This window comes from Promicromonospora soli (assembly GCF_014653785.1).
Lineage (GTDB): Bacteria > Actinomycetota > Actinomycetes > Actinomycetales > Cellulomonadaceae > Promicromonospora > Promicromonospora soli.
In genome coordinates, this window is record NZ_BNAS01000002.1 from 754,835 (window position 1) to 797,108 (window position 42,274).

Here is a 42,274-nt window from a genome sequence, read left to right on the forward strand (position 1 = left end):
CGCCCCAGATGCGCCCTCCGCTGGGTAGCTTCCCCACCAGCATGGGGATGCGTCGGGCCTTCGTGTAGAACTTCGCGGTCTCGGTCACCTGACACCCTCCTCACCACGTGCCGGGCACGCGAACGCGCCCACCTGACCAACCCTGTGCCTTGCCCTCAGCGCCCTGCCCATATGCGTGGCCCCGTCGGCCCCGGCGACGTCAGAGAACGGTCTGTGTGTTCACGATCGCCGGGGCGGAGTCGAACTCGTCCCGGGCGAGCTCGGAGGTGACGTTGATGCCACCGTTCACGAGCCACAGGACTATGCCGCCGACGATCGCGGACATCAGGATCGCCGCGATCGACATCTTGGTCTTCACCGCCGTGATGACGACCATGAGGATGACGACCACGAAGGTCACGGACTCGATAGCACCCTTGACCTCCTCGGACTTCACAGTGATGAGGTCGAGGAAGCCGTCGGCCATAACGATCTCGTTGATCATGGTTCTCTCCTTCGCTACTCCCCGGCCGTGCCGGGGTCGATCGTGCCGGATGGCGTCGTGTCGATACGGACTGCCGGCTCGAGGCCGGCAACCTCCCAGCGGCCGTCCCGCGCGACAAGCGTGAGGACGTACTGGGCGGTCGTCTTGTCGCCGTCGAGCCGCGTGAGCTCGACGGTGGTCAGGGCGTGCGTGCCGTCGCCGTCGGCCGGGCTCTCCGTGACCTCGTGCGAACCCTTGATGCCCGTCACGGCCACGGCCGAGTACGGGGCGGGGGTCACCGCCGAGATGGAGGTGCCGGGGCGCAGGTAGCGCGTGATCTCGCCGTCGCCCGCGACCATGGCCGCAAGGAATCCGGCCACGGACTGACCGGCTGCCGACGTCGGAGAGATGGTCTCGGGGTAGTCGAGGTCCGGCGGTTCCGCGGCGGCCGCGGGACCCGGGACGGGCGCGGGCAGCGCGAGGGCGGTCACGGCCAGGTCGGGACCGGACCACTCGGTGTCCGTCCGGTCCACCAGGACGGGGACCTGGAAGTAGCGGCGCACCCAGACGAGCGCGAGCTCGGCCTCGTCGCCCTTGGCCTGGCCACCCGCCGGCGGAGGCGTCGAGCCCGGAGCGGGCTCCGCGACGTCCACGCCGACCGTCACCGACCACACGTCGTCCTCCGCCTGCTCGACCTGCGCGACCGACGAGTCGCGAATGGTCAGACCCGCCTGGGGAAGAGAGCCGACCGGGGCGTTCGTCAGGGAGGCGATCAGCTGCTGGTCGTCGCTGTCCGCCCGGAGCCAGGTCTCCACGAGCTCCACCGCGCGCTCGCTCGCGGCGGCGGTCTCGCTCGTGTTCGCCGCACCGGCGGTCGCTGAGACGGGAGCGGCTTCGGGCCGCAGCGCGGTCCACACCAGGGCGGCGGGGCCGGCCAGCAGCGCGAGCGCGAGCGCTGCACCCCAAGCCTTCGTCGCCAGGGCGGGGCCGTTGGACCACTCCACCACCTGCGGGGGCGCGTCCTCGCCACTGCCCCCGCTACCCGACGACGACGGCGTCGCGGGCTGGTCCGGTCCGCCGGTCCACGGTGAGCCGGTGCTGGAGGCGCCGTCGGCGGGGCCGGGCAGCTCGGCCGGCTTGGCGGCCTTCTTGCCCCGGCGGCGCACGAGGAGCGAGCTCATCGGGTATGCACCTCGTTCTGCAGGTCCGCCCGGATGCGCTCGCGGGCCTCACGGGCGCTGCGGACACGGGGGCTGTCGAGCGCCTCCGTGAGGCGGACCGTCGTGTCCTCCTCGCCGAGCGGGTCCTCGGAGAGGGAAGCGATCAGGTCGCGCACCACGGGCGCCACCTCACCGCGTGCGGCGTGCACCTCGGCCGTGTCCCGGAGCAGGGACCACGTCTGGTCGAAGGCCGAAGCCTCGGGATCGGCGCTGCGTACGTCCGCGCTGCCGAGGTCGGTGCTGCCGAGTCCGGCGCCGGGCGCCTGGTCGAGCTCGTCCTTGCTCATCTCGCCTCTCCCGTTTATCCGTCACTTTCGTCTGCTGAGCACAAATGGCCGGTGAAGCGTTCGTGTGACATCGGTCGGCCCAGGGTTTTGGCCGACTGTGACGTAGGTCACACGGGTTTGTCGAGAGCGGGCAACAGTGGCGGGCAACACCCCCTGGGTGGACTCGGGGCTGACGGAGGGGGGAATCGCCATGCCTGGACGGACACCTGTACCGGCATCAGGAACGCTGATGCGAGAGCTCGACCATGACTGGGCCGACCTGGTCCGCACGCGGTCGTTCGCTACCGAGATCGAGCGTTTCGCCGCACGGTTCCCACAGCTCGCGGGGCTGCGTACCGGCGACGGCGTGCAGCTCCCGCCCGACGAGGCGGACGAGATCCTGTACGCGCTCATCGTCGAGCACGCGGGTGGCAGCTTCGCCGCCGGGCGTGCGGTGCTGCAGTGCATGCTCCCCGCGGTCCGCACCATCGTCCGCCGGTCACGCCGGCACTATCCGGACGTGCAGGACCTCGAGCAGGAGGCCGCCGCCGCGATGTGGGACGCGATCACCCACTACGACCTCGAGCGCAGCAGCCGGGTGGCCATGCGTCTGCAGGGGCACACCCTGACGCGCGTCGTCGGCGACCAGGCTCCGCACGCACGGGGCGGCCGGGCGAGCCGCGGTCCCCAGGTGGCGGAGATCCCCACCGACACGAGCACGCTGACCGTCCTCGAGCGCCCGACGACGCCCGAGCCGGGGCCGGACGCGGTCTACTCGCTCGCGAGCGTGTCCCTTGGCACGACGGGCGAGGTGCTCGACGTCATCGCGTGGGGACTCGACAAGAGCGTCCTGACGCAGGACGAGTCCGCACTTCTGGCGCGGCTGTACGCGCCGGACCCCGATCTCCCGGAGTACGCCGAGCTCGGCTCGGGTCGCGGGAACTATCAGCGGCGGGTCGCCCACGAGCTGGGTATCTCGCACGCAGCCTTGCGCCAGCGGGCGAGTCGCGCAGTGCGACGGCTGGCGGAAGCCGTTCAGTCCGGTGGTCTGTCTGGGGGACACCCGGGCGAACGGGACGGTGAGGGACGACGACGGCCGACGGGCTGAGCACTGGGGGGTGCGTGACGCCCTGAAGTCGTCCGAAGTCCACCTCATCGCGAGAGGGCCCCACCGCCACCGGGGCCCTCTCGTTCTGTCGGTACACCTCTACGGCGCACGCCGAACGTAAAGGTCGCCCCGTTGGCCTTTACGCAGGCCACGCGGTGGGTGAGGCTTCTCTCACGGTCTGACCTGCGAAGTCAACACCACAGTTGTGGTTCTGACGCGTCAGCGCCAGATTGTTTGAGGGTCACTCAATATTCAAGCCATCTCCACAACTTTGAAGCCTCCTTGACCTAGCGGGCATCCGGAACGCTGATTACCGTTCGACCTGCCGGGTCCGCCCGTGTGGATGAGGATTACCTGCGGTGTCACACGCTTGACATCCGCAGGAGGCCTCGACCAGCACGGGCAGGAGCACGGTGGAGACAGACGCACGGATGGGAACCTCGATGGGTCCCGCACCGGGGGAACCCGAGGCGGACTCCGCCGACGGGCTCGGAGGAGACGGCACGGTGAGCAGTGGCACGAAGGTCGCGAACCAGGAGCAGCACGCCCGGTCCGCGACGAGACCCCAGCGACCCGCACCCCCCGGGCCGCTCAAGCCGACGCGCGCACGCCGTCGGCCCGCCCTGATCGCCCTGGGCCTCGCGCTCGTGGCCCTGAGCGTGCTGGCGAGCGTCTACCTGACCACCACGCTCGGCCAGACGTACCAGGTCCTCGCGGTCACCAAGGAGATCCCGCGCGGCACCGCGATCACGTCGAGCGACCTCGCTGCCGTCGACCTGCCCACGGGACCGACCCTGTTGAAGCCGGTCCCTGCCGACCAGCTCGCGCAGATGGAGGGCAAGGTCGCCGCGACCGACCTCAGCCCGGGCCAGCTCCTGACGGATACCAGCGCCGTGGACGAGCTCGGCCCTCCCGCAGGCCAGTCGATCGTTGGTGTCGCGCTCGCGCCCAACCAGATGCCGACTACCGACCTGAAGCCCGGTGACGCGGTGCGGGTCGTCGAGACGCCGGCGACCGGCGGTGAGCCGCCCGTCGAAGCGCCGTTCGCGATCTCCGCCACGGTGATACGCGTCGAGCCGTCGACCCTCGGCGACCAGCAGGTCGTCGACGTGCAGGTCGCGTCGTCCAACGCCGCGGGGCTCGCGGCCCGCGCCGCGACCGGCCGCGTCGCGATCGTGATCGACGCCGTCAGGGCGGGGTGACCAGGGTGGCTCTTGTTGCCCTGGCCAATGCGAAGGGATCGCCGGGAACCACTACGGCGGCCCTCGTGCTGGCGCTCCAGTGGCCCCGTCCCGTGCTTCTCGTGGAGGCCGACCTCGCCGGATCGTCGATCCTGGCCGGGTACTTCCGCGGACAGCTCCCGCACGACCGCGGCCTGCAGCCGCTCGCGATCGCGCACTCCCACGGCGATCTCGAGGCCGCCTTCTGGGAACAGACGATCCCGCTCGTTCGAAACGATCCGGACAAGAAGCTGCTGCCAGGCATCGTCAGCCCGCACACCGCGCCCGCCGTAGCGAACCTCTGGGGGCCGCTCGCCAACCAGCTTGTTGCGCTGGAGCGCGGCGGCATCGACGTCCTGGTGGATCTCGGTCGGCTCGGAACCGGCGGTGTAGTGCGGGAGGACCGCGAGCCGATAGTCCGGCTCGCGGACCAGGTGCTGATCACCACCGGCTCGCGCCTGCCCGACATCGCGGTGACGCGGGAGCTCGTCAAGTCCCGCACGTCGGTCATCGACGCCGCGGCGCGTGATCTCACCAACCTGACCGCCCTGACCGTCGGGCCCGGCCGCCCGTACGACGCGAACGAGATTGCGCGGACGCTCGGCCTCGGGACCGTGGGCGCGCTGGCCTGGGACCCCGTGAACGCGGAGGTGCTGTCCGTCGGGTCGCCCGCCGGGCGGCGCTACTCGACGTCGCCGCTCGTGCGGTCGGCGGCCCCCGTGATCTCCCGGCTCCAGGACCGTACGGAGAAGCGCCGTGCCCGGTTCTCCACCGGCCCCCGTGAAATGGGCCGCGGGTCCGGCCCGCGGCGTCCGCCCGAGTTCTCGGGCGGGGACGCCCCCGCCGCAGCGCGGACCACGCACGGCACCGGCCCGTGGCAGGGCGACGGGCGGGGCGAGGCATGACACCCGAGTTCCCCGACCTCTCCTCCCTGCCGATCTTCCACGACGCCGGCGACCAGGCGCCCGCTCTGCCGCGCCGCGCCCACTCCGCCGAGGTGCAGCCGGCATCGGACCGCCGACCCGCCGCGGCGCAGAGCTCGTGGGCTACGCCGGTTCAGCAGGGCAACGGCGCGGCACACACTGCTGGTTCCGGCGTGGCCCCCGCGCGGCCTGGCGGCGGCGCGGGTCAGTCGTCAGGCGGCTCCTCACCCTGGGTCGGAGCGCTGGCTCGGGCCGGCCGGGAGTACCACGGTCAGCCCGGCAACCCGCGGCTGCGCGACTCCGAGTTCTGGCGCCAGGTCAACAGCCTGCGCGGCGAGGTGTCCTCGCGGCTGACGACCGCGCTTGCGACGCGCGAGCTGGACGAGGAGCAGCGCGAGGCGCTGGGCCAGGAGCTGATCCAGCAGGTGGTGCGCGACCACAACGACGCTCTGCTCTCCGGCGGCCAGCGCAACTGGACGACCGAGTACCAGGTCGAGGTGACGCGCGCGCTGTTCGACGCGCTGTTCCGGCTGGGCCGGCTGCAGCCGCTCATCGACACCCCCGACGTGGAGAACATCGAGATCACGGGCACCGCGCCCGTGCTCATGCTGATGGGCGACGGCCGCCGCATGTACGCGGAGCCGATCGCCGACTCCGACGCCGAGCTGATCGACTTCCTGCAGTTCCTCGCGGCGCGCGACCCCGCGAACGAGCGGTCGTTCACGCGGGCCAACCCGTTCCTCAACCTGGACCTGCCCGGACGCGTCCGGCTGGCCGCCGTCGGCTGGGTGGTGCCGTGGCCGCGCGTGACCATCCGCCTGCAGCGCCTGCAGTCGGTGGACCTGGAGCTGCTCCGGCGGAACGACACGATAGACACGGTGCTGGTCGAGTTCCTGACGGCGGCGGTCCGTGCGCGCAAGTCGATAGTGGTGTCCGGACAGGGCCAGGGCAGCGGCAAGACGACGCTGCTCCGGGCGCTCTGCGCAGGCCTGGACCCGTGGGAGTCGATCGCCACCATCGAGACCGACTACGAGCTCTACCTGCACCTCGAGCCCGAGAAGCACAAGCGCGTCGTGGCACTGCGCACGCGCGAGGGCTCCGGCGAGATGAACACATCAGGCCGTCGCGTGGGCGAGATCAACACGAACGTCAACGTGTACGAATCGCTCCGGCACAACATCTCCCGCGTCATCGTCGGCGAGGTGCGCGGGCCGGAGATCGTGTCCATGTTCCAGGCCATGCAGATGGGTAACGGCTCGCTGTCGACGGTGCATGCCGACGGCGCCCGCGACGTCGTCGAACGCCTGGTCGGCATGGCCGTGCAGGACTCGACGCTCTCGGAGACGTACGCGTACCGGCAGGTCGCGCAGTCGATCGACCTCATCGTCTTCCTCCGGGTCGACTCCGCGACCGACGGCCGCCGCACCCGCTACGTCGCCGAGGTGATCGAGGTGACGCGCGGCGAGGCCGGCAACCCGGTGGCGATCACCGACGTGTTCGAGCCCGGGCCGGACGGCCGCGCGGTACCCAAGGTGACGCCGTCGTTCCTTGCCGACCTGGAGACCGAGGGCTTCGATGCGAGCCTTCTGAACTACCGGGACGGGCTCTGGGGGACGGCGTGAACCGGAGGAGCAGCGCAGGGTGGGGGCCGAGGCACGAGGCACCCGCCCGGAGCGGAGCCGCAGGCTCACGCGGAGAGGAGACGGCATGACCACGCTGATCGCGGTGCTGGCCGGGCTCGGTGTGGGTCTCGGGGTGTGGCTCGTCGTCGTTGGCACGCAGAAGTACGAGCCGACGCCGAAGCCCGTCCGCACCACCCCGCCCTTCCACGGGCTGCTCCGCCTGCTCGGCCTGACCAAGGGTGGGCCGCTGTACCCGCAGCGCAAGGTGGTCGGGATCGGCGCGGCCGCCGGGCTCGTCATCGGGATCCTGACCGGCTGGTGGTCGCTCGTGCTCATCGTTCCGGTGCTGATCGTGGGCCTGCCGTCGCTGTTCCGTACGACCACGAAGTCGAACGAGGTCGAGAAGCTGACCGACCTGACCGCCTGGGTGCGGTCGCTGATCGGCGTGCTGTCCGGCGGCGCCGTCGGACTGGAGCAGGGGATCGCGGCGACGCTGCACAGCGCCGCGCCGTCGGTGCGGCCGTCGCTCGCCCGGCTCGTTGCGCGGCTCGAGGCGCGCCAGCCCATCAAGCCCGCGCTGTACCGGTGGGCAGAGGAGATGGACGACTACTCGGCGGACATGATCGCGTCGGCCATGATCCTGGAGTCGGACAACCGGACCGGCGCCGTCGCGCCCGCGCTCAGGCAGCTCGCCGAGTCCCTGTCGGCGCAGGCCAAGGCGCGGCGCGAGATCGAGACCGAGCGGGCCACCGGCCGCGCGACGGTGCGCTGGGTGACCATCGTGACGCTCGTGGTGCTGGGGGCCACGGCGATGACCGGGTATCTCAGCGGGTACGACTCGCCGCTCGGCCAGGTCGTGGCCGTGGTCCTCTTCTGCGCGTACGTCGTCTGCCTGCTGTGGATGCGCAAGATCAGCCTGGGGCAGCCGATCCCAAGGTTCCTGCCCGACGAGCGGGAGGCCTGATATGTGGCCCTGGGCGGTAGCGACCGGTCTGGTAGCGGGCCTCGGCCTGTTCCTCGTGGTGCGCGAGCTCCTGCCGTCGACGCCGCGCCTCCAGTCCGCGCTGGACCGGCTGAGCGGTGACGACAAGGTCGAGCCCATCACCGTGACCGACGGCGGCGAGCTCACCTCAACCCAGCGGTACACCCAGGTGTTCGGCGCGTGGGCGCAGCGCCGGCTGCCCGCCGCGGTGCTGGGCCGCGGCGGCCCCACCCGCGCGGACCTCGACCTGATCGGCAAGACCGCCACCGACCACTACGGCGAGAAGGCGCTCGGCACGGTCATCACGCTCGTCGCGGTGCCGTTCATCGGGCTGTGCGTGGGGCTGATGAACCTCGGCATGCCGGTGTCGGTGCCGCTCGGGGCGTCGCTCGTGTTCGCGCTGGGTGCCTGGTTCCTGCCCGACCTCGACGCGCGGGGTAAGGCCAAGCGCGCCCGGCAGGAGTTCTCGCGGGCCGTGTCGACGTACCTCGAGCTGCTCGCGATCGAGCGCATCTCGGGTGCCGGCGCGACGCAGGCAACGTTCGCCGCGGCGCAGGTCGCCGGGTCCTGGCCGTTCCGGCGGATCGCCGCGGCGCTCGAACGGAGCCGTTGGGAGGGGCAGCCGCCGTGGGTGGCGCTGCGCGAGCTCGGCAAGGAGGTCGAGGTGGACGCGCTCGGCGAGGTCGCCTCGATCGTGGAGCTGGCGGGCACGCAGGGCTCGGCCATCCACGACCAGCTGCAGTCGAAGGCGGCGGCGATGCGGGACTCGCAGCTCGACGTCGAGCAGCAGCTCGCCCACGATGCGACGGTCCGGATGACTGTGCCCGGAACCATGACGGTTTTTGTGTACTTTTTGATGCTTATCTTCCCAATCGGGGTCACTATGTTTCAGACTGCCCCCTGAACCGGCCCGCCCCCGGTGGCACCCCGGTGTCACACGAGCCGCTTCTTACCCATTTGTTGAAGTCGACAAGCACCCCAGGAGTCAACATGAACCAGCACCTGAGCCAGGGCCGGTCGGCGGCGTCGCGCGCCGTCGCACGCGCGTCGCTGCGTACCGCCTCGGCGCGGAGCCGCGCCGACGGCTTGAACACTCGCTTCGCCGAGCGCTCCGCCGAGCTGCGCCGTCGGCTCGCTGCCGGCCGCTCGGGTGAGCCCGACGAGGCGGGCCTGGAGTCCATCGAGGTAGTGGTGCTGTCCGTCGTTGGGCTCGGCATCGCCGTCGCGCTCGGGCTCGCGATCCGCGGGCTCGTCGAGCGCTACATGGCGCAGCTCGGGGGGCCGTAAAGCATGGACGAACGCGGTGCCGCCTCTCTGCAGACCGTTCTCACGTATCCGATCGTCCTGATGCTCATCTTCGCGATGGTGCAGGGCGTGCTCTACTTCCACGCGCAGAACACGGCGCAGTCCGTGGCGAACGGGGCCGTCCAGGCCGCGCGCGTCGAGGGCGGGAGCATCGACTCCGGATACGCGGAGGCGGCCGCGCGGCTCGCCCGCGGGGGCGACGCGTTCGCGTCGGTCGACGTGTCGGTGACGCGTGGCGAAGAGATGGCTACCGCGACGGTGGTCGGGCTCGCGCCGTCGATCGTGCCCGGGTTCCGGGGACTGCGGGTGGAGCAGTCGGCCACCGGGCCCGTAGAGCGGTTCACGTCGGCGGTGGTGGGTCCATGAGGGCCGGTGGGGGCGGAGACGAGCGGGGCAATGTTGCTATCAACACCGCCGTGGTCTTTCCGATGCTGTTGCTCGTGGGGCTGCTGCTCGTGATGGCGGGGCGGCTGGTTCTCGCCGAGGGTGTGGTGCAGTCGGCGGCGAACGAGGCCGCGCGGGCGGCGTCGATCAGCCGGACGGCGACCGTGGCCGGGGCGCAGGCGACGTCCACCGCCCGGTCGACGCTGGTGAACTCCGGGGTGCGGTGCGCGTCGACGTCGGTCATGCCGACCACCGACGCCTTCGCCCTGCCGCTCGGGACCGTGGGGACCATCACCGTGCGTGTGGAGTGCGTGGTGCCGCTGCGCGACCTCGGGCTGCCGGGCGCGCCGGGCTCGCGGACGATCAGCGCGACCGGGACGTCGGTGCTCGACGCCTACCGGGGGCGGTCATGACCAGGGATCGCGAGCAGGGCGAGGTCAACATCCTCGCGGCGGGCATGGTGCCGGCGCTCATCATCGCCATCGGCCTGGTGGTCGACGGCGGCGGGCGGCTGCACGCCGAGGACGAGGCCGAGTACGCCGCCGACCAGGCAGCGCGGGCCGCCGCACAACAGATCCGGATCGACCGCGCGCAGCTGGGACTGCCCCCCGAGGTGGATCCCGCGCGCGCCACACAGGCTGCCGCCGACACCCTCGGCGCGCTGGGCGTGCAGGGCGGCGTGACCGCCGTCAACGGCGCCACCGTCAACGTGGGTACCCAGGTCACCTACGAGACCACGTTTCTCACGTTGATCGGAATCAGCTCGCTCAGTGTCACGGCCGACGCCGAGGCGCGAGCAGTCCGCGGTATAGGACAGGAGGAATCCTGATGAGCACCTCGACAGTCCAGGGTCGTGCGGTGACCGGTGATCCGGGCGCACCGCGAGGGGGCACGGGCGCACGAGTGGTGAGAGGGCTGGGCGCGGCGCTGCTGCTGGTCGCGCTCGTCGTCGGGATCCCGATCGGCCTCTGGTTACTCGGCGGACCGGTCTGGACCGGGCCCGTCAGCCTCGACCGGATCATCTCGACGCTGAGCAGCCCCGACGTGACCGGGTCGGTGCTGCTCGGGCTGGTCAAGGTCGTCGGCTGGATCGCGTGGCTGACGTTCGCGATCGCCGTCGTGATCGAGGTGGTCGCGGCGTTGCGCGGCCGCCGTTCGCCGCACGTGCGTGGGCTCGGGGCGCAGCAGCGTGCCGCAGCGGTGCTCGTCGGCGCAGTGATCGCGATGCTGGTGGCGGCGCCGTCGGTGGCGCCGGCGATGGCCGCGCCCACGCCGGTCGAGGTCGGCGAGGCCGGGACCGTGGCGACCGCTCCGGTCCAGCCGGGCGCCGCCGAGGCGGCGGGCAGGACGGGTGGGGGCCTGGCCGATGCGGGCCAGCGTGCCCAGGCGGACGAGGCGCCGTCGGCCACCTACACCGTGCAGCGGGGCGACTCGCTGTGGAAGATCGCCGAGCAGACCCTGGGCGACGGCGCGCGGTTCAAGCAGATCGCCGACCTCAACTACGGCGTGCCCCAGGCCGACGGCAGCGCGCTCGACTCCGGGCACTGGATCGAGCCGGGCTGGGTGCTGAGGCTGCCGGCGGCGGCGTCGGGCACGGACGACAACACCGATACGGGTGGCACTGTCGACGTGCGCACCAGTGGCAATTCACCGGAGTCGGCCGAGGTGGTCGTCGAGACCGGCGACACCCTGTGGGGGATCGCCGAGGAGAAGCTCGGCGACGGGGCCAAGTACCCGGAGGTCTACGAGGCGTCGCGCGCCACGGAGCAGCCGGGCGGGGCGCGACTCGCCGATCCCGACCTCATTCTTCCGGGCTGGACCGTGACGGTCCCTGGTGCGGGGGAGTCGGCGTCGGACGCCGGGGGCAAGGGTGCACGGACCGACGGCGCGGCGCAGCGGTCGCCGGGCGCAGACGAGCCATCCGGCGAGTCGACGTCGGAGGCCGCGGGCGCCGAGAAGCCGGGTGCCGAGAATCAGGGTGCCGAGAAGCCGGGTGCGGCGGAGGCCGCGGGCGAGGCGGCTGGATCAGCCGCGGATCAGTCCACTCCCGAGGCCGAGGGGTCCGGCGACACGACCCCCGCCGACGACAAGGCATCGAGGGCCGCGGGCACTGCCGGGGCGAAGATCGGCGAGCGCGATGCCGCCGAGGACAACGGCCCCGAGCAGACCGCGCCGTCGACCGAGGTGGCGCCCGAGGACGCCGTCGAGGTCGAGCCGGACGACATCGAGGAGCCCGCCGGCGCGGGGAACGACGTCGTGGAGGAGCAGGCGCCCTCGGCGGAGCAGCCTGCCGGTGAGCGGCCGGCCGGGGAGGCCCCGGCTGCCGAGGAGCCGAACCGCGCGGGGCAGAACGCTGCCCCGAAGTCGCCTGCTGCGGACGGCGCACGTCAGGACGGCGCAGACGAGCTCGACCCCGCGGACGCCGCGACCGGCTCGGCAGGTATCGGCCGGCCTGGTGACGAGGAGCCCGCACCCGAGAAGACCGCGGAGGGGAACCTCGTGCCGCAGGCGCCGCCCGCGCCGCAGGAGACGTCCGAGCCCCAGTACGACGAGGTCACTCCCGAGGACCTCCAGAACGATCCGAACCTCGAGCCGGACGAGTCGGCGCCGCAGGGTCGCTCGCTGGACGACACGGTTCCGGGCAGCGGGCTGATAGCCGACGAGCTCATGCCGCAGGACGAGCCCGACGAGCCCGCCGCCGAGGAGACGTCGTCCGGGAGTGGTACGACCTGGGGCGACGATCCGGCGTCGGACGACGACGTGGCGACCGACAACGCTGCGGAACCGCTGATCGAGGAGCCCGCCCAGGCGGTTCCCGACTCCGACGTCGAGGCGACGTCGAGGGGCGGCTCGGCGTCCGACGAGGTGCTGCCCGACGAGATCGCGGGCGACGAGCCGGTCGCGGGGGAGAGCGTTCCGGAGGTCGCCGTCGAGACGTTCCCGCCCGTAGAGGTGGAGGGCGCAAACACTGGGGCCGGGGAGAACGGATCCGGCGAGAGCCAGGACGGGCCGGCAGATACCGACGCCCCGCCGCAGTCCCAGTCCGGCACCATGGCTGCCGCCGCTACCCCGGCCGGGACCGGCGCGTCCCTCCTGGAGTCGGCGGCCGAATCCGCATCCGACATCGCCTCGGACCTCGGCGACGGCCTCGACGAGTCGGTCGAGGTCCGCACCGCCGTCGGCGTCGGCGGGCTGCTCGCCGCAGGCCTGCTCGCGCTGGTCGCCGTGAAGCGGCGTCGGGCGCGCAAGGGCCGCGAGCCGGGCGAGACGATAGCCGTGCCGGGACCGGAGACCCCGGCGGGCGCGCTCGAGCTCGACCTGCGCACCGTCGAGGACCCCTTCGGGCGCAGCCAGGTGGACAGTGCGCTGCGCGGCCTCGCGCTGTGGCACCGCGAACGTGGCCTGCCGCTCCCCGGGGTGCGCATCGCGCGGCTGAAGAGCGGCGAGTTCGTCGAGCTCTACCTCGACCGTGCCGCCGACCTGCCCGAACCCTGGGCCAGCACCACCGACAGGTTCGTCTGGCAGCTCGCGGCGAGCGACGCCGACGCGGCTTCGCGGGTCTCGACGGGCTCGACCACCGACTCGCGGGTCGAGCTTGTCGAGACCGACGGCGAGGCGCCCTACCCGGCACTCGTCACCGTCGGTCACGACGACGAGGACACGCACCTCATGCTCGACCTCGAGAACCTCGCGTGCCTCGACATCCGCGGCACGGACGTCGCCGCGCAGGCGACGCTCGCGGCGCTCGCGGTCGAGCTGGCCACGAGCCTGTGGGCGGACGACCTGCAGGTCACCGTCGTCGGCACGCTCGGCGAGCTGCCGGGCGTCGTCGACACGGGCCGGGTCCGGCACGTCTCCAGCCTTGCGGGCATCCTCCGCGAGCTGGAGGCCCGGGCCTCCGACGTCGAACGTACGCTCGCCCAGGTGGGCGCTACCGCCGTGGCCGACGCGCGGGGCCGCGGGCTGGCGACCGACGCCTGGACGCCCGAGATCCTGCTCGTCGGCGAGCGGCTCGACCTGACCGAGCGCGCCCGGCTCGAGGGCCTCGTCGAGCGGGTGCCCGGCGTGGGGATCGCGGCCGTGACGTCCAGCGCGGAGGTCGGTGACTGGGTGCTCGACCTCACCGGCGAGCTCACCAACGGGGACACCACCCGCGGCATCCTCATGCCGGCCTACATCGCGGTGCGTCCGCAGCAGCTCGACGCCGCCACCTATGCGCAAGCGCTGGCCTTGCTGGCCGACCCGGAGACCGCCCCTGGTCCCGCGTGGAGCCGTTCGATCGACCGCACCGAACCGACGCTGGAGGAGATCCCCATGGAGGTGGTCCGCGCCGGTGCCGCGGATTCGGACGTGGCGGTCGGGGAGGCCGCGGGCCTCGCGCCCTCGCCCGGTTACGCGGTCGGGGCGGCCGGCAGCGGTTCGACGACGCAGGGTGAGCGCTTCTCGCCGTGGGCGAGGGCCGCGGTGAGCGTGGCGACACCGCCGCTGGGGACACCGATCGTTGCACCAGCGTCGGCGGTCGAGCCTGTCGAAGCTTCGGGACCGGCCGAGACCGGTCCCGTGGCCGAGCCGGCCGAGGCCAAGCCACCGGTGGTGCGCGTGCTGGGGAACGTCGAGCTAGCAGGGGCGACCGGCGTGGAGATGCCCTCCACGCACCAGCGGCAGGCCACCGAGCTGATCGCGTTCCTGGCGTTCAACCCGGGTTCGCGCGGTTCGGACATCTCGAAGGCGCTGTGGCCGTCGCGCGAGCCGAACCTGGCGACGCGGCGCTCGGCGGTCTCGCGCGCGCGGCGCTGGCTGGGCACGGACCCGGACGGCTACGAGTACCTGCCGCGCTACTGGTCCGCGGATGACGGCGGCCAGGCCGACCTCGAGTCCGCTGGCTACCGGCTGCGCGGGGTCACCACGGACTGGCACACGTTCTGCGACCTGGTCGGCTCGGACATCGCGCAGACGCCGACGTCGGACCTGCTGGCCGCGCTGGACCTGGTGCGGGGACGGCCGTTCGAGGGCGTGCCGCTGCGCAAATACGGGTGGGCGGAGCAGCTGATGCACACGATGTCGTCGGGTGTGGTGGACGTGTCCCACGAGGTGGCTCGACGCGCGCTGCTGGCGGGCGACGTGGCGATGGCGCGGCACGCGTCCCAGGTGGGGCGGCTCGCCGACCCGGTGGACGAGCGGTCGTGGCGGAACGGCATCCGCGCCGAGATCGCCTCCGGGCGGCGGGACGCGGTGGGCCGGCTCGTCGACCGTCTGCGGGACCACCTGGAGCAGCTCGCCATGGAGCCCGAGCCGGACACCGAGGAGCTGCTGGCTCAGGTGGACGAGCAGGACCGCCGTCGTGGAGCGGACTCGGCGCGAAGCCCGCGGGGGTAGGTCGCTCGCTGGTCGACCTGTTCGCTGGTCGAGCCGTTCGGTGGTCGAGCTTGTCGAGACCCAGCTCGGTCGATCGAGCCTGCCGCTGGTCGAGCTTGTCGAGACCCTGGAGCGGGTCTCGACAAGCTCGACCCATGGCGTGGCAACCGAGCTTGTCGAGGCCCGTCAGTCCTGGCCGAAGGTCGGGGTTCCGTAGTCCTCGAACCAGTCGCGGGCCTCGTCGATGTCGTCCGTGAACGCGCGGGACAGCAGGAGCAGCAGCCGCGCCTTGACGGGCGTGAGGTCGCCGCCCGCGATCACGCCGTCGCCGGTCCCGTACGAGCTGCCCGAGCCGGTGCGCGTCGTCGAGACGAACCAGACGCCGTCGGCCACCGCGGCGGTCCGGGCCGTGCCCATGGCGCGGGAGATGCCGCCCGCGCCGGTCCCCGCCGTGACGATGCCGGTGGCGCCGGCCTCGTGGAACCCGGCGATCGCCTCGCCGCCGGCCTGCTGGTAGGACATTGCGATCTCGACCTTCGGCAGGTCCTCGGGGCCGACGTCGGACAGGTCGAAGGGCGTGTACCAGTGGCTGCCGTCGCAGTCGAGCACGCGGGCCGGTGCCCGGCCGAGCGTGATGGTGTCGCCGTCGATCCAGCCGAGCACGCCGTACTCGCGGGACTGGAAGGTATCGGTGCGGTACGAGTTGGTCTTGGTGACGTCGCGGGCAGCCTGGATCTCGTCGTTCAGCATGAGGACCGTGCCGAAGCAGTAGGTCTGCTGGGAGGCCGCGACCTTGATCGCGTTGTAGAGGTTGGCGGGCGCGTCGGTGCCGAACATGAGGTCGGAGTCGGGGCCGTCGCCCGCGCCCCAGGGGCGCATGGAGCCGGAGGTGATGACTGGCTTCTTGGACTGGACCGTGAGGTCGAGCCAGTAGGCGAACTCCTCCTGGGTGTCCGTTCCGGTCGTGACGACGACGGCGTCCGCGTCCTCCAGCGCTTCCTCGACCGTGAGCGTGAGCTCGTGGAACTGGGCGATCGAGTAGCCCGACGAGCCCGCGTTGCCGAACTGGATCGACGAGACGTCGGCGACCGCGTCGAGCTCGGGGCGCAGGGTGTCGAGCATGTCCTCCATGAGGTAGGTACCGGCGCGATAGTTGGTGAAGGTGTCGCGGCCGGACGCCTTGCCGGCGATGGTGCCGCCCGTCGCGACGACGACCACCTTCGGCTTGCGATCCTTCAGGGCGGTGGCCTGCTCGTATCCGGCCGACTGGATGCCGAGCGGGTTGGTCCCGGCGGCCTGGACGCTGACGGGTGCGGGCGCCTGGCCGGCGGCGATATTCCAGCCGACGGCGCCGGCGAGCGTCGCCGTCCCGAGGACTGCGGCTGTCGCGGCCGCGATGGTGCGCCGGGTGAGGGCGATGACTGTGGGCATACGTTTCTTCCCCTTTGGTCGGCTTGTCGTCGACGCTAGGGGTCAGGAGTTTCGACGGGATTGCCCGGATGTTGACGTGGGTCGACCGTTGGTCCAGCTGGTCGGTCGTTGGTCGAGCCTGTCGAGACCCCCAGGTTGTCCACAGGGCCCACTTTCCGGATCGCGTGGGCCCGGCTAGCGTCATTCCCGGCCGTTGCGGATACGCAACGGTGGGGCGTGAGGGGCAGGGGGACGCGGATGGCTGGCGCGACGATGCGTATGGCGGGGCTGGTCGTGGTGGTCGGCTTGGCGCTGTCCGGGTGTACGGGATCGACGCCGGATCCGGACGTTGCTGGGTCTTCGACCCGGGAGCCGACGTCGGAGGTGTCCCCTTCCGCTAGCCCTACTCCGTCGGTGCCGGCCAAGCCGGAGCGCCCGGACGCGATGAAGCGTGACGACGCGGAGGGCGCGGCGGCGGCGGCGGAGTACTTTATCGAGCTCTACCCGTACGTGATGGCGACGGGGGATACCGAGGAGTTCAAGGCGATGTCGCACCGGGCGTGCGGGTTCTGCGAACAGGCCCTCAAGGACGCTGATCGGATCGAGGATCGGGAGCAGAACTTCCAAGGCGGGGAGACCGCGGTAAAGGTCCTCGACCAGTACCTTCAGGATCATCTGACCGGCATCTATCCGCTAGATGTTGAGGTCAAGCAAGAAGCGTCCGAGACCGTGGACGCTGATGGATCTGTGTTTTCGTCAGCCGAGGCTCAAGTGTCGGAGCACCGCGTTGAAGTCGGTCGTAAGAATGATCGTTGGGTCGTCGTCGCGATCGCGCCGAGGCCTGAACCATGAGTCCGGCAAGCGCGGTGGGAGTTGCCGTGGCGTTGGTTCTGGCTGCAAGTCAGTCCAACGAACAACCGACCTTCAGTGGGACGTCGGAGCATGATCAGGTCTCAATTGAAGCGATTGCTCCACCAGAAGCTTCGAACGCTACGCCCGCGTCGGGTGACAGCTCCGGGGTTGCACTTGCCTTGCCGCCCATACGCCAATGGCGGATCACCCCCGCTATGTGCTTCCTGCGGGATCTCGGCGGTGCCACCGTCCTTGCCGAATCCTGCACCGAGGGCCGTCAGCTCGCCTATGCCGGGATCGAATGCGAGGACGACGAGCAGCCGGTCGGTGCCCTGTTCGAGCAACGTCGAGTGTCGGGCGAGTGGTCGGACGCCGCGCTGGTCGAGGAGGAGTCCTGCCTGGCCGAGCGTCGGCAGCAGATCGACATCCCCGCGGCCGCGGCGCGTGCCTTCCAGGAGATGGAGATCGCTCCGTCGGACGTGAACGTGCAACCGCCGGACGGCTGGACCCTCGTCAACGTCGACACGATCGCTTTCACCGACACGACACCCCGCACGTTGAGCACCAGCCTGTTCGGCATCCCAGTGGAGATCCGGGCGGTGCCAAACACCTACGCCTGGGACTTCGGAGATGGCTCGGCGCCCCTGACCACCACCGATCCCGGCGCTCCGTACCCGGCGCACACGATTGCCCACGCCTACGCGAAGAAGGGTGCGGCGACCATCTCGCTTACCACCACGTGGCGCGGCCAGTTCCGGCTGGCCGGCGAGCCCACCTGGCGGGACGTGGCGGGAGAGGGAACGACGGTGTCGTCGTCGGACAGCCTGGAGATCCTGGAGGCGAGGGCGCGGCTCGTGGAGGACCTGTATGGCGGCTGATGTGAGCGCATCGGTCAGGGGGCACCGGACTTGACGTCGGTGGTGTCGAGGCAGCGATCGACCAGGGCAATGAGCTCGACGGAGAGCGGGAGATCGGCCTCCTCGGCGGGCGTGAGGCCCTCATAGAGGGTGATGGCGACGGGGCCAGGCTGCTGATCGGCTGCGGCGTCGGTGCAGAGCAGGACGCCGACGGTGGGGGCATGGACCTTAGGAACGCGGACGAGGTCGTCCACGAGGTCCAGGGCGTAGCGGGCGCGGGCGACGAGGGCCGGGTCGAAGCGGCCGACCTGAACCTGGATGGCGATGTAGCGCATCTGGGTGACATGAAAGAGCAGCAGGTCGATGGTGTAGTCGCGCTCGCCCTCCATGAGGCTCAGATGCCGGTCGACCAGGCACATGTGTCGAGGCGGTACGGCCAGCAGATCCTCGAGATGGTCGACGATGATGCCCGCGAACGTCCGCCGGATCGAGTCGACGAGCTCGCCGATGACGTCCTCGAACCCCTCGGGTCGAAAGTCGGTGCGCTGGAAGATGCTCACGAATCGATCCTCGCGATCGGGTCGCCAGTGCTGGCGTGGCCGCTGGGAGGTTCGGCAATGAGCAGTTGCCAAAGTGACTCGCTCGGCGGTCGTCCAACAACTTGCTGGACGATTGCGGCTTGGGCGGTGGAAACGCTCATGGCATAAGCCTGTAGAGGGTTTGCAGCATCCGCCACCCGAGTTGCGTATACGCAACGAAACCGCACGGGCATCAGGCAGGCCTGGGCGAGGTCATGACGAGATCCAGGACGGCCGTTGTCCTACGTTGGCGGGATGTTGTGAATTATCACGGAAGCGCCTTGCCGGGAAGACGGATATAGCGCACCCTTGGTGACGGCCGTGTTCACTGAGTTCTGCCCGAAGTTGAGGGAGTCGCCGGATGGTCTCGTCCGCCATCACGCCCACGCGCACCATCGCCGTCCTCATCGGGGTCGCAGTCATAGCGGTGGCCGGGTTCGCGGTCGTGCGGTCGGGAGTGTTCGGGCCGGAGACGGTCCAAGGTGCGATCCCCGGCCCGGGCTCGTCATCGCCCTCAGCGTCGATGTCTGCTTCCGAGAGCCCCTCGGCTTCGCCGGCTCCTAAACCGTCACCCAAGCCGACGACGCCGGAGCAGATCAAGGCGAAGAACATCGCTGACGCAAAGGCGCAGCTCGTCGAGTACTACAGCACGACGGCGTTGGTTGCGAACAATGGGTACCAGGACTGGGAGAAGAAGCTCTCAAAGTTTTGGGGGCACCCGGCCATTGCCGCCTCGTTGGCGACGGCGTACGAGGAGAGCGTCAGGTCTGGCCAGTACACAACTGGCGCCGCGAGCATCGACTCCATGAAAGTGACCAAATACGAGCCCGACGACGCGAGTTTCGAGCGCGTGACGATGGACGTGTGTGTCGACTTCTCGGGCGTTGCGACGTTTGAAGAGAACGGCAAGGAAATCCCTCGGGCTGCGGGAGTTCCGAGTAGGTACACGCTCACGTATGTGATGCTCCATCAAGGAGTAGACGGCGTCTGGACCGTGAATGGCGAGGACCGACACGTGGGGCAGGCATGCTGAGCGCCGCCCGCAGGGCAGGGAGAGGGCCCGCTGCGTTCGCACTTGGCCTGGCTCTGGTTGTCATGCTGCTCGTCGCGTCTCCAGCGACGGCCGCAGACGAGTGCCGCGAAGTCCTTCTCCCCGACGGGACTGTAAAGATCATCTGCGACAACGATGACGGTGGTGATGGCCCCGGTGAACCAGGTGATGGCGGCCCGGGCGGCGGGAGCCAGACGTGCGAGTTCAACGAGCGTGAGATCCCATGTTCGACTTCCTTCGGTGTATGGGACGGGCGTTGCTATACCCGGACCGCTGCTCCGCAGCCCCCGAAGTCTGCCCCCGTCTGGGAAGGCAACGATGACGGCGTCGTCCTTGAATGCAATCCTCCAGGTTGTGTAGGCGGCCCGATGCCGTGCCCAGACAGAAGTTTCTACTGGTCTCCGACGGCGCCCACCGCTCCGGGACCATCCCCCCGCGAACTCGCTGAACGCGCAGTCGCCTCCATGAACCTGTCCATGGGCGAAATTGGCTCTACCCCGCCGGCATCCACCAACGATCCGAATGCCGTTGGCGCAATTGGCCTACCGATTTGGCTGTGGATCGCCAATCGCGCGGAGAACACGGTCGGCCCGATAGTGCGCTCTGCGAGTGATGGCGGGCTTACGGTCAGCGCCACAGGCACGCTCAATCGTGTCGAGTGGACTCTCACCGACGCGAACGGCGCCACGGTTGGCGCCATCACCTGTGACGGGGCCAATGCGCCCGGCACGCCCTATGACGGCCGCAACAGCGCAGAGCCGTCCCCTACCTGTGGATTCGGGGCCGACCTAAACAGCAGTCCGGGCACCCTGACGCTCACGGGCACGGCCTACTGGGTCGTTGAGTGGCAAGGCGGCGGTCAGACCGGCCAGATCGACGTTCCAGCGCAGAGCAACAGCACCCAGGTCCGAATTGGCGAGCTCCAGGCGCTCGTGCGGGACTGACTCACCCGGGCCCCGACATGCAGCGGATTCCGAGCTCGCGGGCCGGCCTTGGGCTGGCAGACTTCACGCGACCAGCTGCGCCAAGGGCCTCTGATGCTGCCCGCACTGCCGTAACTGTCCTCGGGGTGCGGCTGTTGTGATCTCCGCTGGCGTCGACAGCGGAGGGCAACTCATGGGTTCCCGCGAGGTTGCCGCACGTTCGAAGTTCGATCTCTTGGCGAGCTGGTCGCAGACAATGGTGAGCCGTACGGTGCCTTCGGGTACCCGCCTGGGGGCGGTGCGCAGGACAGTGCTTATCACAACTCCAGTCCATACTTCGTCCTGCGATTGGTGACGACCGACGATAATCTGCCGCCTCCTGCTCAGGCCTGGTATCCAGGGTCGACTCCGTTGGTGGTGTCTGAGGTGTGTTGTGCTCAGCTCGGCGGAGAACGACGCCGTGCAGCTGCGGCATGGCGAGAATAACTTTCATGCCTGGCCGAAGGCTGGCATTCAGGGACCGCTGGTGCCTGCAAGCTCGAGCCGTCGACAAAGGTGCGAGACGAAAGCGAGCGCGTCCAGGCAGTCCTGGTAGGTGAAGACGCCCTTCTTCTTCAGATCCTCGAACATCTCGTGCTGGATCGGGTCCCTAAAACCCTGCCAGATGCCTTCGGAGAAGATCCGATGGGCTACTCGGAGATTCTTGGCGGTCGTCTCGGAGATCGTGTCCGGCAAGTAGGGGGCAGCAACGTCGACCTTCGGGCTCTCGCCGCCGAATGCTCCCTGGAGCACGTTGAATTCGGCCCCGCCAATCTCACTGACAGCTCGAACGTCCTTGACGTACCGCTTGATGGCCTCTACCACAGCAGCGATGTAGTTCTCCTGCATGTAGAGCGTCTCAGCAGCAGCCTGAACACTGGGATGCAGGCTCCGCCAATGCATGTCCGCGTACTCGGGTGCGATCTCGTTCAGACCCTGGATGAGCTGGTCCCGTTCGTCATCGGACATGTCTGTGTCCGGCGAGACCACAACCGCTAGGACGTTCTCAAGGGACTTCTTGACCTTCTCGTCCTGCACGGTCGAGACCCAGCCGCCGAGGTCCTTGCCAATGCGCTGTTCGAGGTGGCCGGTCTGGATTTTCCGGCGCTCGGACTTTCGCTGGGCGGACACCGCACGTAGAGCCGCCGACATGTATGCCCTCAGGGGTGCCGAGACAGGATCCTCCCAGTCGATCGAGCTGCGATCGGTTGCGATGACATCGGTGGCCTCGTCGTCGAGGTAGTCGGCGTCGATGTAGCCGGTCAGGTATGAGTAGGCATGGCTCGATTCCGAGACACCGAAGAATTCGGCGTCGTTCGCCAGACGCCCCTTGACGTACATGGTGATCCCACGCATGTTCTGCGACAGCGGCTTCTTGGAAGCAAAGATCTTCCCGGAAATGGGCGGTGCGGACCCGCCGACGCCGGTCTCGATGGGCACGTCCCAGGTGAGTTCCGTCGTGATCGCGGAGTACCTGAGCTCCCGGTCGACAGCGATCGGCACGCCACCGTTCTCGGACACGGTGAGCAGGAATCCTGAGTCGGAGTAGTTGAAGAGCGTGGAGAGGCTGCGTGCCAGATCTGCCGCGCTCGCGCGGGAGGTGCGTTGGAGGTCCTCGACGACGATCGTCGTGCCGCTCGACACCGTGGAATTGGCGGGCAGCTGGGTGGTCCGCGGATGGTAGTCGCCTCCCGTGGTGCCTTTGATCTCATCCCAGTCCATGACGACCTCGGTCCAGAAACGCTGTCCGGTCACTTTGGTGCGGATCGTGATGCGCTTGCCGATGCCGAAGAGGGCCAGCTTCCCCAGGCCCTTGCGCCCTGCGACCCGTCGACCGCCGGGTGAGAGGCCCTGATCGTCGGTGCGTCGGTTGCGTCCGATGCGCAGGTAGCGGTCGGCGAGATCGTCCCTGGACATGCCGTGTCCGTCGTCGGCGACGGTGACCTTCTGCGAGCCCGTGGTGTCGAGCTCGACCTGGACGTTGTTCGCGTCGGCGTCATAGGCGTTCGCCACGAGCTCCGCTACTGCGTTGGGCAGTCGCGAGTACATGCGGAAGCCGAGGTGCTCAATGGTCATCGGGTCGAACGAGAGCTTGAGCTTCTTGGCCACGCAGACTCCTTGTCGACCCCCTGCCAAAGGCAGCAGGGCACCCTGGGGTGGTGCTCTGTTCGGGAGAGCATGGCAAGGGCCTTCGGCGTCCGCAAGGTATATGACCTGCGTACTTGTGATTTCAGTCGCGTGGTGATTCGAGTGTTCAGTGTGCCGATGCTTCGCCTGCGCCTGGGCGCAGATACTTGTGGATGGCGCCAGCGATCGCCGTTCCGAGCGGGATCGGTACTGCGTTACCGATCTGCTTGCCGATCTCGACCTTCGACCCGCACCAGACGAAGCCCTCGGGGAAGCCTTGGAGCAACGCGGCCTCGTAGTGGGTGATCGGTCGATTCTTTGTCGGGTGCAGGTAGCGGCCCTTCTCAGGCTTGAAGAACTCGGTCCGGATCGTCACGGAAGGCTTCCCGCGTCGAAGCCGTCCCATCACGTCGCCCGATCCGGCGTTGTGGTTGTCCCAGGAGTCCGTCGACAGGTACTCGAGCACGGCATGCCGTTCGCGGTCGCCATCGCGCAGAGTCACACCGTAGGCCTGCGCCTTGTTGCGCCCGGACCGCCCTTGAATGATCGTGGGCTCAAGATCTCGCTGTGCCACCGAGTACGTTCCTGACGTGGATGTGGCCTCGGTCACCTCGGCGTAGCGTCCCAGAAGCGCCAGCTTCCCCTCGTCGTCGCGGACCGCGCCGATCTTCCGGAGCAGGACCATGCTGCCGTCGTCGAACCAGCAGGCGAACTTCTTCGTGAGGTCCTTGCGGTTTCCGTTCGGCGGGATGGCGCGGTACCGGGCAAGGGAAATTGACTCCGGGCTCCGCGTGACGTGAAGGTCCGCGGTCGTGAAAGGCCCTTCGAAACTACCGCCGGCCTCGACCACAGCGATGGTGCGGTCGGGGAGATCCGTACCAGGGGAGGGCAACCTGTCAGTGCGGTCGAAGACCTCGTCGATCGTGAGCCATGACTTCTGCTCGACAGGGACAAGCAGACCGTCAATGTCCGCACGATGCTCCAGAGCGTCCTTGGAATGTGTTGGTTCCGGGTACTGCATCCCGCCCACCCGAAGGTCGACGTCCGTGCGAACCCCGATGATGATGGCCCGCCGACGTGCTTGTCGCGCCCCGTAGTCAGCGGCGTTCAGGAGGTAGCGACGGTCACGCTGCTGGGGGGTGTCATTGTCTTTCGTCCCAGGGGCGGGCGGCAGCATGTAGTTCTTGAGGTCGCCGTTCCCGATCCGGTTCTTCAGGTCGGCGAACTCCGGGGAACGAATAAATCGATCGACGTTCTCGATGACGAAGACTTTCGGCTGGACCGCGACGACAACTCTGATGAACTGCTGCCAGAGCTCGTTGCGCTCAGCGCCCACCTTGTTCCGGTTCAGAGCTGAGAATCCCTGGCAGGGTGGGCCGCCGACCACGACGTCGATCTCACCCGGCTTCCATCGGGGTTCCCACTTGACGATGTCGCCGCGGTAGATATCCGGCGGCTCCGAGACGTGGTACCGCTTCGACGAGGCGCCGAAATTCTTCGCATAGGACGCCGCAGCGGCAGGATTCCACTCCACGGCACCAACGCTGCGGAAGGCCGGACGCCCCGGACCGCCTTCCGGTTGGAACTGGTGAAAGCCTTCCGTCAGCCCTCCGCATCCCGCGAACAGGTCCAGCACCCTGATGGGTTCGGGGGAGCTGCGCGGTGCTGGCATGCACGAGATGTTACAGCCGGAGCGGCCCGTAGGTCGTCTGCAGCCGGCCTATGTCTGACGTGCGACGACGCACCTTCGTCGATGCACTCCCGTGCAGCAGCTGTCCGCTGGCAGTTCACCCGGATGAACTGGGGAAGGCCTCGTCGACAAGGCATGGTTCGGCACCTTGGCTGACGCTAGTCTCGTGCCTGTTGTGCAGAGCAACTGACGACCACACGGGGGGTAGTCCCAAGATGTCCGGTGCGATCGACGGGGCCTACGGCGTCTTTATGAGAAACCTCGAGACCAGAACTCCGGTCGAGGCGATCAAGGAGCTCACGATTCTTGGCGTTCCCGACGACATGATCGAGGCCATCCGTGCTCGGTTCGACGCGGAGGTGCTCGAGGTCAAGGAGCTGGACGAACCGCACGTCGTCGTCGACCACGGCCGGGAGACCTGGTACACCGGACCTCAGAAGGCGGACAAGTACTGGCCGGCCGTCGAGAAGATCCTTCGCCGCCAGGGATGGGAAGACGACGGAATCGAGTCGCTCGACGAGTCGTCGACCCGGATCGTCTCGCTGCTCAACCATCCGCAGGAGAAGACGTTCCGGTCGCGGGGGCTCGTGGTGGGCTATGTGCAGTCGGGGAAGACGACCAGCTTCACCTCCGTCATCGCCAAGGCGGCGGACCGCGGGTACAAGCTCGTCATCGTCCTGTCCGGCATCCACAACGGTCTACGACGTCAGACTCAGCGCAGGCTCGAGCAGCAGCTCGTCGAACCGAATCCGACGCAGTGGCACCAGCTCACCGATTCCGAGCATGACTTCCGGCCGACGGCCAACCCCGCCAGCTTTTTCGGCACCAGCTCCAGGATCAAGGTCCTCTGCGTCGTCAAGAAGAACGGCAGCGTGCTCACCAAGCTCGCGAACTGGCTCGAGGGTGCGTCCCAGTTCCTCGTGGACACACCAACCCTGATCATCGACGACGAGGCAGACCAAGCGACGGTCGCAACGAAGAAGATCAACCCGTTGATCCTCCGGATCATGAAGAGCCTTCCGCGCAGCGTCTACATCGGGTATACCGCCACCCCGTTCGCCAACTTGCTGATCGACCCGAGCGCGCAGGATCTTTACCCCCGCGACTTCGTGGCCAATCTTCCCAAGCCGCGGGGACACTTCGGGACCGAGGTGATCTTCGGACGGGACTCCGTGGACGGCGAGGACCCGGAGGACGTGTCAGACGGCTACGACATGATCCGACAGGTACCGCAAGACGACGTCGAGCTCGTCCGACCACTCAAGCGGGCCGACATCGACACGTTCTCGCCAGCGATGGTCGGGTCGCTTCGTGATGCGGTCGAGCACTTCCTGCTCACGACTGCGGCTCGACGGGTCCGTGGAACGGGTAATCCGCACAACACGATGCTCATCCATACGAGCGTGAACACAGCTGTGCACCTCAGCTACCGACGACCGTTGCTCGACCTTCTCGACAGGATTTCCGGCGGCCTTAAGGACCCGGAGTGCTTGGACCGGCTGCGCACCGCGTGGGACGGCGAGACGAAACGCGTCCCCGCGGAAGCCTTCGGAGAGACGAAGGTCGACTTCGATGCCCTGGTCGTGGAGCTGCCCGGAGTTATTCGCGACTGCCGCGTGGTGATGGACAACTCGAGCAGCGAGGACCGGCTCGACTACGAGAACGGTCCGGTCGTTGCGATCGCGGTAGGCGGGAACACCCTGTCGCGAGGGCTCACACTGGAAGGGCTCAGCGTCAGCTACTTCGTCCGTGCGGTCTCCGCGTACGACACTCTGCTGCAGATGGGCCGGTGGTTCGGGTTCCGCAATGGGTATGCCGATCTGCCCCGGATCTGGATGACCGACGAGCTCAAGAACTGGTTCCGGCACATCGCCGTCGTCGAGCACGAGATGCGCCGGGACATTGACCGCTACATGACCGAGAACCTGACGCCACTGCAGTTCGGGGTCAGGCTTCGAACCCATCCGTCGCTCTTGGTGACGGCGCGCGCCAAGATGCAGTCTGCGGTGCGCGCCTCGGCATCGTACGGAGGTCAGCGGCTCCAGACGCACTACTTCCACACCAACGCCGAGTGGCTCGGAAGAAATATCGAGGCGGCACGGAACCTCGTTTCCGCGGCCCGCTCTCAGGCCGTCGAGCACACGAACGACGGACCCAGGCACGTCTTCCGCGATGTCCCGTACACGACAGTGCTGGGATTCCTCACCGAGTACTCGTTCCACGAGGACTGGGATGTGGCGACCTCGGAGATGCTCACCGAGTACATCCAGAAACGCGTCCGGAACGCTGGTTCGCTGCGGAGCTGGAGCATCGCTGTCATCGGCAACCCTGTAGACAACGCCAACGCCTTCTCCTTCAGCGACGAAGTCACAGTCGGTCGGGTGATCCGTTCGCGCCTCGAGGACTCGAGGAATGATTACGCGGACATCAAGACACTGATGAGCCGCAGGGATGCAGCTGTTGACCTCCGCGGCAAGTTCGCCGGAGTGAGCGAGAAGGACTTGATGCGGGCGCGGGAGGAGCAAGCTGGACGATCGGGACTCCTCGTGTTGTACGCGATCGACAAGGATTCCGAGCCGGCGACAGACAAGGCTAAGGAATTCCGTGTGGGCCTTGGGGCTGACGACCATGTCATCGGCGTGGGACTTGTGTTCCCCGAGGCCGTCGGCCCGGACGCAGAGGCCCATGGCTACATCCAGGCCGATCTCTCGGGAATAGTGATCGAAGAGGAAGACTTCAGCGCCGTAGACGGGGAGGACGAGTGACAGGCAGGTCTCGCGGCTTCGCGTCGGACTGGCAGCGGCTCCTGGCGATGGCGCCGTCGTCGGGGACCAGGGTCCGCGTTCACGAGCTCGAGCAGGAGACAGCCTGGGGGCCCGTGGCGCTCGCCGTCGACACTGAGGGGTTCCATCACGTGCTGGTGCCGATCCTTTCCTCGTCTCGGGTCCGAACCGGGCTGAGGGGCCCAGGTCTCGCACTTCGGAAGCGCACCCTGGAGGGCGAGGAAAGCCACACAACCTACGCAGACCTGTCCTGCCTCCGCCATGAGCTCGACGATCTCTTCGACCGGGTGTGCAGCGAGGTCCTGACCAGGCTGGTCGGGCTGGAGCAGAAGCCGCTCGGGGCCGTCTACAACGTGATCGACCGGTGGCAGTCATTGTTCGACAGTCCAATCGGGATCCTGTCCGATCAGAAGGCCTCAGGCCTGTACGGCGAGCTCCTCGTTCTCCGACGGCTGCTCCAGAATGATACGAGTGCTCATCGCACCTGGGTCGGCCCACTCGGCGAGCATCATGACTTCAAGGGAGGCTCGCTCGACATCGAGGTCAAGGCCACGACGTTCACCGAGGGCCGTTTCGTTCAGATACACGGGCTGGACCAGCTGGAGGAGCCGGTAGACGGTGACCTCCTCCTGGCCTGGTTCCGGCTCGTGGACACGAGCAGTTCCGGGAAAGGGGTCACTCTTCTCGATCTCGCGCAACAGGTCATCGCGCTCGCCGACGACGGACCAGCTCTTCGAGCTCTTCTCGCGCGTGCCGCCTATGTCCCCGGCGTTAACGAGGCGAACGACTCCCACCGGTACGTCGTCGCGGACGAACGCTGGTACGACGTGGACGAGGTCTTCCCACGGCTAACCCGCTCGGCGCTCGATCGTGCGTCAGTACCCGAAACCGTGACAGACGTGACCTACGCGGTCGATCTGACGGCGGAGCCGCCAGTTCCGCTAGGTGCCACAGCCGTCGACCAGCGCTTGGAGGCGCTCGTGAGTGGACTCGCATGACCGGGATCGCGTTCATGACCAGGCCCGGTTGGGACTCCCAGGCCTATCCGCCGGAGGGTGCCTCAGCTGCTGAGGGAATCAGGAGCCAACTCGGCAGACCCTCGCTCGACCTGTTGACAGTTCTCGTCCGGGAGGCCGCCCAGAACAGCTGGGACGCGCGGTCCGACGAGCCCGGGTCGAACGTACGCTTCGGCCTTGATCTGCACACGGTGGGCCCGGCGCACGCGCATGCCTGGCGGAGCCTCTTGCTGGAGGGCGGTCCGCGCAACGCCGACAACTTCCCTCTGCGCAAGTCCCTCAACGCGACCTCCATCCGCGTCCTCGCCGTATCCGACCGCGGGACCAAGGGGCTCGGCGGCCCGACCCGAGCCGATGTCGTCACAGATGAGCGGCGTGACTTCATCACGTTCGTACGGAACGTGGGTGAACCTCGTGACACCGAGTTGGGTGGGGGGACGTACGGATTCGGCAAGGGCATCTTCTTCATGCTCTCCAGGCCTCACACGGTCCTGATTCATACGCGTGCCCAGTTCGAAGGACGCCTGCAGACACGGCTGATCGGCTCGTCCCTCGCGCACAGCTTCACTGAGTCCTCCGCTACCGGTGACACCCGGTACACCGGGCGGCACTGGTGGGGGAGGAAGGTCGACGGAGTCGTCGAACCTCTCGTGGACAACGAGGCCGAGGCCATGATCGACAGGTTGGGCCTCCAACGGTTCGCGCCAGACGAGAGCGGGACGACAGTTGTCGTGATCGACCCCGAACTCGACGACGGCATGTCTGAGGCCGAGGAGGTGGGGACCTACCTGGCTGAGACGATCATGTGGCAGCTGTGGCCCAAGATGTTGCCACGATACGACGGCCGCCCGATCATGCTCTTCGACGTCACCGTCGATGGGCAGCGCTACGAGGTGCCGGACCCTGAGACGACCCTGCCGATCAATATGTTCGTCGAGGCGTACCGCCGTATGAACGGTCCTGGAGCGCGGGCGATCGAGACCAAGAGGCCGCGTCGCCTGCTCGGCAGGCTCGGGCTCAATGACACCTGGGTTCCTCCGTGGAAGCTCACGAGGGCAGCCCAAACCGCTGGCTTCGACAAGGACCTGGTCCATCACATCTGCCTAATGCGGGCCGCCGAGCTCGTAGTGACCTACGAGGCTGGCATCGAGCCTGCTGCCGAGCTCAAGGGGTACGCGGGCGTCTTCCGGGCTGACTCCTCGTTGGACGACACTTTCGCTCGGGCCGAACCGCCGACCCACGACGCCTGGAACCCCGACAGCCTGCCATTCGAGGAGAAGACCTACGTCAGAGGGGTATTCCGTCGCCTGCGTGAGATCCAGAAGGAGCTCGCAGGCCTCCAGGTCAGCGTCCGTTCCGACGGCCAAAATGTGGCACTTGGCGCGGCGAGTAACTACTTCTCACGTCTGATGCGAGGGTCGACCGGGTTCGGCGGAGGAACTGCCCTGATCGGTGGTGGACGAGGCTCAGCAGGTGTCCCAGCTCTTGCTGGAGCCCCTAGCGACGCAGGCGGAACCGACGCGGGTGGCAGTGCAGATGGCGGGAGCGCAGCTGTGACCAGCGGCTCCTCCTGGAACGGAGGGCCCGGCCCCACGGGGGACCGGCCCCTCCGGCGTGTCCGGATCCGGGTCGAGTACACCGGTGAACCGTTCCTGACCAGGAGGAACGAGCAGACCGTCCTCGTCCAGGAGTTCCGGCTTCCGCCGGGCCGGGACATCGCCCTGCAGGGCGTCCTGTCGATAGCGGTCTCCATGGACGGATCCGGCCGAGAGACCGACGGTGCAGACCTACCCCGGGTGCTGGGCTGGACCCGGCCGGACAAGACATTCGAAGAACGGGGCACACCGACCGTCGACAGTGACGGCGAGGGCACGTGGCAGCTTGTCATCCAGCCGGTACAGGACACGATGACTGTGGTCGACGTCCGTGCTGAGGGAGCAGCATGAGCCGCATCGCATACCCGTACCTGCGCCCCGCGTCCTCGACCGTCGATGCTCAGCCCTGGCGGCTCCTCCTGGGCGAGGAAGAGGTCGAATTGCCCGAGTCGCTTGACGGTTGGGACTACAACCTCGACCTGCGTCTTCGCAGAGAGGTCCAGGTCGACGGTGAAGCGATCCGGGAACAGTGCCGACTCCCTGCTGGCGCTCCGTTAGCTCTGAGCGTCGTCTGGTACTCAACAGGCTCGGGTCTGCGCGGGCGCTCCGCATTTGAGCGGCTCGACGGACGGGGATACGCCACGCATCATCTTGACCTCACCATCGCCGGAGCCGAGGTCGGCGGAGTTCTCAGTATCGACACACTCTTGGTCGTGCCAGAGGCGCTCGCGGAAGTGGATGCCCTGGCACCGCACCGCGCCGGCTCGATGCTCTGGGAGCACCGCTCGGAGATACGACTGCAGGGTGGTGCGTCGCAGTTCCCGATCGCGGTGGTCGACTTCGGGCCCTCCACGCTTCCTGACACCGCCGCCTGGCACCTCGAGGTCAGCGGGTCGATGGACTCGGCGGCGATGGGGTCGCTGCTCCTGCTTGTAAACGAACGAAACAAGGCCGTCGCTGAGGCATTCAGCCGTGCCGGCAAGCCGCGACAAGCCGACTCCCTCGTGCTCTCTGCCGTGTATGCCGACGTGGCCCGCACGATGGTCGAGCATGCGTTGAGTCGCGAAGACTTCGTTGATGACGCCAACTACGGCGAGGAGACGTTAGGGGCGTTGATGCTCGACGTCTTCCGGCAGATGTTCGGGGCCCGGACTATCAAGGACGTCAGACTCCGGATGCAGGACAGCCCGTCATTGATGGCGACAGAGATGCAGGCGGCTGTGGGCATCTTCGGAGGCGATTCGTGAGCTATTTGTACCCCCGCTTGATCGGAGGACGGGCGCAGCAGCTGTTCGACGAGTTCGCAGCGGTGCCCTCACCCAATGACCTCGTGGATCGTGCGCGTACCCACGACGACTCAGCTGTCTATGTCGCGACCGGTGGAGCAAGAGTTCCGGTGGAGAAGCTGAGCGCGCTGTCGACCGCTGTGCGTGACCTTGCCCGAGAGCACGGATTCCCGCACAAGGCTCAACGAGCGGGTGAGTTTGACGTTGCCTTGGCGCGTCTCCTGCACCGGTCGATGGAGGTCATGCCCGCTGAGGCCGCGGCCCGAGAGATGTGGGCGTTCCTCTCACTCGTGCTCCTTCCGGACGTCGCGTATTGGCGCTTCCCAGCTCCACCGGGCGATCGTGTGATGCACACCGACATCACTCGACATGTGTTCGGCAGGCTCTGGTGGCGGGCCGACCTGATCCATGACCTAGCACGTGAGGACCCGTACGAGGTGCTGGAGATTCTGGGTGAGGCGGACTTCGACCAGGTCTACTCGCGGCGGAAGCAGATCGGTGCCAGCCCCACCATCGTCCGCAACCTGATCCGGGTCTGGAGCGAGCTCCGGGAGAACGGTGAGCTCGCCCTAGTGAACGACCGGCAGGCGTTCCGCAACACCCTGATGGTCCTGAACCGCGTGGTTCCGTTCCTCTCCCTCAACGCGCTCGACGACCACGCCCTGGTCGGCGAGCTGAGGCGTATCGCCCGTCAGGCGATCGGGCGGATGCAGTCCTGAGCGCGCCACACTGACGGAAGTGGTTGCCGATGACATCCCCGAATAGGAGGACGTGATCTCGGCGCCGCAGGGCTGGTCCATGCATTGGCAACCGCGCAGATCAACGACACTGTGGACCTGGCCGATGCCGTGGTGGCGAACCCAGGCGCCCCTTGCGTGGTCAGGCTGCCATGTGCGGCAGATCCCGTCCGCGATCTCGTCGGGATAGGAGCAGCACCCTCGATAGGCTCGACAAGTGATTCCGATGGGACCTCGCCCGGATGCCTCGTCCGAGGCAGTGAGCCGGCGCATGAGCGTCGCCCGCCGCAAGGACACCAAACCAGAGTTGGACCTGCGTCGGATCCTGCACTCGCGAGGTATGCGGTATCGGGTGGTCTACCCGGTTCCCGGTCGACCTCGACGAAGCATCGACGTCGCCTTCACGCGGGCGAAGGTTGCTGTCTTTGTCGACGGTTGCTTCTGGCATGCCTGCCCTGACCATCGCACTCAGCCACGCGCCAACTCTGAGTGGTGGATGGAGAAACTCGCTCGCAATGTCGCGCGTGACCGAGAGACAGACCAGCATCTAGCCACGCTCGGATGGACCGTGTTGCGATTCTGGGAGCACGAGAACATGGCGAAAGCTGCCGGAGTCGTCGAGCGGGTCTTGCATGGAGAAAGTTCGACCGCAGGCATCAGTAGCTGAGGAGTATCACACCTTGGAGATCAAGGTGAATCCCATGTGCGCCCTGCAGGTCGTGAAGTTGATCGAGCACCCTTGGATAGACCCTGCTCGACTTATAGATCTCGGGCACGACGACAACCATCCAGTCGATGTCCGGGGACGAGGCGGACGCCAGGACGGACATTATGGCTCCGTTGTTCGCGAACGCGCGACCCGCTTGAAGCGCGACGCCGATCCGTTGATCAGGCCCGGTGAAGTCAATTCCTTTGGCTGCAAAGCTCGCTTGCCCGCCCGGTGTGATGGCAAACGGAGACAGAACTGGCCCCAACAGCTCACGCAGCGGGTCGCTCTTGATGCTTCCCTGCGTTGTCACCACAGTTGCCAGGCGGGGTGCCACCAGGGCTACAGCGTCCACAATTGAACTGACGGCGTCCGGAACGGCGCGTACAGCTGCTGACAGTGGAACGAAATCCTTCTGCATCGCTAAAGCCTCTCGTCGACCGAGCTTGGCGGGAACGCTAGCAGCTTCCATTCCCCGAAATCGTGCTCCAGCATGGATCTATGGCGACGACCCGAACCATCGTTCGCGGCATCGGCCAACTGGCCCTTGGTGCCTTCCTCCTCACCGCCGGCATCGGCGACCTCACCCGAGCGCGCAAGGAGTTCCGGGCGCAGGTCCCCACGTGGGTCCCGGTCGATCCCGACACGGTCGTGGTCGGGTCGGGGATCGTCGAGATCAGCCTCGGGACCGCACTCGTCGCTACGTGGAAGCAGCCGGCCCGACGTCGGCTCGGCGCCCTCGTCGCCGCGTTCTTCGTCGCGATCTTCCCCGGGAACATCGCCCAGTTCGTGGAGCACCGGGACGCGTTCGGCCTGGACACCGACCGCAAGCGCGGGCTGCGGCTTCTAGGTCAGCCGGTTCTCGTGGCGTGGGCGGTGGCGGCGACGCGTAAGTAGGGTTTCGACAAGCTCGACCACCGGGGACAGGCTCGACTAGAGGGAACACCCTCGACGACCGGGCGCACGCTCGGCCAGCGGATGCGCTTACACCTGGTCGAGCATCCCCAGCCCGCTCGCGAACTCCATCAGCTCGAACGTTGAGCCCGTGACCATCGTCGCGCCCTTGGCGCGGGCCGCATCGGCGAACTGGGCGACGTTTCCGTAGAGCACGAACGGAGTGCCCGGGTCCGTGGCGCGGACGTTCGCGAGGAGGCGGAGGCCGGCGTCGGGCACATCGACGTGGGACTCACGGCGGCCCATGTCCGAGATGATCAGGCCGTACCGGCGCCCCTCGAGGAGGCGCATCGCCTCGCTGGTCGAGCGTGCGATCTCGACGTCTGCGCCGTCGCGGCGCCACGAGTCGGCCAGGACCGCGTTGTTCTCGGGGTGATCGTCGACCCAGAGGATCGAATGCGGCGTCGGGGGGACCGTGGTGGGCGCGCTGGGGATCGTCGGCGCACCTGGGACCGTCGGCAACGGCTCCCAGGGGTCCGGCATCAGATCCAGGTCATCGTCGGCGGGTGGGGTGGCCGCTTCGGGTGCCCCCGGCCCCGCCTTGCCCGGGATCTCGATCGGACGCAGCCAGTCGTTGTCGTCCCGACGTTCCGAGAACTCGTAGGGCGGCAGGCCGCCCGGACGCACGCGGTAGCTCGCCCCGGTGCCATGCCCGACGTCGTCCAGCCGGCGCTTCAGCGACGCCACCTCGCGCTGCAGGTCGGTGATCATGTCCGACTGCTGGTCCGTAGCCTGCTTGAAGTTCAGCCGCTGCCCGCCGATCTCGAGGGTCACGTCGTCGGAGTTTCTCAACTTCGACAGGAGCTGCCGGCCGAAGACCAGCAGCACGACGATCACGAGCAGGGGCCACAGGAGGTTGGCGATAGCGCTGATCAGGTCGGCCACGAGGGTAAACGTACCGGTCAGGGGATGATGGGACGGAACAGCGCCGACCAATGGAGGTGCCACCAGTGACCGAGCCGCTCGATCGCATCCGCGAGATCTGCCTCGCACTTCCCGAGGTGACCGAGAAGCTGAGCCATGGCGCACCCACCTGGTTCGTGAAGAAGACCTTCGTGAGCTACTCCGACCACACACACGGCGGCCCGCTCGCGATCTGGTGCGCGGCCGCTCCCGGCGCGCAGGAGGAGGCGGTCGAGAAGGAGCCGGACCGGTTCTACCGTCCGCCGTATGTCGGGGTGCGTGGATGGCTGGGCGTGCGGCTCGACGTCGACGTCGACTGGGACGAGATCGCCGCCATCATCGAGGAGGCGTACCGGCAGATCGCGCCGAAGCGCCTGCTGGCGGAGCTGGACGAGCGGTAGGCAACTACCCCTCCAGCAGCCCCCGAATATCCTCGACCCCCAGCGCCCCAGCAAACGCCCCGGCGTCGTCGCTCAGCACCGCATCGAACAGCCGGGCCTTGCGTTCCTTGAGCGCCATCACCTTCTCCTCGATGGTGTTCTCCGAGACCATCCGGAACACCATCACATTCCGCGTCTGCCCGATGCGGTGCGTGCGGTCGATCGCCTGCGCCTCCGTCGCCGGGTTCCACCACGGATCGAGCAGGTAGACGTAGTCGGCCTCGGTGAGGTTGAGCCCGAACCCGCCCGCCTTGAGGCTGATCAGGAACACCGGCGCCGTCCCGTCCTTGAACCGGCCGATCACCTCGGCCCGCTTCCGCGTGGATCCATCGAGGTACTCATACGGGATCCCCAGCTCCGTACACACCTCGGCCGCCTTCGCCAGGAACGACGTGAACTGCGAGAACACCAGCGCGCGGTGCCCCTCGGCGGCAACCTCGGCCAGGTGCTCGGCGAGCAGGCTCAGCTTGGCCGACCCCACGCCCTCGTACTCCGGGTCCACCAGGGAGGCATCGAGCGCCATACGGCGCAGCGTCGTGAGGGCTCGGAACACCGCCACCCGGTTCTCGTCGAAGCTCTCCAGCAGCCCCAGCAATCGGGACCGCTCGCGCTGCAGATGCGTGTCGTAGATCCGCCGGTGCCTGGCATCCAGGGTCACGCGAAGCACCTGCTCCTGCCGTTCGGGCAGCTCCGGCGCCACCTGGTCCTTGGTACGGCGCAGCAACAGCGGCCGGATCCGACGGCGGAGCCGGGCCAGCAGCGGCGTCGAGTCACCCTCGCCCGCGACCGGCTTGACGTAGTCCTCCCGGAACTTGGTCGCCGACCCGTACAGCCCCGGCGCCACGATCGCGAGCATCGCCCACAGCTCCATGAGGTTGTTCTCCATGGGCGTGCCAGTGATCGCCAGCTTGAACGGAGCCTTCAGCCGGCGGGCGGACTCGTTGGCGCGCGTCTGGTGGTTCTTCGCGAACTGGGCCTCGTCCAGGATCAGGCCGCTCCACTCGACGTCGGCGAACGCCTCGAAGTCCAGCCGGAAGATCGCGTACGACGTCACGACCACGTCCGCCCCCGCCGTGATCTTCGGGACGGTCGAACCAGCCTTCCGCGCCGTGGTCGGCAGGGCCACCACCTTCAGGTCCGGGGTGAACCGGGCGGCCTCCGCGGCCCAGTTGCTCACCACGGAGGCGGGCGCGACCACCAGGAACGGCGGGCGAGGACCGGCCTCGCCGTCGGACATCTCCTGCCGGGCCTGGGCTACGAAGGCGAGGGTCTGGACGGTCTTGCCGAGGCCCATGTCGTCGGCGAGGATCCCACCGAGCCCGTGCCGCCACAGGAACGTGAGCCACTCGAAGCCGTGCTGCTGGTACGGCCGGAGCTCGGCCTTGAGGCCGACGGGCGGCGGCACCGGCTCCGGCCCGCCTACGCCGTCCGCGGTCAGCGCGACGAGGTCGCTCACCGAGCGTCGCCACCGGTCGGACTGCTCGACGACGTCGGAGACCTGCTCCAGCTCCGCCCACAGGCCCGCGTTGAACCGGCTGATCCGCAGCTTGCCCGGCTGGTCCGACAGTCGCTGCGCCTCCTCGATCAGGGCCCGGAGCTGCGCGAACACCGGTAGGTCGGTGCGCAGCCAGGTGCCGTCGGTCAGCATGAACCGCTTCTTGTTCCGCGCGAGGGCATCGAACAGCGGCCCGAACGGGATCTCGCGTCCGTTGACCGTGACCATGACACCCAGGTCGAACCAGTCCAGGTCGCCACTGTCGTCGGCGCGCATGCTGACCACGGGCGTTGCCTCGAGGCCGCGGTACTCGGGCAGCTTGTCGCTCTCGACGCGGACGTCCGGCAGCTCCCTGAGCACTGGCAGTACCGTGGTCGCGAAGTCCATGGCCTGCAGCCCGCGGAACACCTCGGGCGCCACGCGGAAGTGGCCGAAGCCGGGCACCTCGCGCACGGCGCCGACCGCGCGGCCCAGGGTCGCGGCCTCCGCCGCGAGATCGCGCAGGTCCGCGCCCGGCTCCAGTGCGGTGGTCAGCGGGTATTCCTTGTCCGACGGCGGGTACGCCCACCGCCACGCAACGCTGATCTCCGCCGCCGAGACCGCCTCGACGGACACCACGAGCTGCGGCCGGGGCAGCTCCGGCAGCTCGACGTCGGCGTCGGCGCGGACGCGCACCTCGCGGCGGAGCAGCGGGAGGTAGTCCGCGAGGAACTCGTCGACCGCGTCGGCCGGGATGGCGACGTCGGCCAGGTGCACGGCCGCGCGCTCCTGATCGGTGAGCAGAGCCGCCGTCGGGCCCAGGATGATGGTGCGGCCCGAGGGCGACTCCTCCACCGCGAACAGGCCGTGGTAGCCGAGCGGCCCGACGGACCTCGCGGTGGTGACAACCCCGTCGAAGGCGACGGTCCGCTCGAGGCGTGCGCCGCCCTCGGGACGGGAGAGATCCAGGGCGATGGACGCCTCGCGGGCCACGCGCAGCGACTCCCGCCTGGACTTGCCGACGAGCTCGATGCCGAGCTCCGCGGCGTCGGTCAGGTGGTGCCAGAACGGGCGGGCGAGCACGTCGTCCAGGCTGATCCAGTCGCCCGCGCTGAGGTACCCGTAGCCGCGCGGGCTCGTGGCGCGCAGGGCGTCGAGCGTGGTGAACCACTCCCGGACCCTGGGGTCGAGGCCGCGGATGAACCCGTTGCGGATGTAGTTCCACGACGCGGAGCCGCCGACCCACGCGCCCCGGTCATTGCGCTGGACCGGCCGGATCGACAGGGAGAGGTCGTTGGCGGAGGTCGTGCCGTCGACCCGGAACTGCAGGGCGAGCTCCGGCCTGGTCTCGGCCGTCGACGGGGCCGCAGCGGGCGCCGTCGGCACAAGCTGCTGCACGGCGGCTTTCCACTCCGGGACCTGCGGCGCGCGCGTCAGCGACGACGCGGGCCGGACCATCGAGGCCAGCCCGTCCGAACCGGACTCGATGAGCGTGGCCACGACGTGCTTGCAGGCGGACCCGACCGGGCACGTGCAGTCGGAGCCGACGACGACGGGAGGACCGGGTGTGCTGACCCTGAACTCGATCGAGCACGAGTAGGTGCTGCGACCGCTGCCGCGCACCCACGAGATGAGCAGCAGGTCGTCGGGCAGCCACTCCCAGGAGATGACCCGGCCCTGCCTCTGGTAGTCCTCGCCGCGCAGGAACGCGCCGCTGTCCACCAAGAGCTTGATGGCCGCGAGGTGGATGCGCGGGGCGGGGATCGGCGTGGGCACCTGTCCATGGTTCCACGCCCGTGAGCCGCGTCCGTCGAGTTATCCACAGCGCGTCGTGACCTGTTACTTGGCGGTGCTGGCTCGGATCTCCTCAAGTGCGACGACCTCGAGGATCTGCTTCACGATGATCGGGCCGACCGACTCCCAGGAGAGCATCTCGGCGATCACCATGTAGGACAGGTCTTCACCGGTGAAGCAGCCACCGCGGTGCAGGGCGTTGAGCAGCCGATGCTTGGGCCAGGTGAGATCGTCGAGGCGCTCGACCCGCCGCACTGCGGGGAACAGCCGGCCGACCGGCAGCGGCTTGAGCCGGGTCACAGCGGCCTCAGCGAGGCGCGCCGTGCCGGTTTCGGTCTTGTTGTCGACCTGACCCACATACCAGGCGTCTTCCTCGGCCATGACTTCGCGGAACCAGGGGAACACCTCACTCCATGTGGGCGTCGGAGTGACAGCGGGTGCGTCAGACATGGACGGAAGCCTCCAGTCCCTGTGTAGGTGTTGGTGCAGGTAAGTGCGCCAATCCTTGCACCGTTCCGCCCTCAGAAGAGGCATAGAGACCGGACATCATCCACAAATTCACCCGTCTTGCGTTTGCCTCGCTAGTGTGGCTGTGCGAGCGCCTCCCATGCCGAAAAGCAACGCCGCCGCCACGTATCCCAAGGACAGAGCGACGAAGAGACCGGGCGACCACCCGGCGTCGGGCACGAGGAAGGCCGCCAGGGCGGCCGCGCCGACGAACGCCGCGTTGTAGAGGACGTCGTAGAAGGCGAACGCGCGGCCGCGGTAGGCGTCCTCGGAGTCACGCTGCACGATCGTGTCGACGGCGATCTTCGTACCCTGCGCCGCGAGGCCCAGCAGCGCCGCGGCCGTGACCACGGCGACGAAGCCTGGCTCCGGCACGAGGACCAGCTGCGAGACCCCCGCCACCAGCAGCATCACGGCGATCCACGACTGGGGGGTCATGCGGCGGGCCAGCACCGCGGTGAGCACGGTAGCGAGTGCGCCGCCGACGCCGGTCGCGCCGATCACCAGGGCGAAGATCCCGAGACCGGCGGTGGGGTCGCCCGGATCGGACAGGAGGTTGCGCGACATCAGGATCGACGCGATGAACACCACCCCATACAGGAATCGGTGCAGTGCCATCACCAGTAGCGCCTGCCCAGGGGTGCGGCGGGCGGCGAGGTAGCGGGCGCCGTCGACCAGGCCGCGGGCCACGACCACGATCTCGTTGCCGACCGAGCCGACGGCGGGCCGCAGCGGGCCCAGCAGCGTGCGCGACATCCGCAGCCCGAGCAGCGAGGCGCAGCCCATGACTATGCACGCGCAGGTCAGCGCTGTCGCGTCCTGGATCCGGCCGGCCGGCATCAAGAAGCTGAGCAGGAAGCTCACACCGCCGCCGAGGAAGGCGGCGCCCGCGCCGAGCGTCGGCGTGAGGGCGTTCGCCGTGAGCAGCAGCTCGCCCTGGACCACGCGCGGCATGCCCGCCGAGAGGCCCGCGAGCAGGAACCGGTTGACGCTCAGGGACGCGAGCCCGAGCACATAGATCGCGGGTGTGACGCCCTGGGTGAGCATGAGCACCGCCATCGTGCCGGTGAGCAGCACGCGTACCGCGTTGCCGAACACCAGGACCTGTCGCCGCTGCCACCGGTCCAGGAACACGCCCGCGAACGGGCCCACGATCGTGAACGGCGCCAGCATCATCGCGAACGCCCCGGCGATCGCGGAGGCCGACCCCTGCGACTCCGGGCTGAAGAACAACAGGTTGGCGAGACCCACCTGGAACATGCCGTCGCTGGCCTGGGAGACGAGGCGAACCGCGAACAGCTTGCGGAACCCGGGCAGGCGCAGCAGCGCGCGCAGTTCGGCAAGGACGGTCACTCGTTCACAGTAGTTGCCCGTCCGCCGCCGCGGTGGTCGACGGCGGCGTGCGCCGGGGGAACGCGAGCGGCCGGGCCGACGACGTACCGGGGCCCGACGCCATGGGGAGTGGTATCCATGGTGCGTGCCGTCGCCTGTGGATATTCTCCCTGGTCGGAGGTGGTTCCCGTGACGGATCCGTGTGTCGGTGGAGTCTGCGCAGGAGTGGTGCGATGAGGCCGTCTGATTGGTCGCCGGTGGGGTTGGACTCGGACCCGACGCCGGGTGACCCGGTGCTGGTCCTCTCGGGTGGGCAGGAGTATCTGGAGGTCGCCAGCTCGATCGACAACGCCGCGTCGGCGATGTCCCGGCTGGATGTCGAGGGCACCGTGTCGCAGGCGGTGGATGCGTTGATGGCGACCAAGGAAGACACCATCGGCGAGATCCGCAAGGCGCACGGCCGGTACGTCGCAGCCGGGGAGGCCCTGGTCGGGTACGCCTCCTCCCTGGAACGCGTTCAGTCCGAGACGCTGGCCGCGTTGGACAAGGCGCGGGATGCGCAGGATGCGGCGCAGGCCGCGTCGGGGTCCAAGGACCGGTGGCAGGACCTGGCCGACTCGGCGAAGGACGAGACGGAGAAGGCGGAGTACGAGCAGAAGGCGCGGCAGGCCGACGGCGAGGCGGACCAGGCGGCCGGCGCGATCTCCTCGGCGAAGTCGAGCATCGAGTCCGCGGTCTCGGACCGTAACCGGGCCGCGGAGCATGCGATCGACCGGATCGAGGAGATCACCGGCTCGGATGATCTGAACGACGGGTGGTGGGAGGACTGGGGGTCCAAGCTCGTCGCCGCGATCGCGGACATCGCGGACATGATCTCCACCATCGCGGGGATCCTGGCGATCATCGTGGCGTTCATCCCGATCGTGGGCACCGCGCTGGCCGGGGTGCTGATCGTCATCGCCGCGGTCGCCGCGATAGTGAGCGCGGTCGCGAACATCACGCTGGCCGCGACGGGCGAACGCTCCTGGGCGGAAGCGGGGATCGCGATCGCGGGCGCCGCGCTGAGCCTGATCGGTCTGGGTGCTGCGGCGAAGGCCGCGACCGGGCTGGCGAAGGGGATCAGCAAGGGCGCGCTCAAGCAGGGTCTGAAATCCGGCAAGACCTGCAAGTTCGGCTTCGGCAAGTGCTTCGTCGCCGGGACGTTGATCCACACCCCGGACGGGCGCCGCCCGATCGAGGACATCCGGGTGGGCGACAAGGTCTGGGCGCACGACCTGGCCACGGGCCGCGACGAGCTGCAGGTCGTGGTCGAGACGTTCGTACGCACCACGACAGAGCTGTTCCACCTGACCATTGCGGGCGAGCGGGTCTCCACCACCGCTGAGCACCCGTTCATGGTCTCCGGCCGCGGGTGGATGGACGCCGCGTTCCTCAAGGTCGGCGACCTGCTGGTCACCCCCGAGGGCACCACCACACCGGTCCAGGCGATCGAGACAGAGCACCGCACCGAGACCGACGCGGAGACGGTCTACAACTTCCACGTCGAGACCCACCACAACTACTACGTCCAGGCCGGCAACACCCCGATCCTGGTCCACAACGCCGACCACACCCACGGGGGTCTGACAGACTCAGACCGCATCGAGGACGCCGTGGACATCGCGCGTGGCCACGCGGACGCCAAGCACGCTTCCGAGTTCCCGGGGATGTCGGCCGACGACCTCGGAAGGCACGTCACTGACGTCATGACGAACCCTTCCCGAGCAAAGGACCTGAGCAGGCTGCGCAGGGCGTTCCAGGGTAGCGACGGCTCGACGGTCGTGGTCCATGACCCGATGCACCCGGACGGCGGGACGGTCTTCAACCGCAGCAACGACATCGACGAATACTGGGGGACACTCACGTGACAGACGCCGGATCGGTTGCACCTCGTAGCCTCCTCGAACCGACCGAGATCGACCTGCTCGTCCGAGCGTTGCTGGAGTGGGGCGGCCCGGCCCACGCCAGCGACCAGCTGGCCCGCGGCATGGGGTTCGACGGGGTCGACGATCTGCTGGAGAGGTGCCGTTCGTTCAGGCGGGACCTGAAGGACGACGTACCGATCGCAGGAGCGGACTGGGCGCGCATCCTCCTGGCGACCGAGATCGTGTTCGCCAGCGACCTCATGGGCTCGGGTACCGACTGGAGCACAACGACCGGCCTGACCGACGAGGAGACGGTCAAGGCGCTCCGAGGCGTCCAGCGCAAGCTGGGGGAGGTGCTGCGCCCGTACTACGGCCAGACGCCGCCGGTGCGCTCCTGAGGAGACCTGCTGGTTGAGCCCTGCGCTGGTCGAGCTTGCCGAGACCCGGTCTCGGCAAGCTCGACCAGCG

At 68.4% G+C, this 42,274-nt stretch carries 39 protein-coding genes (1 of these 39 only partly in view); 25 read left to right on the forward strand and 14 right to left on the reverse strand.

The features are described 5' to 3' along the window. The 4 genes from IE250_RS09195 to IE250_RS09210 all read right to left on the reverse strand — a co-directional run. Window positions 1-88 carry the 5' end (the start) of a hypothetical protein gene (locus tag IE250_RS09195; protein WP_189668949.1) on the reverse strand. It extends 647 nt beyond the left edge of the window, so only the first 88 of its 735 coding nucleotides appear in the window; it begins with the start codon at window positions 86-88; the stop codon falls past the left edge of the window. Window positions 89-199: 111 nt separating this feature from the next. Then, window positions 200-484 carry a hypothetical protein gene (locus IE250_RS09200; protein ID WP_189668950.1) on the reverse strand — a complete coding sequence of 95 codons (285 nt, stop codon included), beginning with the start codon at window positions 482-484 and terminating at the stop codon, window positions 200-202. Window positions 485-498: 14 nt separating this feature from the next. After that, window positions 499-1,644: a conjugal transfer protein gene (locus IE250_RS09205; RefSeq protein ID WP_189668951.1), complete on the reverse strand. Its 1,146-nt coding sequence runs from the start codon at window positions 1,642-1,644 to the stop codon at window positions 499-501. Continuing rightward, window positions 1,641-1,970: a hypothetical protein gene (locus IE250_RS09210; protein WP_189668952.1), complete on the reverse strand. Its 330-nt coding sequence runs from the start codon at window positions 1,968-1,970 to the stop codon at window positions 1,641-1,643. The genes IE250_RS09205 and IE250_RS09210 overlap by 4 nt, the downstream gene beginning before the upstream one ends. 229 nt (window positions 1,971-2,199) lie before the next feature. On the opposite strand from IE250_RS09210, the gene IE250_RS09215 reads away from it, so the two are divergent. The 11 genes from IE250_RS09215 (at window position 2,200) to IE250_RS09265 (ending at window position 14,869) form a co-directional block, all read left to right on the forward strand. Then, entirely contained in the window at window positions 2,200-3,057 is an 858-nt protein-coding gene (locus IE250_RS09215) for a sigma factor (protein ID WP_189668953.1), read from the forward strand. Between the two features lie 506 nt (window positions 3,058-3,563). Next, entirely contained in the window at window positions 3,564-4,259 is a 696-nt protein-coding gene (locus IE250_RS09220) for an SAF domain-containing protein (RefSeq protein ID WP_189668954.1), read from the forward strand. Window positions 4,260-4,264: 5 nt separating this feature from the next. Continuing rightward, a complete protein-coding gene (locus IE250_RS09225; protein ID WP_189668955.1) occupies window positions 4,265-5,182 on the forward strand; it encodes a CpaE/TadZ family protein in 918 nt (305 codons plus the stop codon). Continuing rightward, window positions 5,179-6,822 (forward strand): TadA family conjugal transfer-associated ATPase, encoded by a 1,644-nt coding sequence (locus IE250_RS09230; protein ID WP_189668956.1) that lies wholly within the window; start codon window positions 5,179-5,181, stop codon window positions 6,820-6,822. The genes IE250_RS09225 and IE250_RS09230 overlap by 4 nt, the downstream gene beginning before the upstream one ends. A gap of 85 nt (window positions 6,823-6,907) precedes the next feature. Then, window positions 6,908-7,786 carry a type II secretion system F family protein gene (locus IE250_RS09235; protein WP_189668957.1) on the forward strand — a complete coding sequence of 293 codons (879 nt, stop codon included), beginning with the start codon at window positions 6,908-6,910 and terminating at the stop codon, window positions 7,784-7,786. 1 nt (window position 7,787) lies between these two features. Next, a complete protein-coding gene (locus IE250_RS09240) occupies window positions 7,788-8,708 on the forward strand; it encodes a type II secretion system F family protein (RefSeq protein WP_189668958.1) in 921 nt (306 codons plus the stop codon). A gap of 86 nt (window positions 8,709-8,794) precedes the next feature. Continuing rightward, the gene (locus tag IE250_RS09245; protein WP_189668959.1) at window positions 8,795-9,091 is read left to right on the forward strand and encodes a hypothetical protein; all 297 of its coding nucleotides are present in this window, start codon (window positions 8,795-8,797) and stop codon (window positions 9,089-9,091) included. Between the two features lie 3 nt (window positions 9,092-9,094). After that, a complete protein-coding gene (locus IE250_RS09250) occupies window positions 9,095-9,475 on the forward strand; it encodes a TadE family protein (protein WP_189668960.1) in 381 nt (126 codons plus the stop codon). Next, complete coding sequence (locus IE250_RS09255; protein ID WP_268247796.1) at window positions 9,472-9,906, forward strand: TadE/TadG family type IV pilus assembly protein; 435 nt, start codon at window positions 9,472-9,474, stop codon at window positions 9,904-9,906. The genes IE250_RS09250 and IE250_RS09255 overlap by 4 nt, the downstream gene beginning before the upstream one ends. Further along, on the forward strand, window positions 9,903-10,322 hold the full coding sequence (locus IE250_RS09260) for a pilus assembly protein TadG-related protein (protein WP_189668962.1): 420 nt from the start codon (window positions 9,903-9,905) through the stop codon (window positions 10,320-10,322). Before IE250_RS09255 ends, IE250_RS09260 begins: the two co-directional genes overlap by 4 nt. Further along, the gene (locus tag IE250_RS09265) at window positions 10,322-14,869 is read left to right on the forward strand and encodes a LysM peptidoglycan-binding domain-containing protein (RefSeq protein WP_189668963.1); all 4,548 of its coding nucleotides are present in this window, start codon (window positions 10,322-10,324) and stop codon (window positions 14,867-14,869) included. Before IE250_RS09260 ends, IE250_RS09265 begins: the two co-directional genes overlap by 1 nt. Window positions 14,870-15,034: 165 nt before the next feature. Here the strand turns inward: IE250_RS09265 and IE250_RS09270 are convergent, their stop codons facing one another. Further along, window positions 15,035-16,279, reverse strand: coding sequence for an asparaginase (locus IE250_RS09270; RefSeq protein ID WP_189668964.1), 1,245 nt, complete (start codon window positions 16,277-16,279; stop codon window positions 15,035-15,037). A gap of 393 nt (window positions 16,280-16,672) precedes the next feature. On the opposite strand from IE250_RS09270, the gene IE250_RS09275 reads away from it, so the two are divergent. Both IE250_RS09275 and IE250_RS09280 read left to right on the forward strand, forming a co-directional pair. Further along, window positions 16,673-17,110 carry a DUF6318 family protein gene (locus IE250_RS09275; protein ID WP_189668965.1) on the forward strand — a complete coding sequence of 146 codons (438 nt, stop codon included), beginning with the start codon at window positions 16,673-16,675 and terminating at the stop codon, window positions 17,108-17,110. Window positions 17,111-17,136: 26 nt separating this feature from the next. Then, the gene (locus IE250_RS09280) at window positions 17,137-17,988 is read left to right on the forward strand and encodes a hypothetical protein (protein WP_189668966.1); all 852 of its coding nucleotides are present in this window, start codon (window positions 17,137-17,139) and stop codon (window positions 17,986-17,988) included. A 14-nt stretch (window positions 17,989-18,002) separates the two neighbouring features. On the opposite strand, the gene IE250_RS09285 is transcribed toward IE250_RS09280, so the two are convergent. Further along, window positions 18,003-18,527 carry a PDDEXK nuclease domain-containing protein gene (locus tag IE250_RS09285; RefSeq protein WP_189668967.1) on the reverse strand — a complete coding sequence of 175 codons (525 nt, stop codon included), beginning with the start codon at window positions 18,525-18,527 and terminating at the stop codon, window positions 18,003-18,005. 379 nt (window positions 18,528-18,906) lie between these two features. Here IE250_RS09285 and IE250_RS09290 point away from each other — a divergent pair, with 379 nt between their 5' ends. Both IE250_RS09290 and IE250_RS09295 read left to right on the forward strand, forming a co-directional pair. Beyond that, the gene (locus tag IE250_RS09290) at window positions 18,907-19,578 is read left to right on the forward strand and encodes a hypothetical protein (protein WP_189668968.1); all 672 of its coding nucleotides are present in this window, start codon (window positions 18,907-18,909) and stop codon (window positions 19,576-19,578) included. A 482-nt stretch (window positions 19,579-20,060) separates the two neighbouring features. Further along, window positions 20,061-20,540, forward strand: a complete 480-nt coding sequence (locus IE250_RS09295) for an ATP/GTP-binding protein (protein WP_189668969.1) — start codon at window positions 20,061-20,063, stop codon at window positions 20,538-20,540. 492 nt (window positions 20,541-21,032) lie between these two features. Here the strand turns inward: IE250_RS09295 and IE250_RS09300 are convergent, their stop codons facing one another. After that, complete coding sequence (locus tag IE250_RS09300; RefSeq protein ID WP_189668970.1) at window positions 21,033-22,667, reverse strand: TIGR02391 family protein; 1,635 nt, start codon at window positions 22,665-22,667, stop codon at window positions 21,033-21,035. Between the two features lie 145 nt (window positions 22,668-22,812). Beyond that, on the reverse strand, window positions 22,813-24,357 hold the full coding sequence (locus IE250_RS09305; protein WP_189668971.1) for a DNA cytosine methyltransferase: 1,545 nt from the start codon (window positions 24,355-24,357) through the stop codon (window positions 22,813-22,815). A 233-nt stretch (window positions 24,358-24,590) separates the two neighbouring features. On the opposite strand from IE250_RS09305, the gene IE250_RS09310 reads away from it, so the two are divergent. The 6 genes from IE250_RS09310 (at window position 24,591) to IE250_RS09335 (ending at window position 32,459) form a co-directional block, all read left to right on the forward strand. Then, window positions 24,591-27,140 carry a Z1 domain-containing protein gene (locus IE250_RS09310; protein ID WP_189668972.1) on the forward strand — a complete coding sequence of 850 codons (2,550 nt, stop codon included), beginning with the start codon at window positions 24,591-24,593 and terminating at the stop codon, window positions 27,138-27,140. Further along, on the forward strand, window positions 27,137-28,156 hold the full coding sequence (locus IE250_RS09315) for a PD-(D/E)XK motif protein (protein ID WP_373301643.1): 1,020 nt from the start codon (window positions 27,137-27,139) through the stop codon (window positions 28,154-28,156). Before IE250_RS09310 ends, IE250_RS09315 begins: the two co-directional genes overlap by 4 nt. Then, window positions 28,153-30,120 (forward strand): hypothetical protein, encoded by a 1,968-nt coding sequence (locus tag IE250_RS09320; RefSeq protein WP_189668974.1) that lies wholly within the window; start codon window positions 28,153-28,155, stop codon window positions 30,118-30,120. Before IE250_RS09315 ends, IE250_RS09320 begins: the two co-directional genes overlap by 4 nt. Next, on the forward strand, window positions 30,117-31,016 hold the full coding sequence (locus IE250_RS24465) for a hypothetical protein (RefSeq protein WP_229872285.1): 900 nt from the start codon (window positions 30,117-30,119) through the stop codon (window positions 31,014-31,016). Before IE250_RS09320 ends, IE250_RS24465 begins: the two co-directional genes overlap by 4 nt. Beyond that, window positions 31,013-31,774, forward strand: coding sequence for a DUF6339 family protein (locus IE250_RS09330; protein WP_505909243.1), 762 nt, complete (start codon window positions 31,013-31,015; stop codon window positions 31,772-31,774). Before IE250_RS24465 ends, IE250_RS09330 begins: the two co-directional genes overlap by 4 nt. A 244-nt stretch (window positions 31,775-32,018) precedes the next feature. Then, window positions 32,019-32,459 (forward strand): very short patch repair endonuclease, encoded by a 441-nt coding sequence (locus IE250_RS09335; protein ID WP_189669178.1) that lies wholly within the window; start codon window positions 32,019-32,021, stop codon window positions 32,457-32,459. Here the strand turns inward: IE250_RS09335 and IE250_RS09340 are convergent. Then, window positions 32,449-32,919: a hypothetical protein gene (locus IE250_RS09340; RefSeq protein WP_189668976.1), complete on the reverse strand. Its 471-nt coding sequence runs from the start codon at window positions 32,917-32,919 to the stop codon at window positions 32,449-32,451. The two genes, IE250_RS09335 and IE250_RS09340, sit on opposite strands and share 11 nt — an antisense overlap. 80 nt (window positions 32,920-32,999) lie before the next feature. Between IE250_RS09340 and IE250_RS09345 the strand changes: the two genes are divergently transcribed. Next, the gene (locus IE250_RS09345) at window positions 33,000-33,395 is read left to right on the forward strand and encodes a DoxX family protein (protein ID WP_189668977.1); all 396 of its coding nucleotides are present in this window, start codon (window positions 33,000-33,002) and stop codon (window positions 33,393-33,395) included. An 87-nt stretch (window positions 33,396-33,482) separates the two neighbouring features. Here IE250_RS09345 and IE250_RS09350 read toward each other — a convergent pair whose 3' ends face one another. Continuing rightward, window positions 33,483-34,337 carry a DNA-binding transcriptional response regulator gene (locus tag IE250_RS09350; RefSeq protein WP_189668978.1) on the reverse strand — a complete coding sequence of 285 codons (855 nt, stop codon included), beginning with the start codon at window positions 34,335-34,337 and terminating at the stop codon, window positions 33,483-33,485. A 65-nt stretch (window positions 34,338-34,402) separates the two neighbouring features. Between IE250_RS09350 and IE250_RS09355 the strand changes: the two genes are divergently transcribed. Beyond that, window positions 34,403-34,756, forward strand: a complete 354-nt coding sequence (locus tag IE250_RS09355; RefSeq protein WP_229872288.1) for an MmcQ/YjbR family DNA-binding protein — start codon at window positions 34,403-34,405, stop codon at window positions 34,754-34,756. A gap of 4 nt (window positions 34,757-34,760) precedes the next feature. Here the strand turns inward: IE250_RS09355 and IE250_RS09360 are convergent, their stop codons facing one another. From IE250_RS09360 to IE250_RS24835, 4 genes are all read right to left on the reverse strand, one after another. After that, window positions 34,761-38,045, reverse strand: coding sequence for a DEAD/DEAH box helicase (locus tag IE250_RS09360; RefSeq protein WP_189668980.1), 3,285 nt, complete (start codon window positions 38,043-38,045; stop codon window positions 34,761-34,763). A gap of 63 nt (window positions 38,046-38,108) precedes the next feature. Further along, window positions 38,109-38,513 (reverse strand): hypothetical protein, encoded by a 405-nt coding sequence (locus IE250_RS09365; protein ID WP_189668981.1) that lies wholly within the window; start codon window positions 38,511-38,513, stop codon window positions 38,109-38,111. A 108-nt stretch (window positions 38,514-38,621) separates the two neighbouring features. After that, a complete protein-coding gene (locus IE250_RS09370; RefSeq protein WP_189668982.1) occupies window positions 38,622-39,923 on the reverse strand; it encodes an MFS transporter in 1,302 nt (433 codons plus the stop codon). Next, the gene (locus tag IE250_RS24835) at window positions 39,920-40,042 is read right to left on the reverse strand and encodes a hypothetical protein (protein WP_268247797.1); all 123 of its coding nucleotides are present in this window, start codon (window positions 40,040-40,042) and stop codon (window positions 39,920-39,922) included. Before IE250_RS24835 ends, IE250_RS09370 begins: the two co-directional genes overlap by 4 nt. Before the next feature lie 93 nt (window positions 40,043-40,135). Between IE250_RS24835 and IE250_RS09375 the strand changes: the two genes are divergently transcribed. Both IE250_RS09375 and IE250_RS09380 read left to right on the forward strand, forming a co-directional pair. After that, entirely contained in the window at window positions 40,136-41,809 is a 1,674-nt protein-coding gene (locus IE250_RS09375) for a polymorphic toxin-type HINT domain-containing protein (protein ID WP_189668983.1), read from the forward strand. Next, on the forward strand, window positions 41,806-42,204 hold the full coding sequence (locus tag IE250_RS09380; RefSeq protein WP_189668984.1) for a hypothetical protein: 399 nt from the start codon (window positions 41,806-41,808) through the stop codon (window positions 42,202-42,204). Before IE250_RS09375 ends, IE250_RS09380 begins: the two co-directional genes overlap by 4 nt. Window positions 42,205-42,274: the final 70 nt, after the last annotated feature.

Excerpts from the sequence above, each read along its gene's own strand:
- IE250_RS09230 (WP_189668956.1), top strand. The coding sequence starts at position 5,179 with ATGACACCCGAGTTCCCCGACCTCTCCTCCCTGCCGATCTTCCACGAC.
- IE250_RS09365 (WP_189668981.1), bottom strand. The coding sequence starts at position 38,513 with ATGTCTGACGCACCCGCTGTCACTCCGACGCCCACATGGAGTGAGGTG.
- IE250_RS09320 (WP_189668974.1), top strand. The coding sequence starts at position 28,153 with ATGACCGGGATCGCGTTCATGACCAGGCCCGGTTGGGACTCCCAGGCC.
- IE250_RS09310 (WP_189668972.1), top strand. The coding sequence starts at position 24,591 with ATGTCCGGTGCGATCGACGGGGCCTACGGCGTCTTTATGAGAAACCTC.
- IE250_RS09335 (WP_189669178.1), top strand. The coding sequence starts at position 32,019 with ATGGGACCTCGCCCGGATGCCTCGTCCGAGGCAGTGAGCCGGCGCATG.
- IE250_RS09245 (WP_189668959.1), top strand. The coding sequence starts at position 8,795 with ATGAACCAGCACCTGAGCCAGGGCCGGTCGGCGGCGTCGCGCGCCGTC.
- IE250_RS09265 (WP_189668963.1), top strand. The coding sequence starts at position 10,322 with ATGAGCACCTCGACAGTCCAGGGTCGTGCGGTGACCGGTGATCCGGGC.
- IE250_RS24835 (WP_268247797.1), bottom strand. The coding sequence starts at position 40,042 with ATGGATACCACTCCCCATGGCGTCGGGCCCCGGTACGTCGTCGGCCCG.
- IE250_RS09345 (WP_189668977.1), top strand. The coding sequence starts at position 33,000 with ATGGCGACGACCCGAACCATCGTTCGCGGCATCGGCCAACTGGCCCTT.
- IE250_RS09210 (WP_189668952.1), bottom strand. The coding sequence starts at position 1,970 with ATGAGCAAGGACGAGCTCGACCAGGCGCCCGGCGCCGGACTCGGCAGC.
- IE250_RS09340 (WP_189668976.1), bottom strand. The coding sequence starts at position 32,919 with ATGCAGAAGGATTTCGTTCCACTGTCAGCAGCTGTACGCGCCGTTCCG.
- IE250_RS09375 (WP_189668983.1), top strand. The coding sequence starts at position 40,136 with ATGAGGCCGTCTGATTGGTCGCCGGTGGGGTTGGACTCGGACCCGACG.
- IE250_RS09255 (WP_268247796.1), top strand. The coding sequence starts at position 9,472 with ATGAGGGCCGGTGGGGGCGGAGACGAGCGGGGCAATGTTGCTATCAAC.
- IE250_RS24465 (WP_229872285.1), top strand. The coding sequence starts at position 30,117 with ATGAGCCGCATCGCATACCCGTACCTGCGCCCCGCGTCCTCGACCGTC.
- IE250_RS09305 (WP_189668971.1), bottom strand. The coding sequence starts at position 24,357 with ATGCCAGCACCGCGCAGCTCCCCCGAACCCATCAGGGTGCTGGACCTG.
- IE250_RS09290 (WP_189668968.1), top strand. The coding sequence starts at position 18,907 with ATGGTCTCGTCCGCCATCACGCCCACGCGCACCATCGCCGTCCTCATC.
- IE250_RS09250 (WP_189668960.1), top strand. The coding sequence starts at position 9,095 with ATGGACGAACGCGGTGCCGCCTCTCTGCAGACCGTTCTCACGTATCCG.
- IE250_RS09270 (WP_189668964.1), bottom strand. The coding sequence starts at position 16,279 with ATGCCCACAGTCATCGCCCTCACCCGGCGCACCATCGCGGCCGCGACA.
- IE250_RS09200 (WP_189668950.1), bottom strand. The coding sequence starts at position 484 with ATGATCAACGAGATCGTTATGGCCGACGGCTTCCTCGACCTCATCACT.
- IE250_RS09295 (WP_189668969.1), top strand. The coding sequence starts at position 20,061 with ATGAACCTGTCCATGGGCGAAATTGGCTCTACCCCGCCGGCATCCACC.
- IE250_RS09235 (WP_189668957.1), top strand. The coding sequence starts at position 6,908 with ATGACCACGCTGATCGCGGTGCTGGCCGGGCTCGGTGTGGGTCTCGGG.
- IE250_RS09240 (WP_189668958.1), top strand. The coding sequence starts at position 7,788 with ATGTGGCCCTGGGCGGTAGCGACCGGTCTGGTAGCGGGCCTCGGCCTG.
- IE250_RS09205 (WP_189668951.1), bottom strand. The coding sequence starts at position 1,644 with ATGAGCTCGCTCCTCGTGCGCCGCCGGGGCAAGAAGGCCGCCAAGCCG.
- IE250_RS09260 (WP_189668962.1), top strand. The coding sequence starts at position 9,903 with ATGACCAGGGATCGCGAGCAGGGCGAGGTCAACATCCTCGCGGCGGGC.
- IE250_RS09215 (WP_189668953.1), top strand. The coding sequence starts at position 2,200 with ATGCGAGAGCTCGACCATGACTGGGCCGACCTGGTCCGCACGCGGTCG.